Raw genomic sequence first — 53,645 nt, 5'->3', positions numbered from 1 at the left:
TCGCGATGCGGATATCCTCGGCATAGAATTTGACGTTGAACGGCGCGAAATAGAGCTGGAAGTCGCCGCCGATGTCGACCTGACGTTCGAGCTGCGACGTGGCGAAGCGCTCGAATGGTGCTTTGAGAAAGCGACCCTTGGTGATGAACAGGATCAACCAGATCGCGAACAGGGTCACGAGGATGATCGCCACCGTGCAAATCGCGATCCGCAGCGGGCGCGGGCGCCGTTCGAGCCATGCGGGGGTCCACGCCATCCGCGCCCAGCGTCGAGGGCTTTCGGCCCAAAGGGGGACGGTGGAACCGGCCGCCGGGGCCGTCTGACCGGAGCGCTTGTCCATAGAGCACCAATCCGCCGCGCATCACATCGTTCCTTTCGCCCCCGAATCGCTTGCATTTCAGGGGCCATGCGGTTAAGCGCGCGCCTTCCGATTGTGTCGGCTGGCTGAAAGGGCTGCCAGGCCGATACGCAAACGGACTTCCAAAGGAGACCAAAATGCCCAAGTTGAAGACCAAGAGCGGTGTGAAGAAACGCTTCAAATTCACCGCCTCGGGCAAAGTGAAGCACGGCGTTGCCGGCAAGCGTCACCGCCTGATTTCGCACAATTCGAAATATATCCGCACCAACCGCGGCACCAGCGTGCTGAGCGATTCGGATGTGGCCCATGTGCGCCTCTGGGCGCCCTACGGCCTGAAGTAAGGAGCGCTAGCACATGTCACGCATCAAACGCGGCGTTACCACGCGCGCCAAGCATAAACGCGTATTGGAACAGGCGAAGGGCTTTTACGGCCGCCGCAAGAACACCATTCGTATCGCCAAGCAGGCGGTCGAAAAGGCTGGCCAATACGCCTATCGCGACCGCAAGGTTAAGAAGCGCAACTTCCGCGGTCTGTGGATCCAGCGCATCAACGCTGCGGTTCGCGCCGAAGGTCTGACCTATTCGCAGTTCATGCACGGCGTGAAGCTGGCCGGAATCGATCTCGACCGGAAAATCATGGCCGATCTCGCGATGAACGAAGGCACGGTCTTCACGACGATCATCGCCCAGGCGAAAGCGGCGCTGCCTAAGGCAGCCTGAGGCTTTTAGCTCAAACGAACGAAACAAGGGCGGTCCCGATGGGGCCGCCCTTTTTCTTTGCGTCATCGCCGCAGCAGTGTGTGACCGTTCGGTCCAACGAAGAGGCGGCGCGGAGCTTTCGCTCCGCGCCGCCTCGACAATGGTTCCAGTGGAAACCATCGCCCCCCCGCCCGATCCGAATAGCCGTGGGTCGCAGAAAGCCGCCGGCCGGAACGAAGCTCAGAAAATCAGTCGTTTATTTCAGGTCCCCGCCAAGCCCCAGCCACCGGCGTCACGCCACGATTCCCCTCGCACGCTCTTTTTGGAGCGGGCTGCGCAACTATGGCGCAGCGCCTGCGTATAAAATTGTAAGAACCCGACAAGAAATCGCGGCCCGGCATTGTTTTTCATGCCTTTTGCCCGCTAAAATGGGACAGCATGCCGCAACGCGACGCACTTTCTCATCCCCCGACTGGCGCGCGCGTCGCCACGCGCTTCTTTCCGCTGTCAGAAGCGCTCCGCCCCTATGTGAGCACCATCTATCTGAGCGAAGTCGTGGTCACCGACGGCAGCCGGGTCGAGGATTATCTGCACCCCGAATGGGCAAACCTGCGATTTGTCGATGGCGATCCGCCGCTCGCCGCGATCGGCGGCAGCCCTGTTGGCGAAATGCCGCGCTTCATCGCCACGGGTCCCACAAGCACATCAACCTATTTCGCGGCGGGCAATATGCGCGCCTGGGGCATCGGCATCCTCCCGATGGGCTGGGCCAAATTCATTCCCCTGCCCGCAGATGAACTGGCCGACCGCTTTTGTGACGGCGCCGCGCATCCGGCCTTTGCCACGTTTACGCCTTTGCTCGAAACCTTGCGCCGCGTGAATGATGTCGATGCTGCGGCCGCGCTGATCAACAGCCACATTTGCGCCATTCTCGCGGGCGCGGCACCCGACGACCCCGCCATTCTCGCCGCCCACGTCGCCCTCGTCGACGACGACCTGTCCAGCGTTGCAGATCTGTCGGCAAAGCTCGCGTTATCCGAACGGTCGATCGAGCGCTTGAGCCACCGCGCCTTCGGCTTTTCGCCAAAGCTGCTCCTGCTCCGCCAGCGCTTCCTGCGGTCGCTCGCGCGCTTCATGCTCGACCCATCGATGGCGTGGATCGATACAATGGATCATCATTATTACGATCAGGCGCAGTTTACGCGCGATTTTCAGCGTTTCATGGGAATGAGCCCGCGCGAATATGCCGCGCGGCCCAAGCCGATATTGGGCGCGGCGGCGGTTGCGCGCGCGGCGGCGGCCGGTGCGGCGGTACAGGGCCTCCACAAGCCGGCCGGATAGCACCGTTTTCCGCCAAGTGGCTTGACCGGCGCGTCGCGTTCGGTGCAAGCGGCAGGCGACGGACGCGCGGGCAGCCGCGGTACCCAAAGAAGTATGAAAACATCAGGCCGGCAGCGACTGCGCCGCCGGAACAGGACGAACAATGATGAGCGATATCGAGGCCATCCAGACCCGGATTTTGGGCGACATCGAAGCGGCGGCCGATGCCAGCGCGGTCGAGGCGCTGCGCGTCGCCGCGCTCGGCAAAGCGGGCAGCATCACCGCGCTGCTCAAGACGCTGGGCGGTATGACCCCCGACGAGCGGCAGGCGCAGGGTCCCCAAATCCACAGCCTGCGCGAAGCCGTCACGGCCGCGCTCGGCGCCCGCAAGGCCGCGCTCGACGCCGCGGCGCTCGACATCAAACTCGCCGCCGAAGCGATCGACATGTCGCTCCCCGCCGAAGCCGCCCCCCGCGGCAGCGTTCACCCGGTCAGCCAGGTGATGGACGAGCTTGCCGAAATCTTCGCCGACATGGGCTTCGCGGTCGCAACCGGCCCCGAGATCGAAGACGACTGGCGCAACTTCACGGCGCTCAACATTCCCGAGACGCATCCGGCGCGCGCGATGCACGATACGTTCTACTTCCCCGACACGGACGAGGAAGGCCGCGCGATGCTGCTGCGCACGCACACCTCGCCCGTGCAGATCCGCACGATGATGTCGCAGGAACCGCCTATCAGGATCATAGCGCCCGGCCGCGTCTATCGTAGCGACAGCGACGCGACGCATACGCCGATGTTCCATCAGGTCGAAGGTCTCGTCATCGACCGCGGCATCCATATGGGACACCTGAAATGGACGCTTGAGACGTTCCTGAAGGCCTATTTCGAACGCGACGATATCGTGCTGCGCCTGCGCCCCAGCTATTTCCCCTTCACCGAACCCTCGGCCGAGGTCGATGTCGGCTATAAGCAAGAGAAAGGCCGCCGGATCGTCGGCGGCCATGGCGACGACGACGGCCATGCGTGGATGGAGCTGCTCGGCAGCGGCATGGTCAACCGCCGCGTCATCGCCAATTGCGGGCTCGATCCCGACGAGTGGCAGGGCTTTGCCTTCGGGGTGGGCGTCGACCGGCTGGCGATGCTGAAATATGGCATGGACGACCTGCGCGCCTTCTTCGACGGCGACCTGCGCTGGCTGGCGCATTATGGGTTCGGCGCGCTGTCGGTGCCGACGCTGAGCGGAGGGATTTCGGCATGAAGATCACCCTCGACTGGCTGAAAGAGCATCTCGATGGTGCCTTCGACGTCGCCGATGTTGTCGCCACGCTCAATCGCATCGGCCATGAGGTCGAAGGCGTCGAGAATCCCGCCGAGAAACTCGCGGGTTTCCGCGTTGCGCGTGTGCTGACCGCCGAGAAACATCCGCAGGCCGACAAATTGCAGGTGCTGACCGTCGACAGCGGCGACGGCGTCCCGCTGACCGTCGTGTGCGGCGCGCCGAACGCGCGCGCGGGGCTGGTCGGCGTGCTCGGCCTGCCCGGCGCGGTCGTGCCTGCAAACGGCATGGAGCTGAAGGTCGCGGCGGTGCGCGGCGTCGAATCGAACGGCATGATGTGTTCGACGCGCGAGCTCGAGCTGGGCGACGATCATGACGGGATCATCGAGCTGCCCGACGACGCCCCCGTCGGCACCCCCTTCGCCGACTATAGCGGCGCGGGCGATCCGGTGATCGACATTTCGATCACCCCGAACCGGCAGGACTGCATGGGCGTGCGCGGGATCGCGCGCGACCTCGCCGCCGCGGGGCTCGGCACGCTGAAGCCGCTCGACGTCCCGACGATCGTCGGGACAAGCGCGCCCACGACCGAAATCCGTACCGACGATCCCGAAGGCTGCCCCGCCTTCTACGGCCGCACGATCAGCGGCGTCACCAACGGCACCGCCCCCGAATGGATGCGCCGCCGGTTGGAAGCGGTCGGGCAACGCTCGATCTCGGCACTCGTCGACATCAGCAATTATGTGATGTTCGACCTCGGCCGCCCGAGCCATATCTATGACCGCGCCAAGCTGACCGGTGCGCTCGTCGCGCGGCGCGCCAGGGATGGCGAGACGGTCACTGCATTGAACGGCAAGGACTATGTCCTCACCGATACGATGACGGTGATCGCCGACGACAGCGGCGTCCACGATATCGCGGGCATCATGGGCGGCGAACATAGCGGGTGCAGCGAGACGACGAGCGACGTGCTCCTCGAAATCGCCTATTTCACCCCCGAACGCATCGCGCTGACCGGACAGGCGCTCGCGCTGACCAGCGACGCACGCAGCCGTTTCGAACGCGGGGTCGACCCGGCGTTCCTCGACGATGCGACCGCGATCGTCACCGCGCATGTGCTCGCGATCTGCGGCGGTACGCCGTCGGCGGTGACGCGCGCAGGTAGCCCGCCCGCCGAAGTGAAGACGGTCGATTACGACCCGGCGCTGTCGGCCACGCTCGGCGGTATCGCGATTGCCCCCGAGCGGCAGAAAGAGATTCTGACCGCGCTCGGTTTTTCGGTGATCGAACAAGGCGGCCGCTGGCAGGTCGCGGTGCCGAGCTGGCGCCGCGATGTCGACGGCGCCCCCGATCTGGTCGAGGAAGTCACGCGCATCACCGGCTTCGACGCGATTGCATCGGTTCCGCTGCCGCGCACGGACGGCGTTGCAAAGCCGACCGCGACCGCCGAGCAGCTCACCGAACGGCGCGTGCGCCGCGCCGCGGCGGCCGCCGGGTTCGACGAAGCCGTCACCTGGTCGTTCATCAGTGAGAGCGACGCCGCGCCGTTTGGCGGCGGCGCCTGGACGCTCGCCAATCCGATCAGCGAAGATTTGAAGGTCATGCGCCCGTCGCTGCTGCCCGGCCTGCTCGCCGCGGCGCAGCGCAACCAGAACCGCGGCGCCGACAGCATCCGCCTGTTCGAGGTCGGCCGCCGCTATCTGGCGGACGCCGAGCATCCGACGCTGGCCGTGCTGATGGCGGGCGACAAGCGCGCACGCGGTTGGCAGGCCGGCAAAGCCGCGCCGTTCGATGCCTTCGACGCCAAGGCCGTAGCGCTGGCGCTGCTCGAAGCCGCGGGGGCGCCCGCCGATCGGTTGCAGGTGATGGAAGCCGTCACGACCGGCAGCATCTGGCACCCCGGACAGTCGGCGACGCTGCGGCTCGGCCCCAAGGCGGTGCTCGCCGAATTCGGTGCGCTCCACCCGCTGCTGACCCGCGCGTTCGACGTCGACGGTCCGGTGATGGCGGTGCAGATCTTCCTCGATGCGATCCCTGCGAAACGCGCGAGTGGACCCGCACGCGCGGCGTTCACCCCGCCCGCGCTGCAATCGGTGCGCCGCGACTTCGCCTTCCTCGCGACCACCACGCTGACCGCGGCCGATCTGGTCCGCGCGATTCGCGGCGCCGACAAGGCGAGCATCGTCGATGCACGGTTGTTCGACCGCTTCGCCGGCCAGGGCGTGCCCGAAGGCCAGGTGAGCCTGGCGGTCGAGGTCGAGCTGCAGCCATTGGAGAAGAGCTTCACCGACGCCGAGCTGAAGGCGATCGCCGACAAGGTGGTCGCTGCGGCGGCGAAGGTCGGGGCCGTCTTGCGCGGCTGACAATCGCGCGCCGCTGGGCGGGATCGCAAGGGAGAGTTTTGCCATGACCACCCGTCACCTCGTCGACCGCGAGATCGCTCCGATCATCGATCTTTTCCCGCGGGTCGACCTTGATTCAGCGCCGATTGCCGCGATCCGGGCCAAAGCGGCAGAAACTTACGCCTTTCTGCCATCGCCGGTCATCGCGCCCGAAAAGCTGAGCGTGCCATCGATCCATGGCGGACCCGATATTCCGGTCTTCCTTTATCGCCCGTCGACCAGCCGGCCGGGCAGCGGCGCCATTCTGCATATCCATGGCGGCGGCATGGTGATGGGATCGGTCGAGCAAATGCAGGCCGGACCCGCAGCACTGGCCGCCGCCGCGGGCGTTCCCGTCGCGTCGGTCGAATATCGCCTCGCGCCCGAACATCCGTTCCCCGCGCCGCAGGAAGATTGCCATTCGGCGCTGGCGTGGCTCGCGGGCCAGGCCGGGGGATTGGGTTTCGACGCGAGCCGGATCGTCGTTGCCGGCGAAAGCGCGGGCGGCGGACTCGCTGCCGCGCTGGCGATCATGGCGCGCGACCTCGGCGGCCCCGCCATCGGCGGACAGCTGCTGACCTATCCGATGCTCGACCATCGTACCGGCAGCAATGCCTGTCCGTACGCCAATCCTACGACCGGCGAGTTCATCTGGACGCGTCCGAGCAACCGCTTTGGCTGGCGCGCGCTGCAAGGCAGCTACAAGATCGACGATCCGCGGCGCGGCTGGTTTTCGCCGAGCCTTGCCGAGGATCTGTCGAACCTGCCCCCCGCTTATATCGCCACGGGCAGCCTCGATCTCTTCTTCGACGAAAATCTCGATTATGCACGCCGGCTCGTCGCGGCGGGGGTGCCCGTCGATCTGCACAGCTATGCCGGGGCGATCCATGCGTTCAACGCGATTCCCGATGCGGCGCTGTCGCAGCGCTTCAACGGCGGGCTGCTCGCGGCGGCAGCGATCATGGCGGGTCCGGCGGGCGGCTGAGGAATCGGCTAGGCCCACGCATCACGGACGATAGGGTTTCGGCAAAAGACGGCGCTATATCGGATCGAAGACGGAGGACGCACATGGCCAGCCAAAGCCATTATCAGCTTTTCGAAACCGCGTCGGGTGTCGCGGCAATCGGCTGGCAAGGCACCAGCATTACCGGACTTCGCCTGCCTGCGCCGACCGCAGCCGAAACCGAACACGCCATGGTGCGCCGCCTGCCCGGTGCAATGCGTGCAAAGCCATCGGCCGAAATCGAGGCCGTGATCGGCGCGGCGATCCGCTATTTCGCGGGGGAGCGTGTCGAGTTTTTCGGGGTTCCGATCGATCTTGGCAAGCAGAGCCCCTTTTTCGCGCAAGTCTATGATCGGGTCCGCACGCTCGGCTGGGGCGAAACGACCACCTATGGCGCGATTGCGCAGGAGCTGGGCGCCGGCCCCGAAACGGCGCGCGCCGTTGGACAGGCGATGGCGACGAATCCCATCCCGCTGATCGTCCCCTGTCATCGCGTCATGGCCGCGGGCGGCAAGATCGGGGGTTTTTCCGCTCCCGGCGGCGCGCTGTCCAAGGCCCATATGCTCGAACTCGAAGGCGTGGCCGCCCTCGCGGCATCCCCCGCCCCGGCACAGCAGGGGTTCGATTTCTAGCGAGCGATGACGCCCGCGACTAGGCCGCGACGGCTTCCTCGCTCTGGCTTGTCGCCGCCTCGAGCAGGCGCTTCTCAAGGCTCTTCACCCGCGCCGCGCTGTCGATCTTGTCCCCGATCAGGTCGGTGACATAGAAGGTATCGACCGCGCGCTCGCCATAGGTCGCGACATGCGCGCTGTGCACCGTTACCTTCGACTGGAACAAAGCATAGGCGAGTTGGTTGAGCAGCGCCGGACGGTCCTGCGCATTGACCTCGATCACCGTGAAGCGGTTCGACGCCTTGTTATCCACAAAGACGTTCGGCGCGATGCGGAAGGCCTCGGCGCGCGTGCGCGGCAGGGCGCGGGCCTCGAGTTTGGGCAGCAATTTGTGACGGTTGGCGAGCGCGTCCTCGATCGCCCGCGTCAGCCGGCCGATCTGCCCCGGTTCGTCGAACGGGCGACCGATCGGATCCTGGACGAGGAAATTGTCGAGCGCGAGGCCGTCGCGGGTGGTGTGGATGCGCGCGTCGATGATGTTGCCGCCGGCGAGGTGAATGCCCCCGGCGATGCGATAGAACAGCCCCGGATGGTCGGCGGCGAGCACCATCACCAGTGTCGCGCCGCGATCGTCGTCGGGAACCGCCGCGATGTGCAGCGGCGCGTCACCCGCCTGGCGGATGTGGACCAGATTGGCGGCGATGACCTCGACCGGTTCGGCGATCCAATAGCTTTCGGGGAGGCGCCTCGCGACCTTGTCGAAGGTTTTTTGATCGAAGCCGAACTGCGCCGCGACCGCTTCCTTCTTGCTGGCGATCCGCTGTTCGCGGCCGCGTTGTTTGTGGCCGAGGCGCAGTACTTCCTCGGCCGCGTCATAAAGCTCGGTGAGCAGCTGGCGTTTCCAGCTGTTCCATACGCCGGGGCCGACCGCGCGAATATCGACGACGGTGAGGACGAGCAGCAGGCGCAGGCGTTCGGGCGACTGCACGACCTGCGCAAAATCGAGGATCGTCTTGAAATCGGCAAGGTCGCGCTTGAACGCCGTCGCCGACATCAGCAGGTGATAGCGTACGAGCCATGACACCGTCTCGGTCTCGGCGTCGGTCAGTCCGAGCCGCGGGCAGACGCGCAGCGCGAGCTCGGCGCCGAGCACGCTATGGTCGCCGCCGCGCCCCTTGGCGATGTCGTGAAGCAGAACGGCGCAATAGATGACGCGCCGCGAGTGGATCTGGTCCATGATCGCGGTCGACAGCGGATGGTCGTCCTGCAGCCGGTTCTGCTCGATGTCGGCGAGCAGGCCGATCGCGCGGATCGTATGCTCGTCGACGGTATAATGATGATACATGTCGAACTGCATCTGCGCGACGACGCGGCCGAAATCGGGAACGAAGCGGCCGAACACGCCCGCCTCGTTCATCCAGCGCAGCACCGTTTCGGGATCGCGTGGGGACGTCAGCACGTCGAGGAACAGCGCGTTCGCGCGCGGGTCGCGGCGCACCCCGCGCGTTTCGATCAACTTCGCATCGTGGCGCGCCTGACGCATCGCCTGCGGATGGATTTCGAGGCCGTGCTTGTCGGCGAGCGCAAAAATCTCGACGAGCCGCACGGGATCGACCTGAAAGAAGTCGTCACCGGGCAGCGCAAGCCGGCCGCGATCAAGGACGAAACCGTGGAGCTTGCCCGGGCGCCGCCGGATCGTCGGCAGGAAGCGCCGTCCGCGCGCCGCCATCTGGTCGTCGAGATGGGCGAGGAAGGTGCCGGTGACGTCGCCGACGCTTTTGGCGTGAAGGAAATAGAGCTGCATGAAACGCTCGACCGCGCGCTTGCCCGGGCGATCGGCGAATTTCATCCGCGCGGCGATCTCGCGCTGGAAATCGAAGGTCAGCCGGTCCTCGGCGCGCCCCGCGAGCGTGTGGAGGTGGCAGCGCACCGCGAGCAGGAAGTTTTCGGCGCGTTCAAACTGGCGGAGTTCGCGGCCCGACAACAGCCCGGCGTCGACCAGTTCGGGCACGGTGCGGACGCGGTGGATGAACTTGCCGATCCAGAAGAGCGTGTGGAGGTCGCGTAGCCCCCCCTTCCCTTCCTTCACATTGGGTTCGACGACATAGCGCGAATCGCCCATGCGTTTGTGGCGCTCGTCGCGCTCGGCCAGCTTGTCGGCGACGAAGGCGCGCGCATTGCCCGCGACGACCTCGGCATCGAAACGCGCCGAGGCCTGGTCGTAGAGGTCGCGGTCGCCCCAGATGAAGCGCCCTTCGAGCAGCGCGGTGCGGATCGTGAGGTCCTCTTTCGCCGCGCGCACCATCTCGTCGAGCGAGCGCGAACTATGGCCGACCTTCAGCCCGAGATCCCACAGCGTATAAAGCTGCGCCTCGATCACCTGCTCGGTCCAGCTCGTCTGCTTGAACGGGGTGAGGAAGCCGATGTCGATATCGCTGTGCGGCGCCATTTCGCCGCGGCCATAGCCCCCGACCGCGATCAGCGTGATCCGCTCGCCCGACGAACGATTGGCCGACGGGTAGAGATGGCCGACCGTGAAATCATGGCTGAGGCGAACGATCTGATCGATCAGGAAGGCCATTGCGCTCGCGGCGAGCCGGCCCGACGAGGGGTGATCGAGCAGCCGGCGATCGATCTCGGCGCGTCCGTTGTCGAGCGCTTCTTTCAGCAGGTTGACCATGGCCCGGCGGCGCGCACCCGAATCGCCGCTCTCGGCCGCGATGGCGTCGAGCCGGTCGGCGAGGGCGCGCCGGTCGATGATCGCGCGGCGCTGTTCCAGATTGTCGAACAGGTCGCTCATGCCTCGTCCACCATCAGCCGCTTGAGCGCGTAGAGCGCATCGAGCGCCTCGCGCGGTGCGAGTGCGTCGGGATCGATCCCCGCGAGCGCGTCGCGAAGCGCATCCTTCGCGGCGGCAGGCGCGGCAGCCAGCGTCGCGGCGAAGAGCGGCAGGTCATCGAGGCCAGCTGCGAGCCCGCCGGTCTTCTCGCGCCCGGCCTCGAGCTTGGCGAGCACCGCCTCCGCCCGCTTGACCACGCCTGCCGGCACCCCCGCGAGCCGCGCGACGGCAAGGCCATAGCTGCGGTCAGCGGGGCCTTCGGCCAGTTCGTGGAGGAGCACCAGATCGCCCTGCCATTCGCGCGCGCGGACATGGTGAAGCGAGAGCGCACCCAGCGTTTCGGCAAGCCGTGTCAGCTCATGATAATGGGTCGCGAACAGGCAGCGGCACTTGTTGACCTCGTGCACCGCCTCGACCACCGACCAGGCGAGCGCGAGCCCGTCATAGGTCGACGTGCCGCGCCCGACCTCGTCGAGGATGACGAAGCTTTGCGGGGTCGCCTGCGCGAGGATCGCCGCGGTTTCGACCATCTCGACCATGAAGGTCGAGCGCCCGCGCGCGAGATTGTCACTCGCACCCACGCGGCTGAACAATTTGTCGACGAGGCCGAGCTTCGCGGAAGCGGCGGGGACGAATCCGCCCGCCTGCGCGAGCACGATAATCAGCGCGTTCTGGCGCAGGAAGGTCGATTTACCGCCCATATTGGGGCCGGTGACGAGCCAGAGCCGGTCAACCTCCGACAGCGAGAGATCGTTGGGAACGAAACGCTCGCCCGATTTCGCCAGCGCCGCTTCGACCACTGGATGGCGCCCGCCGCTGACGTCGAGGCACGGGGTGTCGGCGAGGTCGGGACGGCACCAGTTGTGGCTCATCGCATGGTCGGCGAGTGCCGCCGCGACATCGATCCGCGCGAGCACGTCGCAGCTCGCGGCGATCGCTTCGCGGCGAGCAACAGCGGCGTCGGTGAGCGATTCGAGATGCGCAGCCTCGGCGGCAACGGCGTGCACGCCCGCTTGCGTCACCCGGCTCGCGGCCTCGTGAAGGTCGGACGAGTTGAAGCGCACGACCCCCGCGAGCGTCTGTCGATGCGTGAAACCCGATTCGGGCGCCATCAGTGCGTCGGCGTGCTTTGCGGGCACTTCGACATGATAGCCGAGCACGCCATTATGGCGGATCTTGAGCGAAGCAATGCCGGTGCGGTCGCGATAGCCCGCCTCGAGCAACGCGATCGCCTTGCGCCCGTCGCGCGCGGTTTCGCGCAGCGCGTCGAGCGCATGATCGTAACCCTCGGCAACATAGCCACCCTGCGCCGCATCGACCGGCGGTGTTTCGATCAAAGCGCGGCTGAGTTCGTCAACGAGTGTGCCATGGCCGTCGAGGCCCGGCAGGAGCCGCGCGAGCAAGGGCGGCAGATCGGGGCGCCGTGCGAGCCGTTCGCGCAAGAGTCGCGCGCCGCCGAGCGCATCGCGGAGCTGCGCCAGATCGCGCGGCCCGCCGCGCCCCGCGACCAGCCGTCCGAGCGCTCGCCCCGCATCGGGCAAGGCACGCAGCGCCGCACGCAGTTCGCCGCGCCACAGCGCATCGCGCGCGAGACCGTCAACGAGGTCGAGCCGGTCGAGGATCGCATCCTTGTCGGTGAGCGGGCTCGCCAGATCGTCGGCGAGCAGCCGCGCGCCCGATGCGGTAACGGTGCGGTCGATCGTGCCGAGCAGGCTGCCCTCGCGCGCGCCGGCCATGGTGCGAACGAGTTCGAGACTTTCGCGCGTCGCGGCGTCGATCGCCATCCGGCCCGACGCGAGGTGCCGCACCGGCGGCTGGAGAAAAGTCGGCCCCCCGGTGCCGACATGGTCGAGATAGGCGACCAGCGCGCCCATCGCGGCAATCTCGCCGCGGCCGAACTGGCCGAAGCCGTCGAGCGTCTGGACGCCGAAGAAAGTTTCGAGCCGCTTCTGTGCCGCGGTGCTGGAAAAGTCCCCGGGCGGACGGCGCACGATCTGGCGCGCCGACGAGATCGGCAGTTCATCGGCCGCCTCGCTGAGCAGCAGCTCCGACGGCGCGAGCCGCGCGAGTTCGGCGTCGATCTGATCACGGCCCACCGCGACGACCTCAAAGCGTCCGGTCGAAATGTCGGCGGCCGCAATCGCCACCTCGCCATCACTGCCGATCTGCGCGAGCGCGGCAAGCCGGTTGGCGCTGCGCCCTTCGAGCAAAGATTCTTCGGTCAGCGTGCCCGCGGTGACGAAACGCACGATCGCGCGCGCGACGAGCGCCTTTGACCCGCCGCGCGCCTTGGCCTCGGCAGGGCTTTCGACCTGTTCGGCGATCGCGACACGGTGGCCGGCGCGGATCAGCCGCGCGAGATAGGATTCAGCCGCGTGGACCGGCACGCCGCACATCGGCACCGGCTGTCCGTCATGTTCGCCGCGCGAGGTGAGCGCGATATCGAGCGTCGCCGCCGCGGCTTTGGCATCGTCGAAGAAGAGTTCGAAGAAGTCGCCCATGCGGTAAAAGAGCAGGCAGTCGCCCGCGTTGGCCTTTAGCGACCAATATTGCGCCATCATCGGTGTCGCGGCGGGCGCGGGGCTGTTCGAATTTGCAGGCGAGCGGGCGGTGACAGGCATGCGACATGCTTAGGGATGGATGAGGGCCTGTGGCAAGACGCGCACGCGATTCGCGGTTCCATTTCGCCATGGCGACGTTAGGGAATGGGCTCGGGCGCGCAGCTTGTGGATCAGTTGAGAGGATAAACGATGGACAGCGGCAGCAAGGTACAGTTTTCGGACCGCGAGGCCCTGCTTTACCACGAATATGGCCGACCCGGAAAAATCGAGATTGTCGCGTCGAAGCCGATGGCGACGCAGCGCGACCTCAGCCTGGCCTATTCGCCCGGCGTCGCCGTGCCGGTGCTCGCGATCGCCGAGGATCCGGCCAAGGCCTATGATTATACGATCAAGGGCAATCTGGTCGCGGTGATCTCGAACGGCACCGCCATCCTCGGGCTCGGCAATCTCGGTGCGCTGGCGTCGAAACCGGTGATGGAAGGCAAGGCGGTGCTGTTCAAGCGCTTCGCCGATGTCGATTCGATCGACCTCGAGGTCGACACCGAAGATCCGCAGCGTTTCATCGAAGCGGTCGAGCTGCTCGCACCGAGCTTTGGCGGCATCAACCTGGAAGATATCGCCGCCCCCAATTGCTTCATCATCGAAGCCGCGCTGAAGGAACGCATGAACATTCCGGTGTTCCATGACGATCAGCATGGCACCGCGATCATCACCGCAGCGGGCCTGATCAACGCCTGTTATCTCACGGGCCGCGACCTTGCGACGGTGAAAGTCGTCGTCAATGGCGCCGGTGCCGCGGCGATCGCCTGTACCTCGTTGATCAAGTCGATGGGTGTGCGGCATGAAAATGTCATCATGTGCGACCGCAAGGGCACGATCTATCAGGGCCGCACCGAAGGCATGGACCAGTGGAAGTCGGCGCATGCGGTGCCGACCGAAGCCCGCGACCTGACCGAAGCGCTGGTCGGCGCCGATGTGTTCCTGGGCCTGTCGGCCGCGGGCGCGCTGAAGCCCGAGATGGTGAAGGATATGGCGCCCGCGCCGATCATCTTTGCGATGGCGAATCCCGACCCCGAAATCTCGCCGCCCGAGGCGCGCGCGGCGCGGCCCGATGCGATTATCGCGACCGGGCGTTCGGACTTTCCGAATCAGGTCAACAATGTGCTGTGCTTTCCCTTCATCTTTCGCGGCGCACTCGACGTGCGCGCGACCGCGATCAACGAAGAGATGAAGATCGCGGCGGCCTATGCCATCGCCGACCTCGCGCGCCAGCAAGTGCCCGAGGAAGTGGCGGCGGCCTATGGCGGGCGCGCGTCGAGCTTTGGTCCCGAATATATCATCCCCTCGCCGTTCGATCCGCGATTGATGGAAATCGTGCCGGCAGCGGTCGCCGAAGCGGCGATGAAGTCCGGCGTGGCGCAGCGGCCGATCGAAAACCTTGACGAATATCGCACCCAGCTCCGCGCCCGGCTCAATCCGACGACCTCGGTCCTGACCCTCGCCTATGAAGCCGCGCGCAACAATCCGAAGCGTGTCGTCTTTGCCGAGGGCGAGGAAGAAGTCGTGCTGCGCGCGGCAATCCAGTTCCGCGACGGTGGATATGGCACCCCGGTGCTCGTCGGGCGCGAAGGGCTGCACGACAAGCTGCGCGCGATGGGCGTAGCCGATCCCGAAAGCTATGAGGTCCACAACAGCGTCAATTCGCCGCACGTGCCGCAGATGGTCGATTTGCTCTATGAACGGTTGCAGCGGCGCGGATACCTCCGCCGCGACGTCGAGCGCATGGTCAACCGGGATCGCAACATCTTCGGCTCGCTGCTGCTCAAGATGGGGCTTGGCGATGCGATGATCACCGGCACGACGCGCACCTATTCGCAATCGATGCGCGAAATCCGGCGGGTGATCGACCATGCCGAAGGCAAGACGCCGTTCGGCATCCACGTCCTTGTCGACCAGCATCACACGATCTTCATGGCCGACACCACGGTCAACGAGCGGCCGACGGCGCAGCAGCTTGCCGACATCGCCGAGCGCACGGCGCAGGTCGCGCGCCGCATGGGTCACGAACCACGCGTTGCCTTCCTGTCCTATTCGACCTTCGGCAATCCCGAGGGAAGCTGGCTCGAGAGCATCCGTGAAGCCGTGTCGATCCTCGATGGGCGCAACCCGGGGTTCGAATATGAAGGCGAAATGGCGCCCGACGTCGCGTTGAACGAGAAGGTGATGAAAAACTATCCCTTCTGCCGCCTGTCGGGGCCCGCGAACGTGCTGATCATGCCCGGACTGCAATCGGCCAATCTGTCGGCGAAGCTGCTGCGCGAACTGGGCGGCGGCGCGGTGATCGGCCCGATGCTCGTCGGGATGGAAAACCCGGTGCAGGTCGCGACGATGGCGTCGACCGCGTCCGACCTCGTCACGCTCGCGGTGCTCGCGGCCGGCGGGATCGCACAATAAGAAAAAGCGGCGGTGCCTGAGGCGCCGCCGCTTTTACTGAGCCCTGTCGGTACGAAATGGCGACTATGGTCCGCCGGGAGCCCCCGCACCGGGCGCACCGACGGCGCCGATATTCCCAAAAATATCTTCAAAGAAACTACGGTTACGGCCGAGAGTCGGCGTCTTGTCGCCATCAGGGCTGATCCGGCTTACCATTTCAAGGCCGGTGCGGTCGACCGCAGCGACGTTGCCCGCGGGGTCGAAGCGGACGCGCAGCACCTGCTGATCGACGGGGCGCGGCTTGGCGAAGGCAAGCTGGCGCGTTTCGCGCGACACATAATAATATTCATTGTTGCTGAACTGGCCGACGAAGGTCGGGCGGCCGAGTGTTTTTTCGACCGATTCGCGGTTGTCGACGCCAGGCGTGATCGCCTCGGTCAGCAGCGGATCGACAACATAGCCCTGTCGCCCCTTGAGCTGCGAACAGCCGCTGGTGGCGAGTGCGACCGCGAGGCCGAGCATGACAAGGCGCGTGCGCGGGGCAGGAAGCGAAAGGATCGAATTCGGCATCAAAAATCTCCGTTGCGCCTGTCCGCCGCTTATCCCGGCGGTCGGCGCTGGCTCTCGCGCCTCTTAACCGCAAGCGGATAGCGCGCACAAGCCGCTTGTGCCGCGGCAAAGCTTGCCACAAGCTGACCGGAGCGCGCGGCGGGGCGAGAGCGCGCCACCTCTTTTCGGATGGTACGAATGCGCCTAAGCGGATGGCATGATTTCGCTCCGCAATATATTTCGTTCGCAACCCGACCCGCGCGAGGCTCGCCGTCCGCTGTGGAACGCGGTTGTTGCCACTGCCCGCGCACCGCACTGGTATGCACAAGGCACCGTCCCCGACACGCTCGACGGACGGTTCGACATGATCAGCCTCGTGATGGCGCTCGTACTGCACCGGATCGACGAAGATCCGGCTCAGGGACTCGCCGGCGTCCAGCTCACCGAATTGTTCGTGAACGACATGGACGGGCAAATGCGCCAGATCGGTTTTGGCGACATGGTCGTGGGCAAGCAGGTCGGCCGGATGATGAGCGCGCTCGGTGGCCGGCTGGGCGTCTATCGCGCCGTCGACGGGTCGGACGAATTGCGCGCCGCGCTGGTCCGCAACCTGTGGCGCGGCAACGAGCCCGGCGATGCGGGGCTCGCGCATGTGATGACCGAGGTTGCGGCGCTGCGTGCGGCCCTGGCGGCGACCCCGGTCGCCGATCTCGTCGTCGCCGATCGTCTGGACGGAACCCAGCGTTGAGCACGCAACCCGAATTCTCGCTCGTCGTGACATTGGCCGACGCCGCGCATGGCCGCGTCCTTTCGGTCGAAGCCGATGCCGAGGCGCGCGCCCAGATCGCGAAGCGGCTGGCGTTGGTGGCGCTCGATCGCTTTTTCGTCACCGGCGAGGTCCGCGCGATCGCCGGCGGCATGGGAGCGAAGGGCGAAGTGCAAGCCGAGGTGGTGCAGGCGTGCGCCGCAACCGACCTGCCCGTCTCCGCGACGATCGCCGAGCCTTTCGACCTCCGCTTCCTGCGCGATGTCGATGCGCCCGTCGGCGAAGACGAAGAGATCGAGATCGGCAGCGACGAGCTCGACCTTCTGCCGCTTGAGGGGGATCGGGCCGACCTCGGCGAGGCCGCGGTGCAGACGCTCTCGCTCGCGCTTGACCCGTTTCCGCGCCATCCCGACGCGACACGCATCTTGGCAGAAAAGGGCGTGCTCAGCGAGGAAGCTGCGGGACCATTTGCGGCGCTGGCCAAGCTGCGCGGAAAGCCCGGCGCTTAGCGGCTTTCATCAGGGGCGGGCTTTGCCTCTTCCTCGACCAGATCGGCGACCGCGGCGTCGAGTTCGGGGTCTTCGGTTGCCGGCGGGGCTTCTGCCTTCGGTTTCTCCGCGCCTTCGCCCGCAGCCTTTTCATCGCGCGTCGGCGGCAGCGCGCCCCCAAGCGCGTTGGCGAGGCCGAGCAATTGTTCGCCAATCACCTTGTCGACCGCGGGCGCGATATCGCCGACCTTGAAGCGCATATAGCCGCCGACGACATAGTCGAAGCGCAGCGCGCTGCCCGTCGGGGTTTCCTTGATATGGATCGTCAGCGTGCCGGTCAGTGCCTCACCCTGCAAAGGCCCGAAGGCGCCCGACAGGCGGAGCAGCTGGCCCGGTTTCGAAAACAGGATGCGCGCGTGCTGAACGCTGCCGACACCCGAACCGGTGTCGGGCAATTTCTCGCAGAAGCAACCGCCCGCCTGCGAATCGAGCCAGAAATTCGCGCCGTCGCCCGACCAGCTATGCTCTTTCGACCACCAGCTTTGCGGCATGCGGAGCATTTTCCACACATCGGCGGGGGTCGCCGCGACCTGTGCCGTATGCGCCACGCTGAAGCCGGCGTCGCTCTGATCGACGACCTTGGCGCTCGCAGCGGGTGCGAGAGCCAGCGCGCCAATCATGGCAGCGCCTGCGAAATATCCGGAAATTGCCATCAGCCTGTCCCCCTTGACGCCTCAATAACCGGCGTCGGGGGAACTGGCTAGCTGGCAGTCGCGAGGATCGTTTCGATCGCGTCGTTGACCTGGTCGATCGGCGCCATGCCGTCGACGTGGGTCACGATCCCGCGCGCTTCGTAGATCGGCAGGATCGGCGCAGTCTTGGCGCGATATTCGGCCATGCGCGTACGCACCGTTTCCTCATTATCGTCGGGGCGGCGCTTGAATTCATGATTGCCGCACACATCGCAGGTGTCTTCGACCTTCGGCAATTTGTAGCGATCATGATAGCCCGCACCGCATTTGGCGCAGCTGAAGCGGCCGGTGATGCGGTCGACGAGCGCATCTTCCTCGACCTGTAGCTCGATCACATGATCAAGCTTGCGGCCGCGATCCGACAGGATTCCGTCGAGCGCTTCGGCCTGTGCCGCAGTGCGCGGATAGCCGTCGAAGATCACCGAAACGTCGCTGCCGAGCTGGTCGAGCCGCTCGCCGATCAGGCCCGAGACGATCGCGTCCGAGACGAGTTCACCCGCGTCCATCACGGCTTTTGCCTGCACACCGATCGGCGTTCCCGCCTTGACCGCCGCGCGGAGCATGTCGCCGGTCGACAGCTGGATCATGCCATGCTCGTCTTCCAGGCGGACCGCCTGCGTTCCCTTGCCCGCCCCCGGCGGACCCAGCAAAATGATATTCAGCGTCATGGAGGCCCCTGTTTCCTGCCCGTTGCCCTATTCCTCTGGCGCGGATGGACGTAGCGGGCGCTTTAGCGCCGCGCAACGCCCCCCTTCAATTTGGCCTTTTTGATGAGGTCGCCATATTGGTGCGCGAGCATGTGGCTCTGAATCTGGCTGATCGTATCGATCGTCACGTTGACGATGATCAGCAGGCTGGTGCCGCCGAGCTGGAACGGAAGCCCCGATCCGGCGATGAAATATTCGGGGATCAGACAGATCGCCGCCAGATAGGCCGCACCGATCACGGTGATGCGCGTGAGCACATGGTCGAGATAGGCGGCGGTGTTCTTGCCCGGACGGATGCCGGGGATGAAACCGTTCTGACGCTTCAGATTGTCGGCGGTTTCTTCGGGATTGAAGACGACCGCGACGTAGAAGAAGCAGAAGAAGATGATCCCCGCGGCATAGAGCGCCATATAAAGCGGCTGGCCGTGCGCAAGATACTGGTTGAGCGTGATGAGGAAGTCGCCGGTCGCGGTGTCGCCCTGGACGTTCTGACCCATCATCTGGGTGATGGTCAGCGGCATCAGCAGCAGCGACGAGGCAAAGATCGGCGGAATCACGCCCGCGGTGTTGACCTTCAGCGGCAAATGGCTGCGATCGGCCTGCATCCCGCCGCGCTGCGTCGCGCGCTTCGGATACTGGACGAGGACGCGGCGCTGCGCGCGCTCCATGAAGCTGATGAAGGCAATGACGACGATCGCGCCGCCGACGACCGCGAGGATCGTGCCGCCGCCCATCGAGCCTTCGCGCACCTGCGTGAACATCTGCGCAAAGCTGCGCGGCAGCTGGGCAAGGATGCCCGCCATGATGATCAGCGAGACGCCATTGCCGATCCCGCGGCTGGTGATCTGTTCGCCGAGCCACATCAGGAACAGCGTACCGCCAACGATGCTGATGACCGCGCCGATGCGGAACAGCATGCCCGGATCGACGACCGCGGCGATGCCATTGCTCGCACCGAGCGATTCAAGCCCGACGGCGATGAAATAGCCCTGGATCGCGGTCAGCGCGACGGTGCCGTAACGCGTATATTGGTTGAGCTTCTTGCGCCCGCTTTCGCCCTCTTTCTTGAGAGCGGCGAGGCTTGGCGACAGTGCGGACGCCAGCTGCACGACGATCGAAGCGGTAATATAGGGCATGACGCCGAGCGCGATGATACTCATGCGCTCCAGGCTGCCGCCCGAGAAGGTGTTGAAGATGTCGAGGACGCCGCCTGAAGCCGCCTGGCTGTAGAGCGATGCCAGCGCGACGGGGTCGACCCCGGGCAGCGGCACGAACGACAGGAAACGAAAAACGATCAGCGCGCCGATCGTGAACCAGATGCGGTTCTTGAGTTCGGTCGCCTGACCGAACTTCGAAAAGTTCAGGTTGGAAGCAAGCTGGTCGGCGCGAGAGGCCATGATGATCTTTCCTCGAGTGGCGGACCGCGCCCCCGCGACCCGGCGCCTATGTGCGTTCGACGGTCACGAAGCGCAAGGGGAAAGGCCCGAATTCAGATGCGTCGGGGGCGGATCGACTATGCCGACCCACCCCCGGATGCATTAGTTCTTGGCAGCCGCTTCTGCCCGGCGCTTGGCTTTCTTGCCGTCGCCTTCGGGCTTGGGTTCGGGCAGTTCGACCTTGCCGCCAGCCTTTTCGACCGCTTCGATGGCGCCCTTCGACGCACCGGCAACGGCAAAGTTCAGCTTTGCAGTGAGTTCACCCTTGGCAAGGAGGCGGACGCCGTCCTTGCCGCCGCGTGCCAAGCCAACCGCCTTGAGCGCGGCATGATCGATCACAGCCTTCGCATCGAGCTTCTTCGCGTCGACCAGCTTCTGGACCATGCCCAGGTTCACGATCGCGAAATCCTTGCCGAAGATATTGTTGAAGCCACGCTTCGGGATGCGCATGTGGAGCGGCATCTGGCCGCCTTCGAAGCCGTTGATCGCGACGCCGCTACGGGCCTTCTGGCCCTTCTGGCCGCGGCCGGCGGTCTTGCCCTTGCCCGAACCGATGCCGCGTCCGACGCGCATACGGCCCTTGCGGGCGCCATTGTTGTCACGAAGTTCGTTAAGCTTGATCGTCATGTTTGCACTCGCTTTCGCTTTTGTCGCGCTGATAGTTTTGAAGGTCGGGTCGCGAGGGGGTTAGCCCTCGACGACTTCGACCATGTGCGGCAGCTTGCGGATCATGCCACGCACTTCAGGGGTGTCGACCAGTTCGACCTCGCGGCGCATCTTGCCCAGGCCGAGGCCGGTCAGGATAGCGCGCTGGCTCTTGGGACGACGGATCGGCGAACCGATCTGGCGGATCTTGATCTTCTTGTCAGCCATGGTCTTACTCCGTCACCGCCGCGGCTTCCGCCTCGGCTGCGCGGTCGGATGCACCGCCACGCTTGATCAGGTCCGAAACCTTCTTGCCGCGACGCTGCGCGACCGACTTCGGGCTGGTCTGTTCGCCGAGCGCTTCGAAAGTTGCGCGGATCATGTTGTAGGGATTCGACGTGCCGTTCGACTTGGTCACCACATCGGCGACCCCCAGGCTTTCGAACACGGCGCGCATCGGGCCACCAGCGATGATGCCGGTACCGGCAGGCGCCGAACGAAGGGTCACCATGCCAGCGCCGAAATGGCCGAGGCCATCATGGTGCAGCGTGCGACCGTCGCGCAAAGGAACGCGGATCATCGACTTTTTTGCAGCAGCGGTTGCCTTCGAAATGGCTTCCGGCACTTCGCGTGCCTTGCCATGGCCGAAACCGGCGCGGCCCTTGCCGTCGCCGACGACGACGAGCGCTGCGAAACCGAAGCGCTTGCCGCCCTTCACGGTTTTCGAGACGCGGTTGATGTGAACGAGCTTTTCAATCAGCTCTTCGCCGCCGTCATCGTCGCGCGGGCGACGATCATCGCGGCGGCCACGGCCGCCACCATCACGGCCGCCACGGTTGCCGCCCGGTCCGCCAGCACCGCCGCCACGACCGCGGCGCGGAGCCTGGGTGGTGGTTTCGGTGGCAGCGGCCTCGGGGGCGGCGCCTTCGACGTTCTGTACTTCGTCTGCCATGATTAGAACTCCAATCCGCCTTCGCGAGCCGCGTCGGCCAGCGCCTTGATGCGCCCGTGGAACAGGAAACCGCCGCGGTCGAACACGACCTGCGTCACGCCCGCCTTTTTCGCAGCAGCGGCGAGGCGCTTGCCAACGTCAGCAGCTGCTGCCGTCGTTGCGCCGGTCTTGCCGCGGACATCCTTGTCCAGCGTCGAGGCCGATGCGAGCGTCTGCCCGGCAGCGTCATCGATAAGCTGTGCATAAATGTGGCGGCCCGAACGGTGCACCGACAGGCGAGCGCGGCCACCCGCGCGCTGACGGAGGGCGGTACGGACGCGCTGACGGCGTTTTTGGAAAGGGGTAAGATGTGCCATGGCTTACTTCTTCTTGCCTTCTTTGCGGAAGATGTACTCGCCGCGATATTTGATGCCCTTGCCCTTATAGGGTTCGGGCTTACGCCAACGGCGGATTTCCGCCGCGACCTGGCCGACTTGCTGCTTGTCGATGCCGCTGATCTCGATCGTCGTATTGTCCGGCGTCTTGATCTCGATGCCCTCGGGCACCGCGAAATCGACATCATGGCTGTAGCCGAGCTGCAGCTTCAGATTCTTGCCCTGCGAGTTGGCACGATAGCCGACACCGGTGATTTCGAGAACCTTGGTGAAGCCCTCGGTCACACCCGTGATCAGGTTCTGCACCAGCGTCCGCTGCATGCCCCAGAAAGCGCGTGCTTCGCGGGTGCCGTTCGCGGGCTGGACCGAGATGCTGCCTTCGGCGACTTCATACTTGATGTTGTCGGAAAGCGGCATCGCGAGCGTGCCCTTCGGACCCTTGACCGACAGCTGGCCGCCGTCGATCGCGGCGGTAACGCCGCTGGGGATCGAAACTGCTTTTTTACCAATGCGCGACATCAGAACACCTCCGCCAGCACTTCGCCGCCGACATTATGTTCGCGTGCTTCGGCATCCGACAGGACGCCGCGCGGGGTCGACACGATGGTGATACCCAAGCCGTTGCGCACGATCGGAAGTTCTTTCGAACCCGAATAGATGCGGCGGCCGGGCTTCGAAACGCGCGCCACATGGCGGATCGCCGGCTGGCCTTCGAAATATTTCAGTTCGATGCGGATGCCCTTGTGCTGGCCCTTGGCACCCAGCGCTTCTTCGCTGTAGCCGCGGATATAGCCTTCGCGCTGGAGAACATCGAGAACGCGGACGCGCAAGGTCGAAGCCGGCGTCAGGACGCTGTCCTTCTTTGCCTGCTGTCCGTTGCGGATGCGGGTGAGCATATCACCCAGGGGATCGGTCATTGCCATCTTGTCAGTCCCTTACCAGCTCGACTTCACAACACCGGGGATCAGGCCCTTGTTGGCCAGATCGCGGAGCTGAATACGGCACAGCCGGAATTTGCGATAATAAGCGCGCGGGCGCCCGGTCAGTTCGCACCGGTTACGGATGCGGGTCGGGTTACCATTGCGCGGGATTTCCGCCATCTTGAGGCGTGCGATCAGACGCTCGCCATCGTCGAGCGAGGTGTCTGCTGCAATCGCCTTCAGCTTCGCGTAACGGCCGGCATATTTCTTCACCAGCTGCTTGCGACGCTCGTTCTTGTTCATCGAACTCAGTTTCGCCATGACTTAAGTTCTCTTTCCTTTTGAGAGAGAGCCTGCCTGATCCTTAAAGGATCAAGCGGCTTCTTTTTCCTGGGCTTCGATCGGGAAGGGGAAGCCGAACAGCTTGAGCAGTTCGCGGGCTTCGTCGTCCGTACGGGCCGTGGTGGTCACGATGACATCCATGCCGCGCACCTGGTCGATGCGGTCATAGTTGATCTCGGGGAAGATGATCTGCTCTTTCAGACCCATGGCATAATTGCCACGGCCGTCGAAGCTCGTCGCCGACACGCCGCGAAAATCGCGGATGCGCGGCATTGCGATGGTGATCAGGCGGTCGAGGAATTCATACATCCGCTCGCGACGCAGGGTCACCTTGCAACCGATCGGCATGCCTTCGCGCAGCTTGAACTGGGCGATCGACTTCTTTGCCTTGGTCACGACAGGCTTCTGGCCGGCGATCAGCTCCATTTCTGCAGCTGCCGACTCGACCTTCTTCTTGTCCTGCGTTGCTTCGCCGACGCCCATGTTGAGCACGATCTTTTCGATCTTCGGCACTTCCATCGCATTGTTGTACCCGAACTTCTCGGTCATCGCCTTGACGATCACTTCGTCGTAACGCGTCCGCATGCGGGGGGTGTAATTATCAGCCACTGATGGTCTCCCCGGACTTCACGGCGACACGCACCTTCTTGCCGTCCTTGGTTTCGAAACGCACGCGCGTCGGCTTGCCGCTCTTGGGGTCGGCAATCGCCACCTTGCTTGCGTGCAGCGGAGCTTCCTTACGTTCCAGGCCACCCTGCGGGTTGGTCTGGCTCGGCTTGCGGTGCCGCGTGATGATGTTGACGCCCGCGACCACAACCTTGCCGTCTTTCGGCAGGCTCTGCGTCACTTCGCCGGTCTTGCCCTTGTCCTTGCCAGACAGGATGACAACCGTGTCGCCCTTCTTGATCTTTGCCATACCCATGGTCAGAGAACCTCCGGTGCCAGGCTGATGATCTTCATATAGCCACGGCCGCGCAGTTCGCGGACGACGGGGCCGAAGATACGGGTGCCGATCGGCTCCTCGTTCTTGTTGACGAGCACGGCGGCGTTGCTGTCGAAACGGATGACCGAGCCATCGGCGCGGCGCACGTCCTTGCGGGTGCGGACGATGACGGCGCGATGCACGTCACCCTTCTTCACCTTGCCGCGCGGCTGGGCTTCCTTGATCGACACGACGATGACATCGCCGACGCCGGCAACGCGACGCTTCGACCCGCCCAGCACCTTGATGCACTGGACGCGCTTGGCACCGCTATTGTCAGCGACTTCCAATTGTGACTGCATCTGGATCATCGATGCATTTCCTTCTTTTTTGGCCTACCGGGAAACCCCGGCGGTTCCGTGAATATTGTCAGCCTTCGGCCGCGGCGGGAGCAACCGGAGCGGCACCCTTGGGCTTGCTGTGGGTGTCGACCTTGTCGAGCACCTTCCAGGTCTTCAGCTTCGAAATCGGCTTCGTCTCTTCGATACGGACGGTTTCGCCAGCCTTGATGCTATTGTCTTCATCATGGGCGTGGTATTTTTTCGAACGCCGGATGATCTTGCCGTACAGAGGGTGCTTCACCTTCCGCTCGACTTTCACCACGACGGTCTTGTCGCCCTTGTCGGACACCACCGTACCGGTCAGAATGCGCTTCGGCATCGATAGTCTCCTTACTTCGCGGCCGAGCGCGTGCGCTCGGTCTGCTGCGTCTTGATGCGGGCGATCGAACGCCGCACTTCCTTGACGCGTGATGCTTTTTCAAGCTGGCCAGTGGCCGCCTGGAAGCGGAGGTTGAAGGCCTCGCGCTTCAGTTCGCCAAGCTGTTCGGCGAGCTGGTCGTCGGTCTTGGCCTTGAAATCTTCGGTCTTGGACATGGCCCTTAACCCTCCAGATGCGAGGTGTCGCCGAGACGGGCAACGACCTTCGTCTTGATCGGCAGCTTCATCGCCGCGCGTTCGAATGCCAGCGCGGCCACGGGGCCGGGAACGCCGTCGAGTTCGAACAGGATGCGGCCCGGCTTCACGCGAGCGGCCCAGAATTCCGGCGAACCCTTGCCCTTACCCATGCGGACTTCGGCAGGCTTCGACGACACGGGAAGGTCGGGGAAGATACGGATCCACAAACGCCCCTGACGCTTGATCGCACGGCTGATCGCACGGCGAGCCGCTTCGATCTGGCGCGCGGTGATGCGCTCGGGTTCCATGGCCTTCAGCCCGTAGGAGCCGAAGTTCAGGCTGGTACCGCCCTTGGCATTGCCATGGATGCGGCCCTTGAAAGCCTTGCGGAACTTGGTTTTTTTCGGTTGCAGCATGTCAGCAGTCCTTAGCGGCGATCTTCACGAGCCGGACGGACACCGGTCGTCTGTGCGTCGAGCATCAGACGGTCGGTTGCCATCGGGTCGTGGCCGAGAATCTCGCCCTTGAAGATCCACACCTTGATCCCGCACACGCCATAAGCGGTGTGTGCAGTCGATTCGGCGTAGTCGACGTTGGCGCGCAGCGTGTGCAGCGGCACCCGGCCTTCGCGGTACCATTCGGTCCGTGCGATTTCCGCGCCGCCCAAACGGCCAGCGCAGTTGATGCGGATGCCTTCAGCGCCCAGACGCATCGCCGACTGAACCGCGCGCTTCATGGCACGACGGAACGCGACGCGGCGTTCGAGCTGGTCTGCAATGCCCTGGCCGACGAGCTTCGCGTCGACTTCGGGCTTGCGGATTTCGACGATGTTCAGCGACACGTCGCTGCCCGTCAGTTCGCCGAGCTTCTTGCGAAGCTTTTCGATGTCCGCGCCCTTTTTGCCGATGATGACGCCCGGACGGGCGGCATAGATCGAAACGCGGCACAGCTTGGCCGGACGTTCGATCACGACCTTCGAGATCGCGGCCTGCGGCAGGTTCTTGAACACATACTGACGGATCTTCAGATCCTCGACCAGCATGCGGCCATAGTCCTGGCCTTCGGCGAACCAGCGGCTGTCCCAGGTGCGGTTGACCTGCAGGCGCAGGCCGATCGGATTGCTCTTCTGGCCCATGTTACGCCTCTTCTTCCTGTTCGCGGACGACGATCCGGATGCGGCTGAACGGCTTGACGATCCGGGTCGACTTGCCGCGGCCGCGTGCGTGCCAGCGCTTCATCGAGATCGACTTGCCGACGCTGGCTTCCTGGATAACCAGGGCATCAACATCGAGGTTGTGGTTGTTTTCCGCGTTGGCGATGGCGCTGGCGAGAACCTTGCGCACGTCAACAGCCATCGCCTTCTTCGAGAAGGTGAGGATGTTCAGCGCGTCTTCGACCTTGCGGCCGCGGATCAGCGCGGCAACGAGGTTGAGCTTCTGCGCCGAACCGCGAATCTGCGTGCCGACCGAGAGAGCCTCGTTATCGGCGACGCGGCGAGGGGACTTTTCCTTGCCCATTAGCGTTTGCCCTTCTTGTCAGCAGCGTGACCGGGGAAGAAGCGCGTCGGCGCAAATTCGCCCAGCTTCATGCCGACCATATCTTCATTGACCGACACCGGCACGAACTTGCGGCCGTTGTAGACGTTGAAGGTCAGCCCCACGAACTGCGGCAGGATGGTGGACCGGCGCGACCAGGTTTTGATAGGCGCAGAACTGCTGCCTTCCTGGGCCGTTTCGGCTTTCTTGAGCAGATGGAGGTCCACGAAAGGACCCTTCCAGACCGAGCGAGCCATGGCTTACCTCTTCTTCTTCGCGTGACGCGACCGGATGATCATCTTGTCGGTCGACTTGTTGTGGCGCGTACGCGCACCCTTCGTCGGCTTGCCCCACGGGGTAACCGGGTGACGGCCGCCCGAGGTACGGCCTTCGCCGCCGCCATGCGGGTGATCGACCGGGTTCTTCGCGACACCGCGGGTCAGCGGACGCTTGCCCGCCCAGCGGTTACGGCCAGCCTTGGCGAGCGTCTGGTTGGTGTTGTCGGGGTTCGAAACCGCGCCAACCGTACCCATGCAATCGCCGCGGATGTAACGCTGCTCGCCCGAACCGAGACGCACGATGACGAGACCGCGGTCACGACCGACGACCTGGGCATAGGTGCCAGCCGAACGGGCGATCTGGCCACCCTTGCCCGGCTTCATCTCGATGTTGTGGACGATCGTACCCACCGGCATTTGCGACAATTCCATCGCATTGCCCGGCTTCACGTCGGTCTTCTTGCCCGCGATGACCTTGTCGCCAACGGCCAGGCGCTGCGGCGCCAGGATGTAAGCGACGCGATCCTTGCCAGCATCGTCCTTGCCATAGTTGACGAGCGCGATGAAAGCGGTGCGGTTGGGGTCATATTCCAGACGCTCGACGGTGCCTTCGACGTCCCACAGCCGGCGCTTGAAATCGACAATGCGATAACGCTGCTTGTGTCCGCCGCCGATGCCGCGCGAGGTCACATGACCCTTGTTGTTACGGCCGCCGGTCTTGCTCTTGCCTTCGGTCAGCGCCTTGACGGGCTTGCCCTTCCAAAGCGAGGACCGGTCGATCAGGATCAGGCCGCGCTGTGCGGGGCTGGTCGGATTATAGGATTTAAGTGCCATTTTCTCTGCCTCTTCCTACAATCAGACGCCGGTGGTGACGTCGATCGTCTGGCCTTCGGCCAGGCGAACGATCGCCTTCTTCACGTCGCTGCGGGTGTAGGGCTTGCCCTTCCAGCGCTTGGTCTTGCCCTTGGTGATCAGCGTGTTGACGCTGAGAACCTTGACATCGAACAGCGCCTCGACGGCGGCCTTGATGGCGGGCTTGGTTGCGTCGTTCGCAACCTTGAACACCACTGCGTCATTTTCGCTGAGCAGCGTCGACTTTTCAGTGATCACCGGAGCGAGGATCACGTCATAGTGACGCGCATCGACTGTTTTTGCCTTAGCCATTGAAGCGTGCCTCCAGCTTTTCGAGGCCGGCGCGGGTCAGGACCAGCGTATCGGCGCGCAAAATGTCATAGACGTTGGCACCCATCGCCGGCATCGAATCGACACCGATGAGGTTGGCCGACGCCATGGCGAAGCTTTCGTGCACTGCATCACCATCGATGAAGAGTGCGCGATTGCCGAGTTCGAGCTTGCCGAGCTGGCCGGCGAGCGCCTTGGTCTTGGCGTCCTTGAGCTCGAGCGTATCGAGAACGAGGATCTTGCCGCCCTTGGCCTTGTCGCTCAGCGCCATTTTTAGGCCGAGCGTGCGGATTTTCTTGTTCAGCGAGTGACCAAAGGTGCGGGCCCGGGGGCCGTGCGCCTTGCCGCCGCCGATGAAGATCGGAGCTGCGCGATCGCCGTGACGAGCGGTACCGCCGCCCTTCTGGCGACCGAACTTCTTGCCGGTGCGCGAGACGTCGCTGCGTTCGCGGGCGGCGCGAGCCGGACCACGGCGCTTTTCTAGCTGCCAGCTGACGACACGGTGGAGGATGTCGGCACGCGGATCGACGCCGAACACATCGTCGTTAAGATCGATGTCTGCGCCGGCCTTGCCGTCGATGGTGTGAACCTTGACCTTCATGATCAGGACTCCTGTGCGCCGTCGGTGGTGGCAGTGTCGACCACGGTTTCTTCAACCGGGGTTTCCACAGGCGCATCAGCCGGGGCTTCTTGATTGGCGTTCGCCGCGCTCTTGATGCCCGCCGGATAGGGGGCCTCGGGGTGGCGCGGCAGCTTCACGGCATCGCGGACCATCAGCCAGCCGCCCTTCGAGCCAGGGACCGAGCCCTTGACGAAGAGAAGGCCGCGCTCGACGTCGGTGCGGACGATTTCGAGATTCTGCTGGGTGCGGTTGCGTGCGCCCATATGGCCGGCCATCTTCTTGTTCTTGAAGACGCGGCCCGGATCCTGACGGTTACCGGTCGAACCATGTGCACGGTGACTGATCGAAACACCGTGGGTCGCGCGCATACCGCCGAAACCCCAGCGCTTCATCGCACCGGCAAAGCCCTTACCCTGGGTCACGCCCTGGATGTCGACAATCTGGCCGGCGACGAAATGGTCGGCCGACAGTTCGGCGCCGACGTCGAGCGTCGCGTCGTCAGCGACGCGGAATTCGACGATCTTCGCCTTGGGCTCGACTTCGGCCTTGCCGAAAGCGCCACGCTGCGGCTTCGCAACATTCTTCGCCTTCGCCGAGCCGGCACCGAGCTGAACGGCCACATAGCCGTCACGTTCTTGTTCGCGTACAGAGATAACCTGACAGCCTTCGAGGCTCAGGACAGTGACGGGCACATGGCGGCCGTCGTCCTGAAACAGGCGGGTCATCCCCATTTTCTTCGCGATCACGCCAGTCCGCATGATCATACTCCTCAACAGAGGCCGGGCGGACCATTCCGCACGGCTTGCGGGAAGCCATCAAGCAAAGCCCGACGACCACCCTCCCAGCCCAATATTTCGATGCATCGCCCCGTCCGGGCTGAGGTGCCGCCTTCCCGTAGGAGAAGCGGCGAGACGGGGGACGCAGCCCGGATCATGTTTCTTCCGAAGAAGAGGTCCGGCGGTATCCACCCTATCGTCGGTCCGGATCGCTCCGGACAATGCAGGCGGCGAACCGTCTGCCGATAGAGACCCCGGTTTTCACCGGGGCTTCGCTGGCCTTAGGCCAGCTTGATTTCTACGTTCACGCCAGCAGCGAGGTCGAGCTTCATCAGCGCATCGACGGTCTGCGGGGTGGGCTGCACGATGTCGAGCAGCCGCTTGTGGGTACGCACCTCGAACTGCTCGCGCGACTTTTTGTCGACATGCGGGCCGCGGTTCACGGTGAATTTTTCAATGCGCGTCGGCAGCGGGATCGGGCCGCGAATAAGCGCTCCGGTACGACGTGCCGTGTCGGCGATGTCGGTGGTGGCCTGATCGAGCACGCGGTGATCAAAGGCTTTGAGGCGAATGCGAATATTCTGCGTTTCCATGACTATTCCAGTCGAATCCCGTCTGACGATGCGAAAGAGCCGAAATGGCCTGTTCCGGCCCCCTGATGGAAGCCGGCCCGGCCATCAAAATTCTTAAAGCTACGAGCCGCCCGAATCACTTCCGAATCGGGCGGCTCGCGGCGCTATATTACTTTGTGATCGTCGCCACAACCCCTGCGCCGACGGTACGACCGCCTTCGCGAATTGCGAAGCGCAGGCCCTGTTCCATGGCGATCGGAGCGATGAGCTTGACCGACAGCTGGACGTTGTCGCCCGGCATCACCATTTCGGTGCCCTCGGGGAGAATAACCTCGCCGGTGACGTCGGTGGTGCGGAAGTAGAACTGCGGACGATAGTTCGCAAAGAACGGCGTGTGACGGCCGCCTTCGTCCTTCGACAGGACGTACACTTCCGAGGTGAACTCGGTGTGCGGCTTGATCGAGCCGGGCTTGCAGAGAACCTGACCACGCTCGACTTCTTCACGGCCGACGCCGCGGATCAGCGCACCGACGTTGTCGCCAGCCTGGCCCTGATCGAGCAGCTTGCGGAACATTTCGACGCCGGTCACGACGGTCTTCTTGGTGTCCTTGATGCCGACGATTTCGACTTCTTCACCGACCTTGACGATACCGGTTTCGATACGGCCGGTCACAACCGTACCGCGACCCGAGATCGAGAACACGTCTTCGATCGGCATCAGGAAGGGCTTGTCGAGCGGACGCGCCGGCTGCGGGATCCAGCTATCGACGGCTTCCATCAGCTTCAGAATCGCTTCCTTGCCGATGTTGTCGTCGCGGCTTTCAAGAGCGGCGAGAGCCGAGCCCGGGATGATCGGAATATTGTCGCCGTCAAAGCCGCGCTTCGACAGTTCTTCGCGGATTTCCATTTCGACGAGTTCGAGCAGCTCGGGATCGTCCAGCTGGTCAACCTTGTTGAGGAAGACGACCATGGTCGGAACGCCGACCTGGTTGGCGAGCAGGATGTGCTCCTTGGTCTGCGGCATCGGGCCATCAGCAGCCGACACCACCAGGATCGCGCCGTCCATCTGGGCAGCACCGGTGATCATGTTCTTCACATAGTCGGCGTGGCCCGGGCAATCGACGTGCGCATAGTGACGGGCAGCGGTTTCATATTCGACGTGTGCGGTCGAAATGGTGATGCCGCGCTCGCGCTCTTCAGGAGCCTTGTCGATGTTCGCGAAGTCGACAGCGACGCCGCCCGACGTTTCGGCGAGCACCTTGGTGATCGCTGCGGTCAGCGAGGTCTTGCCATGGTCAACGTGACCGATGGTGCCGATGTTGCAGTGCGGCTTGTTCCGCTCAAATTTTGCCTTGGCCATGATTTTACCCTTGTCCTTCGTCTGGCGTGTCTAAATGCTCAGAAAATTGTTCGTTCGGCGGAACCGCCTGTTGAAACAGGCGCCGCCATTAGTCGGCTTTGCAGAAGAGGGCAAGCCCTGCGGGGTGAAAGCGGCCCGAAAGCCGTTCACCCTGCAAAAAGCTTACGCCATTTTGGCTTTCACCTCTTCGGCGACGTTCGTCGGCACTTCTTCATAATGCGAGAATTGCATCGAGTAGCTGGCGCGACCCTGGCTGAAGCTGCGCAGCTGATTCACATAGCCGAACATGTTCGCCAGCGGAACGATCGCCTCGACGACCTGGGCGATGCCCCGGCTGTCGGTGCCCTGGATCTGCCCGCGACGGCTGTTGAGATCGCCGATCACGTCACCCATGAATTCCTCAGGGGTAACGACCTCGACCTTCATCACCGGCTCGAGCAGCTTGATGCCGGCCTTCGCCGCCACTTCGCGCATTGCCGCACGGCCCGCGATTTCGAATGCCAGCGCCGAAGAGTCGACGTCGTGGTATGCGCCGTCGGTCAGCTTGATTTCGAAGTCGATGATCGGGAAACCAATCATGTGACCGTTTTCGGCCGACTCGCGCATGCCCTTTTCAACCGACGGGATATATTCGCGCGGGATGTTGCCGCCCTTGATCTCGTCGATGAAGGTGATGCCCGCGCCGCGTTCGCCGGGAGCAACGGTCACCTTGACGCGGCCGAACTGGCCCGAGCCGCCCGACTGCTTCTTGTGGGTATAGTCGACGTCGACGGCCTTCGCGAGCGATTCGCGGTACGCCACCTGCGGCGCGCCGACATTCGCTTCGACCTTGAATTCGCGCTTCATGCGATCGACGAGGATATCGAGGTGAAGCTCGCCCATGCCCTTGATGATCGTCTGGCCCGATTCATGGTCGGTCGATACGCGGAACGAGGGATCCTCGGCGGCCAGACGGTTGAGCGCGATACCCATACGTTCCTGGTCGGCCTTGGTCTTCGGTTCCACCGACAGCTCGATAACCGGCTCGGGGAATTCCATCCGCTCGAGGATGATCGGCGCGCTGGTGGCGCAGAGCGTATCCCCGGTCGTGGTTTCCTTGAGGCCCGCAAGCGCAACGATGTCGCCTGCATAGGCTTCTTCGATGTCTTCGCGGCTGTTCGCATGCATCAGCAGCATGCGGCCAACCTTTTCCTTCTTGTCCTTCACCGAGTTCAGGTACGTGCCCTTGTTCAGGGTACCCGAATAGATGCGGGCGAAGGTGAGCGAGCCGACGAACGGGTCGTTCATGATCTTGAAGGCGAGCAGCGACAGCGGCGCATCGTCGGCCGGCGGACGCGAATCGGGGGTTTCGCCGTCGAGCTTGAGACCCTGGACGTCAGGAATGTCGAGCGGCGAAGGCAGATAGTCGACCACCGCGTCGAGCAGCGTCTGGACACCCTTGTTCTTGAACGCCGAGCCGCAGAGGACCGGAACGAACGCCTGTGCCAGCGTGCCCTTGCGGATCAGCTTCTTGAGCGTGGCGACGTCGGGGACGGTGCCTTCAAGATAGGCTTCCATCGCGTCGTCATCCTGTTCGACGGCGAGTTCGACGAGCTTTTCGCGATATTCGGCAGCCTTGTCAGCGAGATCGGCGGGGATTTCCTCATAGAAGAATTCGGCGCCGAGGCTTTCGTCCTTCCAGATGATCGCGCGCTCGTTGACGAGGTCGACGAGACCCTTGAAGTCGCCTTCGGCGCCGATGGGCAGATAGAGGACGGCCGGGGTCGCACCGAGGCGATCGATGATCGTCTGGACGCAATAATAGAAGTCGGCGCCGGTGCGGTCGAGCTTGTTGACGAAGCACATGCGCGGGACTTTATACTTGTCGGCCTGGCGCCAGACGGTTTCCGACTGCGGCTCAACGCCGGCAACGCCGTCAAACGCGGTGATCGCGCCGTCGAGCACGCGCAGCGAACGTTCGACTTCGATCGTGAAGTCGACGTGGCCGGGGGTGTCGATGATGTTCAGGCGATGCTCGGGGCCCTGACCTTCTTCGGCCTTCCACAAGCAAGTGGTGGCCGCAGACGTGATCGTGATGCCGCGTTCCTGTTCCTGTTCCATCCAGTCCATCGTCGCGGCGCCGTCATGGACTTCGCCGATCTTGTAGGACTTGCCGGTGTAGTAAAGGATACGCTCGGTCGTCGTGGTCTTGCCGGCATCGATGTGCGCCATGATACCAAAATTGCGATAATTTTCGAGCGGATGGCTGCGTGCCATGGTCTTTTCCTTGGATTTGGGGGGCGGCCAACGCGGCCACCCCCGATATAGGAAGATTTGTTGCGATTGCGAGACGCCGGGGCGTCCGGGCAATTACCAGCGGAGTCTGACGCCCCCGCTGTTACCAGCGATAATGGCTGAACGCGCGGTTGGCTTCGGCCATACGGTGCGTGTCTTCGCGCTTCTTCACCGCGTTGCCGCGGTTGTTCGACGCGTCGAGCAGTTCACCCGACAGACGCGCGGCCATCGTGGTCTCGCTGCGGTTGCGTGCAGCGGTGATCAGCCAGCGGATCGCGAGCGCCTGCGCACGGTCTGGACGGACTTCGACCGGAACCTGGTAGGTCGCACCACCGACGCGGCGGCTGCGGACTTCGATGTTCGGACGGATGTTCGCCAGCGCTTCGTGGAACACGCCGATCGGTTCCTTCTTGGCGCGGGCTTCGACCGATTCGAGCGCACCGTAAACGATGTTTTCGGCAACCGACTTTTTCCCGTCCAGCATGACGCTGTTCATGAATTTCGACAGCACCGTATCGCCGAAACGGGGATCGGGCAGGATTTCGCGACGTTCAGGACGACGACGACGAGCCATAGGTAATTCCTTTTACAACAGCATCCCGGCGCCAAGGCAGCCTGGGATGATCAAATAGCCGAAAAAGCGGTCCTTACTTCGGACGCTTCGCACCGTATTTCGAACGGCTCTGCTTGCGGTCCTTCACGCCCTGCGTATCGAGCACGCCGCGCAGGACGTGGTAACGCACACCGGGAAGATCGCGGACACGGCCGCCGCGGATCAGCACAACGCTGTGTTCCTGGAGGTTGTGGCCTTCGCCGGGGATGTAGGTGATGACTTCGCGCTGGTTGGTCAGGCGGACCTTCGCAACCTTACGGAGCGCCGAGTTCGGCTTTTTCGGGGTCGTCGTGTAGACACGGGTGCAAACGCCGCGCTTTTGCGGGTTTGCGTCCATCGCCGGGACCTTGGACTTCACCTTCTGGGGAGTCCGACCCTTGCGGACCAGCTGGTTGATCGTGGGCATGAATGCTTCACCTTTAAATGTCCGCCCATCGGAGCGAACGGTTACTGTACCGCGGTGGATGAAGCATCGGTCCGAACCCACGAAAATCCGCAGAAAACGGGCAACCTTGTAACAGCAAAAGACCCCGGCAGATCGCAATCGATCGTCCGGAGGCTCCATCCGCGCCAGCAATGTTCAGCGCTGTTGTAACCGGAAGAGGCAGCAAACCGCCCTTTTCGGTCGAGCGCGCCACTAGCGGTGATTCTGTCGGGGGTCAAGGGGCGAGCAATATTGTTGCGCTGCGTCGACCCGGCTATCGGTCCACCATGCCTGCCGTTCGCCACGCCAGCTTTGCACCCCAAGTCGCTCCCGATACGCGGTTGCTGATTCTCGGCAGTTTGCCGGGCGCGCGCTCGCTCGCCGAGCAGCAATATTATGCGCATCCGACGAACCAGTTCTGGCGCCTGCTCGGCGAGGTCGTCGAACAGCCGCTGGTGAACATCGCCTACGAAGACAGGCTGGCCACTCTGCACCAAGCAAAGATCGGTCTGTGGGACGTGATCCGCAGCGCCGAACGGCACACGAGCAGCGACTCGCTGATCCGCGAGGCCGAAGCGCATGATCTCGCGGCACTGATCGCCCGGCTGCCCCACCTGCGCATGATCGCGTTCAACGGCGGCAAGGCTGCCGCGATCGGGCGGCGCCAGCTCCCGCCGCTGGACGGAATCTCGGTTGTCGATCTGCCGTCGAGCAGCGCTGCACACACGATTGGTTTCGCCGCGAAGCGCGACCGCTGGCTGCAGCTGCGCAGCGCGCTGTGATCAGTCGACCACCATCCCGCGCGCCATCACGAAATCGACCGTCTTCAGCACGCGCACATCGGCGAGCGGGTCGCTTGCCACCGCGATGATGTCGGCGCTCTTGCCCGGCGCGATCGTGCCGATCTGATCGGACAGGCCTAATAGGTCGGCTGCGTTGACCGTCGCGGCCTTCAGCGCCTCGACCGGCTTCATGCCGTGCTGGACCATCAATTCGAACTCGTCGCCGTTGCGGCCGTGCTTCGACACGCCGGCGTCGGTCCCGAACGCGATGCGCACGCCGCGCGGGACGAGTTGCTCGAGGCTTTTGCCGGTGATCGAGATGCGCCACTGGATCTTGGCGAGTACGTCGGGTTCATAGGCGTTGGCGTTGGCGGCGATACGTTCCTTGTAGCCGTTCACCGTCGACAGCGTCGGCACATAATAGGCCTTCGACTTCGCCCACGCCGCGATCGTCGCTTCGTCGAGGATCGTACCATGTTCGATCGAGTCGGCGCCGGCGTCGAGCGCCAAGCGGATGCCGTCGGCGCCGTGCGCATGAACCGCGACCTTTTTGCCGAACAGATGTGCGGTGTCGACGATCGCCTTGGCCTCATCGTCGAACATCTGCTTGCCGAGGCCCGCGCCGATGCGGCTGTTGACCCCGCCGGTCGAGGCGAATTTGATCACGTCGGCGCCGCGCCCGATCTGCAGCCGCACCGCGCGGCGGCAATCGTCGGCGCCATTACAGGTGTTGCCCGCGCCGGCGAAGAAGGGGCGGAGTTCGTCGCGATAGCCAAGCGAGCCGTCCATATGCCCCGCACTGCCCGAAATGCTGTTGCCCGCATCGACGATGCGCGGCCCCTGCACCTTGCCCGCGAGAATCGCATCGCGGAGGGCCAGCGTTGCGCCGTCGCCGTCGCCGAGGTTGCGGACGGTAGTAAAGCCGGCGCGCAGCGTCTTCATCCCGTTCGCCTCGGCATTGAAGGCCTGCGCCGCCGGACTGAGCGTGACCTCTTCGAGCTGGCCGGCGATGCCGCCGGCGTCGCTCGTCAGATGAACATGGCTGTCGATCAGGCCGGGCAGGACATATTTGTCCTTGAGATCGATCAGTGTCGCGCCGGGATCGGCGGGTTGGTAGCCGTCGGCGATCGAGACGATCTTGCCATTCTCGACAATGATCGTCGATGCCCCGCGCGCGGGCTTGCCGGGTTCGGCGAGCAATTGGCCTGCGTGGATGATTGTGCGCGTGGGCGCCTGCGCCGCAAGCGGCGTCGCCAGCGCCGCGCTGAGCAGCATGAACGGAAGGCAATGGATCGGCTTCATTCTGGCATCCCCTGTTTTGATCTTGGGGAATGTTAAAGCCGATCAGAAGCCCAGCGTAAAGCGAAGCGCCGCGCCCCGATCGTCGGGCATCGCGGCGATATGGCCGGGGTCCTGCCGCCACCATGTGTTCGCGATCAGGTCGCCGCCGAACAGCGACAGCGCGTAGCTCGCCTCGACCACCAGTTCGCGGCCGGTGGGCGCAAGATTATAGGTACGGCGCCCGAAGTCCGTGCGGCCGCTGACATAGTCGTGCGCAACGGGGAGCAGCAGATCGATGCCGCCGTGCGCGACGCGCAGCGGCTGCGCGAAGCGAAGCGCGGCGCGGTCGCCGGATCGCAGCAGATTCGCCTTGGCGATGTCGAAGGAGACGGCGGTCGACCAGAGCGCGCCGCCGGCGATCAGGCCTTGGCGGTCGGGGCGCGTCCACATCTGGCGCCAGGCGGCCGCAATTTGCCAATCATCGCGCACATCGAGGATGAAGCTGGCGTCGCCGACAAGGCTGGTCGCACCGCCGGCGGCGAAGACGGGGCCGAGGCGGGCGCCGAGGAGGCTGTCCGATTCGCGCAGCCAGCTGGCGCCGAGCGCGGTGCGGACGGGACCGAAGCGCGCGTCCCATGCGGCGCCGACGCGCTGGTAGCGGCTGTCATGGCCCGAGTGATAGCGGAGAAGGGGGTCGTCCTGCCAGCGTGAGCCCGACACCCAGCCATTCTCCAATATTATACTAACATATTGATTATTAGAGATATTATGACGAATCAGCGTGCCGATTCCGGGACTGGCGGAAAAGCCCAAGCCCTCGTGCGCGCCGTCGCCGATCAGCATCGCGTGGCCGCTCTCGCCGCGTTCGCCCGCAAGCAGGCCGCCGGTGCCGCGTCCGGCGGCGAAGCCGATGCGCGTGCGCGCGTCGAGACGCGTCATCACCGAAGCGGCAAGGGTGCGGGCGCGCTGCGCGTCGTGGAAGGAGAGGCCCGCCAGCGCGTCGGCGCCGCCGGTCCCGGGCGCGGTGACGAGCGACAGCGCGAGCGACTGGCTGGCGGCGCTTTGCTGGCGGACGAGCCCGCCGAGCGCGCCCGACAATTTGAAGTCCGGCCGGCGCGGGCCGAGCGATCCGCCAAAATCGACGTTGAACGCGCGGCCGAAGCCGTCGGTGACAAGCCCCGTCGTTCCCGCCCCGCCGGCATCGCCCATCGGACCGCCGAGGATGCCGAGCGGCGCGTCGAGCGCGACCGCGGTCGCGGTGCCGGCGAGCGCCGTCGCGCCCATCGGCTGAAACGCGCGCGCGATGTCGAGGATGCCCTGGCCGTAGATGGCATCGTCGCCCGCGGCGCCCGCATCGCGTGCCGATTGATAGAGAAGCGAGACGATCTGCTGGCTCGACAGGTTCGGAAAAGCCTGCGCGATCAGCGCGACGGCTCCGGCAACCTGCGGCGCCGCAAAACTGGTGCCGTTGAGGACGAAGACGAAATTGCCCTCGGTCTTGAGCGCACCATTTTCATAAGCGCAGCACACGCCTTCGCCGAGCGCGGTGAGATAGGAACCGACATAAACGCCGGCACGGTTGCTGAAGTCCGAGATCGCCCGGTTCTCGTCGACCGACCCCGCAATGACGACGAGCCCGCCGCCGGCGTCGCGCATCCCCTGCGCAAAACGATCGGGATTGTTCGGATCATTGCCGTTTGCGGTCGTGTCGCCCTCGTTACCCGCAGAAACGATCACGATGATGCCCGCCGCGGTCGCGCGCGAAACCGCGGCGCGCAAGGTCGCGCCGGGCGGGTCTTCGCCGCCGAGCGAGATGTTGACGACGCGCGCGCCCGCGCTGACCGCGCGGTCGAGCCCCGCCGCGATCGCGCTTTCGGGGAAGCGGCAACCGCTTTCGTCGTTCGACGGATCCTCGGTTGCGCAGCTGCCCGGCCGGTCAGCGCGCAGCACGAGCAGATTGGCGTTGAAGGCGATGCCGAAGGTGCCGACGTCATTCTTTCCGCCGAGCAGCACCTGCGCGACGTTCGTGCCATGCGTTCCCTCGCCATTGATGCCGCGCGAACCCGCGACGTCGGCCGACGCCGACGAGATGCGGCCGGCAAATTCGGGGCTGTCCTGATCGATCCCGTCGTCGATGACGCCCGCAAGGATGTTCTGCCCCGTCGCCCCGGCCTGATAGGCGGTGATCGCGCCGTGGAAATTGACCCCGTCGGACAGGCGCGTTTCGGCGGTGTTGAAACTTCCTGTCGGCGGCGGGGTCGGTGTGGGAGTCGGAGTCGGAGTCGGTGTGGGCGTGGGTGCAGGGGCAGGCGGCGGCGCGGGGGTCGGCGAGGGACGGGCGGTGCCGCCACCGCCGCCACACGCCGCGAGCGACAGCGCCGCGATGGAGAGGAGAAGCGGCAAAGGCCGTCCTGCCATATGCCGGAGGATGCTGCGTCGGTTCGCGTTGGTCATCGCGGTTCCCCTTTGCCCTGATATCCGCCTTTTAGCCCGGCGGAAGGGCGAGGGGTAGCATCATGCGGTTAATTGATCCTCCCCGTCGCGAAGCGATGGGGAGGATCTTTTGTGCGCCTTGCCCCCATACGCCCCAACCTTTATGCGGCCCGGCATGTCCGCCCCCCTCGACCATATCGACAGCTGGATCTTCGATCTCGACAACACGCTTTACGCGCCGTCGGCAAAGCTGTTCGACCTGATCGACGAACGCATGGGCGCTTTCATCATGCGGCTGCTGAACGTCGACGCGATCGAGGCGCGGCGGGTGCAGAAGCAATATTTCCACGACCATGGCACGACGATGGCGGGGCTGATGCGCCATCATGGCGTCGATCCCGAGGATTTTCTGGTCGATGTGCACGACATCGCGCTCGACCGGATCGGCCCCGACGCGCGGCTGCGCGCGGGCCTCGAACGGCTGCCCGGGCGCAAGCTGATCTTCACCAACGCCGATGCCGATTATGCGGCACGGGTCCTCGACGCGCGCGGGATCGCCGACCTGTTCGACGGCATCTGCGACATTCGCATCACACGCTACACGCCCAAGCCCGATCCCGCCGCCTATGCGACCATGATCGCGCACCTTGGCGTCGATCCGGCGAAGAGCCTGTTCGTCGAAGATATGGCGCGCAATCTGACCCCCGCCAAAGCGCTGGGCATGACGACCGTCTGGCTGGACAATGGCAGCGAAAGCGGCCATCGCGACCACCTGCCGGACCAGGTCGATTTCCACGTCAACGACATCGCCGACTGGCTGGACAACCTGCCTTCACCATGGGGAATTTCATGAGCACCGACCTGCAAACCACGATCGAAGCCGCGTGGGATGCCCGCGACACTTTGGGCCTGACGACGCAGGGCGCGGTGCGCGATGCGGTCGAGACCGCGATCGCCGGGCTCGACGACGGAAGCTTCCGCGTGGCCGAGCGCCAGACCGACGGGATGTGGCAGGTCAACCAGTGGCTGAAGAAAGCGGTGCTGCTGTCGTTCCGTCTCAACGACATGGAATTGATCGAGGGTGGCCCCGGCGGCGCGCGCTGGTGGGACAAGGTGCCGTCGAAATTCGCCGGATGGGGCGAGAACCGGTTTCGCGATGCGGGTTTCCGCGCGGTCCCGGGTTCGATCGTCCGTCGCGGCGCCTTCATCAGCAAAGGCGCGGTGTTGCTGCCGAGCTTCGTCAATATTGGCGCCTATGTCGGCGAAGGATCGATGGTCGATGCCTGGGCGACCGTCGGCAGCTGCGCGCAGATCGGCGCGAACGTCCATCTGTCGGGCGGTGCCGGGATCGGCGGCGTATTGGAGCCGCTGCAGGCCGGGCCGGTCGTGATCGAGGACGGCGCGTTCATCGGCGCGCGTGCCGAAGTTGCCGAGGGCGTGATCGTGCGCGAAGGCGCGGTGCTGTCGATGGGAGTCTATCTCGGCGCATCGACCAAGATCGTCGACCGCGCGACGGGCGAAATCTTTATCGGCGAGGTTCCGGCCTATTCGGTCGTCGTGCCGGGCGCGCTGCCGGGTAAGCCGTTGCCCGACGGGACGCCGGGGCCGTCGCTCTATTGCGCTGTCATCGTCAAACGCGTCGACGCGCAGACGCGCGCGAAAACCGGAATCAACGAGTTGCTGCGCGACTGAGTTTCGCGGCGCCGCTACCGCCGCGTCGCGGGCTCGTCGATGTACTAGTACGATGTGCTCGTCGATCTCCGCGCCGCGTTGGTGGATAAGCTTTTGACTTCCAGCCCCTGAAAATGATCGCCGCGGGTGCTGTGTCAATGGAACAGCGCCGAGGGAGGGATTATGATGCGGATGACCGCGAGGACATCGACGCTGGCGATGGCCATGGGATTATTGGCGCCAGACTTTGCGATTGCGCAGAATGCCGAGCCGGTGGCGGGCGACGCCGCGGTGGCAGTTCCGGCGCCCGCTAACGGCGCGCAACGCTACAGCCCCGGCGATTTCGCAAGCTTCTCGCCGCGCACCGCGCTCGACATGGTCGAAAAGGTTCCAGGCTTCCTGATCGTCACAGGTACCAACGGCGGCGAGCGCGGACTGGGAGCCGCTACGCAGAATGTGCTGATAAACGGCGAACGCATCGCCAACAAATCGACCGACGCCCGCAGCGCGCTGCAACGCATTGCGGCAACACAAGTGGCCTATGTCGATATCGTCGATGGCGCGAGCCTGAACGTGCCCGGGTTGACAGGCCAGGTGGCCAATGTCGTTCTGGTCGCGGGCGCGGCGCAGGCCGGATTCACGACAACGATCCGCTGGCAACCCGATTGGCGCCCGCGGCTCGATGACAATTGGCTGAACGGAGAGGTTTCGACCACCGGCAAGATCGGCGGCACCAATGTAACGCTAAGCCTGAAGAATGAAGCCAACCGGAATGGCCATTGGGGTCCGGAGCAACGGTTTGACGGCAGCGGCAATTTGTCGTTCACCCGCGACGAATTCGGACACAATGGCGGCGATCGGCCGCGATTGTCGACCGCGCTGGCCCGCACGACCGCGAACGGCAACAAGTGGAATTTCAACCTCGGCGGTCAGTTGCAGATGCTCAATGCCAATGTACGCGGCACATCGGTCCAGCCTGTCGCAGGGCCAGTTCGCGAAGCGTTCAAGTTCATCGAGGACGAGTATAATTTCGACATCGGCGGCGACTATGAGCTGGGGCTGGGTACGGGTCGGCTCAAACTGATCGGGCTCTATCGCTTCGAACATAGTCCGACCGCCGAAACCTTCATCGTTGATCGCGCAATTGGCGGGCGCAGCGGCGAGCGATTCAAACAGACCGCGGACGAAAGCGAATCGATCCTGCGCAGCGAATATAGCTGGCGCACCACGGGCGGCACCGACTGGCAGGTCGCGCTGGAGGGCGCGTATAATACGCTCGACGTCGATGCCGAGTTCGCCGCGCTCCAACCCGACGGCAGCTTCCTGCCCATCGTCTTTGGCGGCGAAAAAACCAAGGTCGAGGAAAAGCGCGGCGACGCTTCGCTGACATGGGGGCGCGCGCTCGCTTCCAATTTGACCGCGCAGGTCAACCTCGGCGCCGAATATAGCGAGTTGTCGTCATCCGGTCCCGGCGGCCTGACGCGCCGGTTCATTCGCCCCAAGGGCAAGCTCGCGCTCGCGTGGAAGCTGGGTGAAAAGACGACGCTCAACTGGTTCGCACAGCGCCGTGTCGACCAGCTGAATTTCTACGACTTTGCCAGTTCGCTCGACGTCGCGACCGGACAAGGCAATGGCGGCAACGGCCTGCTCGTGCCGCCGATCCTCAATCGCACCGAGCTGGAGATGGTTCAGGACATGGGCGCGTGGGGCAATGCCTCGGTCGCCTTCGCCTATGCCTATGCGCAGGATCTGGTCGACCAGATTCCGCTGTCGCCGACCACCGAAGGGCGCGGCAACCTGCCGGGTGCGCATCTGTATCGGATCAGCTCGAAAGCGACGCTGCTGCTCGACCGGCTGGGCTGGAAAGGCGCGCGCGTCAACAGCGATCTGACCTGGCGCCGCAACCGCGTGCGCGACCCGCTGACCGGCGCGTGGCGCGATCAGAGCGATGGGCAAGAATATCTGGTCGATGTCAACCTGCGCCACGACATCCCGGGTTCGCAGATCGCGTGGGGGGCCGGCTATCTCGACGAACGCTACAGCGCCAATGTAAGGCTCGACGCGATTGAGGATGAGTATAATGACGGCGCGTTCGTCACCGCCTTTGTCGAGCATAAGGATGTCGCGGGTTTCACCGTAAAGCTGTCGTACCGCAATCTTGCCGGGCAGAAGAACGCACTCGACCGCACAGTCTTTGTCGACCGCCGCAACGGGCCGATTGCGTTCAGCGAAAACCGCCTGCGCAAGTTCGGGCAGTTTTTCCAGCTGACGGTGACGGGAACGCTCTGAGTCTGTTTCAGCTCAGCCGAAACCGGGCCGCATCGGCCCGGTGCCGCTTTCCACGTTCCTCAACGCTCGCTGAGATAATAACGCTCGCGTGCGCTGAGATCGTCGTTCAGCTCATAGACGATCGGCTGGCCGGTCGGGATTTCGAGCCCGGTGATATCGGCGTCCGAAATGCCTGACAGATGCTTGACGAGCGCGCGCAGGCTGTTGCCGTGCGCCGATATCAGCACCGTCTTGCCCGCCGCAAGTTCGGGCACGATCGCGGCTTCATAATAGGGGAGAACACGCTCGATCGTGTCCTTGAGGCTTTCGGCCGAGGGAATATCGATACCGGCGTAACGCGGGTCGGTCGACAGGTCCCACGGCGAGCCGGCCTCGAGCGGCGGCGGCGGGATGTCGAAGCTGCGGCGCCAGATCTTCACCTGAGCGTCGCCATGCTTTGCCGCGGTCTCGGCCTTGTCGAGCCCGGTCAGGCCGCCGTAATGGCGTTCGTTGAGGCGCCAGTCCTTGGTCACGGGAAGCCACAGGCGGCCCATCGCTTCGAGCGCCAGGTTCAGCGTCTTGATCGCGCGCGACTGGACCGAGGTGAAGCAGGTATCGGGCGCGATGCCCTTTGCCTTCATCAGCTCGCCCGCGGCGATCGCTTCGGCGACGCCCTTTTCAGTGACATCGACATCCCACCAGCCGGTGAAGCGGTTTTCGAGATTCCACTGCGACTGGCCGTGACGGATGAGGATGAGCTGGGGCATTTCGGATCCTTCGGATGGAGGAGAGTCGCCGCCCTTTAGCGCGGGTTTTTCGCAAAGGCCAACCGCCCTCTTGAAATGGTTTCACCCGCACCCAGATTTGGATCATCCGGCCGCCGGAACGGGGCCGGGTGGCGATCGCGGCGCAGGCTGCGGTCCCTGACTTCGCTTTGCAAAAGGAAGAAAGAAAGATGCGTAACAGTTTCGACTGGACCCCCTATCGCCGTTCGACCGTCGGTTTCGACCGCCTGTTCGATTTCCTCGAAACCGGCGGGTCGGGCGCCGAAAATTATCCGCCGTTCGACATCGAAAAGGTCGCCGACGATCATTTCCGGATCACCGTCGCGGTCGCGGGCTTCAAGTCCGACGAGATCGACATCACCGCGCAGCAGAACATGCTGACCGTCAGCGGCCGCAAGGCCCCAGCCGCCGAAGGCGAAGGGCGCCAGCTGCTGTATAGCGGCATTGCAACGCGCGCGTTCGAGCGGCGCTTCCAACTCGCCGATTTCGTGCGGGTGAGCGAGGCCGATCTGGCCGACGGGTTGCTCGCGATCGATCTGGTGCGCGAAGTGCCCGAGGCGATGAAGCCGCACAAGATCGCGATCGGTGCCGCGGCGCCGGTGATCGAGGCCAAGAAGGCCGCGTAAGCGCCCCTCTCGCCTGAACCAATGTACGGGGTCCGGAGTCCCTTCCGGGCCCCGTTTTAGTACCTATAGCAGGCGCGTCATGAAGCGGCTGAACGGGTCGGGTCGATAGTCGGCGAAGGGCTTGCACTCGGTGAAGCCATATCGTTCGTAAAGCGCGATCGCGGGTTCGAAGGCGCCGCTCGATCCGGTTTCGAGGCTGAGGCGTTCGAGACCCCGTTCGCGCGCCGCACCGATGATATGATCGAGCATATGCGCCGCGACACCCTGCCGCAAAAAGGCTTCGGCGGTGCGCATCGACTTGATCTCGCCGTGCGCGGTGTCGAGCATCCTGAGCGCCCCGCATCCCGCGAGTTCATCGCCGCGGTGGATCGACCAGAAGGTGACGTCCGCCGCGTTGAGCCCCTCGAAATCGAGGAAATGACAGCTGCCCGCGGGCGAATTCGCGAGCATGCCCGCGAAATGCACCTCGAGCAGCGCGCGGATCGCAGCGCCCGACAGATCGTCCTCGACGATCCGCCAATGGGTCATCAGAGTAGCTGGTCCAGCGTTTGCAGGCAGGCGTGCGCGAGCAGCTTCGACCGTTCGGGCGACCAGCCGGCGACGGGATCGGGCAGGTCGCGATTATCCTTGAACGGCATTTCGATCGTCATCGACACCGCGCCGAAACGCTCGGCGATCTGGGTCGTCGACATCGAGAGGTTCGCCTTGCCCGGCGCGGTCTCGCCATAACCGAGCTCGACCTGGAAATCGGGGGTGTTCGCGGCAAGCGCCGCCTCGAACGCCTTATATTTTTCGGTCTGTTCGGGTTTCAGCGACGGAATGCCCTCGAAGCCCGCGAGGAAGACCGCGGGGATGGCTTCGTCGCCGTGCACGTCCATCGCCCAGTCGACGCCGCTTTCGTCCATCGCATTGCGGACGGCGAGCACTTCGGGGCTGCGGTCGGCGGTCGGATTGTCCCATTCGCGGTTGAGGTTCACGCCGGCGAAATTGGTGCGCAGATGCCCGCGGCACGAGCCGTCGGGATTCATGTTCGGAACGATGTGGAAGCGGCATTTCTGCAGCAGCGAGCGCGCGTGCGGATCGGCGGGGTCGGTGAGCTTTTCGAGCGCGCCTTCGGCCCACCATTCGGCCATGCTCTCCCCCGGATGCTGGCGCGCGTAGAGCCACACCTGCGTGTCGCCGGTGCCGATTTCGAGGCAGTCGATCGGCTGACCCTCGAGGCTGGTACCGAGGCAGCGATAGGTCACACCGTCGCATTCGGCCGCCCAGGCGACGAGGTCGTGGTGCCGTTCCATCGAATAGGGTGCGAAATAGGCGATATAGAGGATCGGGCTTTCGGCGGTGTGACGGATCGTCAGCGTGCCCGCCTCATAGCTGGTGTCGAGGCGAAACCAGGTTTCGCGATCGGTGCTGGCGCACGCTGCATAGCCGGGCCAGCCGTCGGGGTAGGCCGAATCGGCCAGCCCGGTGATCGCGAGTTCGAGCGCGTCGCCGATCGCGCACGAGACGCGGAAGTGGAACCACTGGAAAAAGTCCGAGTCGCGATCCTTGCGGATCGAAAGCCGGGCGGAGGTGCCGTCGACGGCGTCCACGACGATATTGCCGCTGTCGAAAGCGGCGTTGATGGTGATGGTCATGGGACGCTGATAGTGCGTCCCGATTCGCCGGGGAAGTCCTTGAATAAGGCATCGGCCAATTTCGCCGCGGCGAGGCTGGGCTGATTGGCGGGCGCCTTTACCGGGATCGCGGTCAGTGCGCGGCCTTCCCACAGAGCCTGGCCGCTGGCGGCATCGTCGATGCGCACAGCAAGCTGAAGATCGGCCATCCTTTTGGGCCCGCCACCAAGATTGAGGCCGATACCGAGTCCGACCCCCGAACCGTAGCTGCCCGTCCCACCACCGACGCCGACCGAAACGGGCGAACGCCTGCCGACGCCTTCGCGGTTCATGCGTTCGAAACCGATCCGGACCTTCAACGGCGCGCGCGCGCCGTCGGGCGCCGCGACGAGTCCCTGCCGTTGCAATTGCTGTTCGACAGCGGTGCGGTAGCTGTTCCATTCGAGCGAGGGCGCATCGACCATTGCCCCGGCGTTGCCGAGCGGCGCGGTGTCGACAGTGTAGCGCGTGCCCGGCGCCCAGCCCGCAGGCGCGCTGGCGTGGAAGCGCGTGACTTCGACCGGAGGAACCGCGGTGGCACAGCCGCCGAACGAAAGCGCCGCTGCGCAAAGCAGGGCGACAGAAATTTGACGCGTCATCGCAGCATCATGCGCCAGCAAATATGGCTTGGCAATGAACGGGATGGACGGATGATCCTCCTTGCGGCGAAGCCGTGGGAGGGGGACCGCTCGCGAAGCGAGGGGTGGAGGGGCCACGACGTCGCGCCATTGGCCCCTCCGTCAGCGCTTCGCGCTGCCACCTCCCCATCGCTTCGCGACAGGGAGGATCGAAAATCAACGATAGAAGATGTGGTTGTCGATCTGCGCGATGCGCGTCTTGCGCCAGCCCGGCGAAACATAGCGGGCGTGAAAGAAAAGCGCGCCCGGCGCGTGATTCTTCCAGCTGCCATCGCGGGCGATCTGCGCGATCGCAACCGCGTTGTTCCACTGCGAACCGTTGCGGATGGCGGGCATTTTGCCGCCGCGCACGAAGCTGAACTGGCTCTTCTGATGAACGACACCGCACAGGCTCTTGGGGAAGCGGCCCGACTGGGCGCGGTTCAGCACGACGTGCGCGACCGCGAGCTGGCCGACGAGCGATTCGCCGCGCGATTCGAAATAGACCGCGCCGGCGAGGCAGCGCAGTTCGGGGTCGAGATCGACGGGACGCTGCGTCTCGGAAACGAGTTCGGCGAGCGAGTCCGCGGTTATCTGAGCCGGTTTGGGTTCGGCGACGATATCGTCGTCTTTTTGAATGCTGTCTGCGACGGGCGCCTGGGCCTCGGTCGACAGATCCGCTTTTTCATCGACGACCGGCGCATCGGCGCTCGGCAGGATGATAGCGGGGATATTGGCGTCGGCGGCAAGATCGCTTGCAAAACCCGGTTCCGCCAAAAGCAGCATGGTGGCGGCAGTCATGCCGACAGCAGCCATGCTGGCCACGTTAAGAATACGACTCATATGGTCCGTCAAAAGTGCGGCCGATGAACCGAGCCTTTTAAAACAGGCTTAAAGGAACAGGTGAGGGGCTATTGGCCCAATATCGCCTGCGGTCATCGTCCGACTGCGTGTCCGAACCGTTTTGCGGGAGCATCAAAGCGATGCAACCCACGGAACGACCTACGCGTTATCGAATGGGCGCCACTTATTGTGCAGCGCAACAGAGTCAAGTTAACGCGGCCCACTCCGCGACGAGTTGTGGCGCATCTGCGATATCCAGTTCAATCAGCCACATATCGGGATCGGCCTTGCGCCGCCGATCCTGATAGGACGCCCGCGATTCACCATCTTTGGGGTCGTTGGGACCGACAGCCTCCCATATATAGTTGCCGTCCGCCGCAAAGCGTCGTTCGAGGAGCGGTCCGGGCTGCCCGCGCTCGCTGCACTGGACGAGGATGATTCCCGATGTGTCGTCGCCTTTGGCGAGCACGGTCGCAAAGCCGCCGGCCGACTCGGTACGGCGCAGCAGCAGATCGACGAGAAACCGGCTTTTAAGGCGCGTCATCAAGTTCCTCCCTGTCACGTAGCGATGGGAGGTGGCAGCGGCAGAGCCGCTGACGGAGGGGCCATGACGCGACGTTGCCGCCCCTCCACCATTCGCGTCGCGAACGGTCCCCCTCCCCATGGCTACGCCACAGAGAGGATCTGATCGATATGCCAGACGCGGTTACGCCGCGTCACGCGTTTCGGTGTCGGCGAGCAGCGCGTAAAGCGCTTCGTCATTCTTGGCACCGCGCAGCCGCTCGGCGATCGCGTCGTTGCGAAGCATGCGCGACACGCCGGCCAGCGCCTTCAGATGATCGGCACCCGCGTCGAGCGGCGAGAGCAGGACGAACAGCAGGTCGACCGGCAGGCCGTCGACCGCGTTGAAATCGATCGGCTTGGAGAGCTGAAGAAACAGGCCCCGGACCCCGCCGAGGTCGGCCATCTTGGCGTGCGGCAGCGCGATCCCGCGACCGAAGCCGGTCGAGCCGAGGCGTTCGCGTTCGAGCAGGGCTTCGCTGACTTCGCCCGCATCGAGGCCGAGCGAACGGCTGGCGAGATCGCCCACAAAGGGAAACAGCGCCTTTTTCGAATCGAGCTGAACGCGCGCGCGCACAGTCGCCGGATAGAGAAGGGAAGAAAGATTCATTGCTCTGGTCAAATCTTGTAAAACGCCGGCCGCCGCCAGAGACTATGCTGGCAAGCGATCACGGATCTGTCGTGGCAGGCCCCCCGCCATCCCGGCTTCGGGCATCGTTGGGCGGGGCCCTTAAGCTGGATGGCGGAGAAAATCCAGCCCTATCGTGGTTCGACCCAGCCGATGGTCCCGTCGTCACGGCGGTAGACCATGTTATGCGTCCCGGTCTTGCTGTTGACGAAGAGCAACGCATTGGTGTTGCGCAAGTCGAGCATCATCACCGCATCGGACACGCTGCTGCTGGGGATATCGACGCGCGTTTCGGCGATGATCGCGGGCGCATCGCCCGCATCCTCTTCGCTGCCGGCGTCGAACACGGTGTAACCCGCATTGTCGTCGATCTCGTCGACCGTCGGCGACGGCTGGGCCACGCCGTTGTTATGGTCCTTCAGGCGGCGCATGTAACGCCGCAGCTGTTTTTCGATCCGTTCGGCCGCGCCTTCGAACGCGACATGTGCGTCCTGCGCCTGGCCATGCCCTTTCAGCACCAGCCCCTGCATCACATGCGCGACGATGTCGCACTGGAAGCTGTCGTGCGGCCCTTTCCCGAAGGTCGCGTGCGCCCCGATCGCTCGCGAGAAATATTTGTCGGCAATCGCGTTCATCCGATCCGACACGTGCGACTGAAGCGCTTCGCCGGTTTCGATCTGGTGGCCAGAGACGCGGATTTCCATTTTTCTTCTCCTTATGGGCCGGTGCGATGACGTTAAGGGAGTGTCATCACACCGTATCGAGCCACAGCGGCTGGGTAAGCCCTGCGACAAATTCGGCATGGCGCGCGAGTTCGGCGGCCGATGCCATATGGGGACGGGGTTCGCGAAAAGGGCGGTTTGTGCCGCGCGATGCGACCGTGTTCGGTGCCGATGTTGCGGCGGTACCCGCAGCCGACGCGGCGAGGCCAAGGCCGATCTGCCGCCCGCCGGTCATTTCGATATAGAGGTGCGCGAGCAGTTCGGCGTCGAGCAGCGCGCCATGTTTGACGCGGTGGCTGCGGTCGATTCCATAGCGCGTGCAAAGCGCATCGAGGCTGTGTTTCGCGCCGGGATGAAGCTTGCGCGCCATCTGCACCGTGCAGCACATGCGCGTCATGTCGAGCGCCGGACGGCCCGCGCGCGCAAGTTCGGCATTGACGAAACCGAAGTCGAACGCCGCATTATGCGCAACAAGTGGCGCATCGCCCAGAAATTCGATCAGTTCGTCGACGCGCGCCGCGAACAGCGGCTTGTCCGACAGGAACTGGATCGACAGGCCATGCACCGCCTCGGCGGCGGCGGGCATATCGCGTTCGGGGTTGAAATAGGCGTGGAAGGTGACGCCCGTCTCGCGGCGGTCGATCAGCTCGACGCACCCGATTTCGACCATCCTGTCCCCGGTCCTGGGATCGAAACCCGTGGTTTCGGTATCGAAAATAATCTCTCGCATCGAAGCTATAATCTGGACCCTATCGAGCGTGGAAACAAGAGGCGATGAAGCTTATCTGACGGTGCGTCTCGCTTTTGGGGCGGCCGGTTTCGATGATGAAATCGGCGCGCGCGCGTTTGACGCGGTCGGGAACCTGCAGGCGGCGGATCGCCTTGAGCTTGGCCGCGGTCATCCCCGGCCGGCGCATCACGCGCTTGCGCTGCATCCATGCGGGTGCCGAGACGACCGCGACAGCGCCGACCTTTCGCCAGCCACCCTTTTCAAACAGCAAAGGGATGTCCAGCACGACGACGTCGCGCGCGCGGTTGCGGGCGAGGAAGCGCCTTTGCGCCTTGCCGACCGCGGGGTGGATGATCGCCTCGAGCGCGGCAAGTTCGTGCCTATTGCCGAGCACCAGCGCGCCGAGTTTCTGGCGATCGACGCCTTTCGGCCCGGTGGTTCCGGGAAAGCGCGCTTCGATCGCGGCGACGAGCGCGCCGCCGGGGCCTTGCAATCGGTGCACTTCGGCATCGGCGTCGAACACCGGGACGCCTTCACGTTCGAACATCGCCGCGGCGGTCGATTTGCCCATGCCGATCGAGCCGGTGAGGCCGAGGATGAAAGGACGGCGGAGCCGCGAGCCGGGACGTTTGGACTGCGTCATTCCCCCATTATCCGGCGACCAGCAGCGCGCGCAGCTCCTCGTCGCGCCCCTCGGGCGGCGTCGCACCGAAGAACAGCTCGAAAGCGAGCGCGGCCTGGCCGATCAGCATGTCGAGCCCGTCGACGGTGTCGAGCCCGCGCGCCTCGGCCGCCTTGAGCAGCCCGGTCTGCAACGGCGAATAGACGAGGTCGTAGACGATCGCATCGCCAGCGAGCGGCGACAGGTCGAGGTCAAGCGGCGGCTGGCCCTTCATGCCGAGGCTGCTCGAATTGACGAGCAACGATACCGGTGGGAGTTGCGCATCGAGGCCAAGAACGTCGCCCTTGAGGCCGAAGGTCGCGAGCAGGCCCATCGCTTTGAGCGGGCTGCGGTTGAGGATCGTCACCGGGCCAACATGCGCGCGCGCCAGCGCAAACAGCACCGCGCGCGCCGCGCCGCCCGCGCCGATCACGGCGACGGGTGCACCCTCCAGATCGAGTTCGGCGAGCGGCGAGTAGAAGCCCGCGGCGTCGGTGTTGGTGCCGATCAGCGATCCGTCGGGCTGACGCACCACCGTGTTCATCGCGCCGATCGTACCGCGGATGTCGCCGGGGTCGTCGACGAGATCCATCACGGCGCCCTTGTGCGGCATCGTGACGTTGCAGCCGCGCCAGTCGGAATCGGTGCGCCGCTCCGCAATATAGGCGGTGAGATCTTCGGGCTTGATGTGGGCGCGGCGATAATCACCCGGCAATCCGAGCGCTTCGAGCCAGAATTTGTGAATCAGCGGCGATTTCGACTGGGCGATCGGGTCACCGATCACTTCGGCATAGGGCGTCGCGCTCATGATGGAGCCAGTCCGGTGGTGCGCAGCCACGCGAGCAAGGGAAGCATCGGCATACCGATGATCGTCCAGGGATCGCCCTCGACCTTTTCGAACAATTGCACGCCCGCCCCCTCGATTTCGTAACATCCCACGGTCCAGCGAATGCTGTCCCATTCGCGCGCGACATAGTCGGCGATGAAGGCGTCCGACAAGGGGCGCATCCAGAGCTTTGCCTCGCCGATCGCGCGCCACACGGGCACGCCGTCGCGCGCGGCGACCGCGGCGCTGAACAGGCGGTGACGCGTACCCGCCATAAGGCGGAGATGATCGGCGGCGTCTTCGGGACTTTCGGGTTTCGAAAGCATCGATCCGTCGTCGAGCGCGAGCGTGGAATCGGCGCCGATCACCGTCACACCCGGCAGCCGCGACGAGATTTTGACGGCTTTGGCTTCGGCGAGCGCGTCGGCGATGTTGCGCGGCGTCTGGCCCGCGGCGAGCAGCGAAGCGGTGAGCGCCTCTTCATCGACATGCGCCGCGCTGGTGTCGAATTCGAGACCCGCGGCGCGGAGCATCGCGGCGCGGCCGCTGCTTTGCGAGGCGAGCAGGAGGGTCATGCCGCGCTGCGGTCTTCGACGAGCTTGATCACCGCGGCGGCGGTTTCCTCGATCGAGCGGCGCGTGACGTCGATCACCGGCCAGCCGTTGTCGGCGAACATCCGCCGCGCATAAGCCAGCTCGGCCTTCACGCGCTCGTCGTCGACATAGGCTGTTTCGGGCGCCTGATTGAGCGAGAGCAGCCGGTTGCGCCGCACCTGGACCAGCCGGTCGAGCCCGGTAGTGAGCCCGACGACCATCGGGCGCCGCAAAGTGAACAGCGCGTTCGGCGGCGGCGATTCGGGGACGATCGGGATGTTCGCGGTCTTGAACCCGCGGTTGGCGAGATAGATGCTCGTCGGGGTCTTCGACGTGCGCGAGACGCCCGCGAGAACGATGTCGGCCTGTTCCCAATTTTCCCAGCCGATGCCATCGTCGTGCGCGACGGTGAACTGGATCGCATCGACCCGCGCGAAATAAGCGGCATCGAGCTGATGCTGGCGGCCGGGACGCGCCTTTGCCTCTTGCCCGAGCATCCGCGACAAGGCGTCGGTGACCGCATCGAGCGCGGCGACGGTAGGCAGGTTGAGCGCCGTCGCACGGCGTTCGAGGCTGACGCGCAGCTCGCCGTTGACGAGGGTGAAGAGGATCATGCCGGGGCTTGCCTGCACTTCGGCCATGATCCGGTCGAGATGCGATTCCGATCGCACCATCGGCCAGAAATGGCGCACGACCTCGACATCGTCGAACTGCGCGATCGCCGCCTTGGCAATATTTTCGAGTGTCTCGCCCGTGGAGTCGGATATGAGATGAAGGTGGAGCCGGCCCATCGCGGCACCATGGCGGGAAACCGCCGAAAAAGGCAATGCCGGATCATCTCCGGGGTGACAAAAAGCCCCTGTGGATAAGTTCTGGAGAAGCATGGGGAGGAAATATGGATGGTGAATTCGTCCCCGGCGCTGCCGATTTCGCTCGCCGACTTGTCCACACAGGATGAATCTTATCCACAGGCTGTGAATAGCGGGGGAAAGGCTTTGCGACTCCCCGGCTGGTGGTGGACCCCATGGAGTCAA

At 64.4% G+C, this 53,645-nt stretch carries 62 protein-coding genes (1 of these 62 running past the window's edge); 15 read left to right on the top strand and 47 right to left on the bottom strand.

What is annotated here, in order from left to right; all coding sequences use genetic code 11:
* On the bottom strand, positions 1-256 hold the beginning of the coding sequence (locus AC3A43_RS08660; protein ID WP_487792139.1) for an AsmA family protein. It extends 1,847 nt beyond the left edge of the window; the window shows 256 of its 2,103 coding nt (coding positions 1-256); its start codon is at positions 254-256; its stop codon lies off the left edge, out of view.
* Between the two features lie 239 nt (positions 257-495).
* Between AC3A43_RS08660 and rpmI the strand changes: the two genes are divergently transcribed.
* The 7 genes from rpmI (at position 496) to AC3A43_RS08625 (ending at position 7,672) form a co-directional block, all read left to right on the top strand.
* The gene (gene rpmI / locus AC3A43_RS08655) at positions 496-699 is read left to right on the top strand and encodes a 50S ribosomal protein L35 (RefSeq protein WP_106000796.1); all 204 of its coding nucleotides are present in this window, start codon (positions 496-498) and stop codon (positions 697-699) included.
* Positions 700-712: 13 nt separating this feature from the next.
* Positions 713-1,078, top strand: coding sequence for a 50S ribosomal protein L20 (gene rplT, locus AC3A43_RS08650; RefSeq protein WP_487792138.1), 366 nt, complete (start codon positions 713-715; stop codon positions 1,076-1,078).
* Between the two features lie 417 nt (positions 1,079-1,495).
* Positions 1,496-2,398 carry a helix-turn-helix domain-containing protein gene (locus AC3A43_RS08645; protein WP_487792137.1) on the top strand — a complete coding sequence of 301 codons (903 nt, stop codon included), beginning with the start codon at positions 1,496-1,498 and terminating at the stop codon, positions 2,396-2,398.
* Positions 2,399-2,543: 145 nt separating this feature from the next.
* A complete protein-coding gene (gene pheS / locus AC3A43_RS08640; protein ID WP_487793027.1) occupies positions 2,544-3,638 on the top strand; it encodes a phenylalanine--tRNA ligase subunit alpha in 1,095 nt (364 codons plus the stop codon).
* On the top strand, positions 3,635-6,019 hold the full coding sequence (pheT, locus tag AC3A43_RS08635; protein ID WP_487792136.1) for a phenylalanine--tRNA ligase subunit beta: 2,385 nt from the start codon (positions 3,635-3,637) through the stop codon (positions 6,017-6,019). The genes pheS and pheT overlap by 4 nt, the downstream gene beginning before the upstream one ends.
* Before the next feature lie 43 nt (positions 6,020-6,062).
* Positions 6,063-7,022 carry an alpha/beta hydrolase gene (locus AC3A43_RS08630; RefSeq protein WP_487792135.1) on the top strand — a complete coding sequence of 320 codons (960 nt, stop codon included), beginning with the start codon at positions 6,063-6,065 and terminating at the stop codon, positions 7,020-7,022.
* A gap of 83 nt (positions 7,023-7,105) precedes the next feature.
* Positions 7,106-7,672, top strand: coding sequence for a methylated-DNA--[protein]-cysteine S-methyltransferase (locus AC3A43_RS08625; protein WP_487792134.1), 567 nt, complete (start codon positions 7,106-7,108; stop codon positions 7,670-7,672).
* A gap of 19 nt (positions 7,673-7,691) precedes the next feature.
* Here the strand turns inward: AC3A43_RS08625 and AC3A43_RS08620 are convergent, their stop codons facing one another.
* The gene (locus tag AC3A43_RS08620) at positions 7,692-10,451 is read right to left on the bottom strand and encodes a [protein-PII] uridylyltransferase (RefSeq protein ID WP_487792133.1); all 2,760 of its coding nucleotides are present in this window, start codon (positions 10,449-10,451) and stop codon (positions 7,692-7,694) included.
* Positions 10,448-13,111, bottom strand: a complete 2,664-nt coding sequence (mutS, locus tag AC3A43_RS08615) for a DNA mismatch repair protein MutS (protein WP_487792132.1) — start codon at positions 13,109-13,111, stop codon at positions 10,448-10,450. Before mutS ends, AC3A43_RS08620 begins: the two co-directional genes overlap by 4 nt.
* 129 nt (positions 13,112-13,240) lie before the next feature.
* Here mutS and AC3A43_RS08610 point away from each other — a divergent pair, with 129 nt between their 5' ends.
* The gene (locus AC3A43_RS08610; RefSeq protein WP_487792131.1) at positions 13,241-15,505 is read left to right on the top strand and encodes an NADP-dependent malic enzyme; all 2,265 of its coding nucleotides are present in this window, start codon (positions 13,241-13,243) and stop codon (positions 15,503-15,505) included.
* Positions 15,506-15,568: 63 nt separating this feature from the next.
* Here the strand turns inward: AC3A43_RS08610 and AC3A43_RS08605 are convergent, their stop codons facing one another.
* Positions 15,569-16,054, bottom strand: a complete 486-nt coding sequence (locus AC3A43_RS08605) for an outer membrane protein assembly factor BamE (protein ID WP_487792130.1) — start codon at positions 16,052-16,054, stop codon at positions 15,569-15,571.
* A 196-nt stretch (positions 16,055-16,250) separates the two neighbouring features.
* On the opposite strand from AC3A43_RS08605, the gene AC3A43_RS08600 reads away from it, so the two are divergent.
* Both AC3A43_RS08600 and AC3A43_RS08595 read left to right on the top strand, forming a co-directional pair.
* A complete protein-coding gene (locus tag AC3A43_RS08600) occupies positions 16,251-16,781 on the top strand; it encodes a ubiquinol-cytochrome C chaperone family protein (RefSeq protein WP_487792129.1) in 531 nt (176 codons plus the stop codon).
* On the top strand, positions 16,778-17,308 hold the full coding sequence (locus tag AC3A43_RS08595; protein WP_487792128.1) for a YceD family protein: 531 nt from the start codon (positions 16,778-16,780) through the stop codon (positions 17,306-17,308). Before AC3A43_RS08600 ends, AC3A43_RS08595 begins: the two co-directional genes overlap by 4 nt.
* Here the strand turns inward: AC3A43_RS08595 and AC3A43_RS08590 are convergent.
* The 28 genes from AC3A43_RS08590 to rpsL all read right to left on the bottom strand — a co-directional run bounded on the left by AC3A43_RS08590 (position 17,305) and on the right by rpsL (position 34,911).
* Positions 17,305-18,000 carry a hypothetical protein gene (locus AC3A43_RS08590; RefSeq protein ID WP_487792127.1) on the bottom strand — a complete coding sequence of 232 codons (696 nt, stop codon included), beginning with the start codon at positions 17,998-18,000 and terminating at the stop codon, positions 17,305-17,307. The genes AC3A43_RS08595 and AC3A43_RS08590 overlap by 4 nt on opposite strands.
* 47 nt (positions 18,001-18,047) lie before the next feature.
* Positions 18,048-18,707, bottom strand: a complete 660-nt coding sequence (locus AC3A43_RS08585; RefSeq protein ID WP_487792126.1) for an adenylate kinase — start codon at positions 18,705-18,707, stop codon at positions 18,048-18,050.
* A 62-nt stretch (positions 18,708-18,769) separates the two neighbouring features.
* The gene (gene secY / locus AC3A43_RS08580; protein ID WP_487792125.1) at positions 18,770-20,143 is read right to left on the bottom strand and encodes a preprotein translocase subunit SecY; all 1,374 of its coding nucleotides are present in this window, start codon (positions 20,141-20,143) and stop codon (positions 18,770-18,772) included.
* 141 nt (positions 20,144-20,284) lie between these two features.
* Positions 20,285-20,809, bottom strand: coding sequence for a 50S ribosomal protein L15 (rplO, locus tag AC3A43_RS08575; protein ID WP_487792124.1), 525 nt, complete (start codon positions 20,807-20,809; stop codon positions 20,285-20,287).
* A gap of 60 nt (positions 20,810-20,869) precedes the next feature.
* Positions 20,870-21,055 (bottom strand): 50S ribosomal protein L30, encoded by a 186-nt coding sequence (gene rpmD / locus AC3A43_RS08570; protein ID WP_054589700.1) that lies wholly within the window; start codon positions 21,053-21,055, stop codon positions 20,870-20,872.
* A gap of 4 nt (positions 21,056-21,059) precedes the next feature.
* Entirely contained in the window at positions 21,060-21,779 is a 720-nt protein-coding gene (gene rpsE / locus AC3A43_RS08565; protein ID WP_487792123.1) for a 30S ribosomal protein S5, read from the bottom strand.
* A 2-nt stretch (positions 21,780-21,781) separates the two neighbouring features.
* Positions 21,782-22,135, bottom strand: a complete 354-nt coding sequence (gene rplR / locus AC3A43_RS08560; RefSeq protein WP_037515664.1) for a 50S ribosomal protein L18 — start codon at positions 22,133-22,135, stop codon at positions 21,782-21,784.
* Positions 22,136-22,138: 3 nt separating this feature from the next.
* Positions 22,139-22,672 carry a 50S ribosomal protein L6 gene (rplF, locus tag AC3A43_RS08555; protein ID WP_487792122.1) on the bottom strand — a complete coding sequence of 178 codons (534 nt, stop codon included), beginning with the start codon at positions 22,670-22,672 and terminating at the stop codon, positions 22,139-22,141.
* The gene (gene rpsH / locus AC3A43_RS08550; RefSeq protein ID WP_037556380.1) at positions 22,672-23,076 is read right to left on the bottom strand and encodes a 30S ribosomal protein S8; all 405 of its coding nucleotides are present in this window, start codon (positions 23,074-23,076) and stop codon (positions 22,672-22,674) included. Before rpsH ends, rplF begins: the two co-directional genes overlap by 1 nt.
* A 12-nt stretch (positions 23,077-23,088) precedes the next feature.
* Complete coding sequence (rpsN, locus tag AC3A43_RS08545) at positions 23,089-23,394, bottom strand: 30S ribosomal protein S14 (protein ID WP_039578292.1); 306 nt, start codon at positions 23,392-23,394, stop codon at positions 23,089-23,091.
* Positions 23,395-23,445: 51 nt separating this feature from the next.
* Positions 23,446-24,024: a 50S ribosomal protein L5 gene (gene rplE / locus AC3A43_RS08540; RefSeq protein ID WP_487792121.1), complete on the bottom strand. Its 579-nt coding sequence runs from the start codon at positions 24,022-24,024 to the stop codon at positions 23,446-23,448.
* Positions 24,017-24,337, bottom strand: coding sequence for a 50S ribosomal protein L24 (gene rplX / locus AC3A43_RS08535; RefSeq protein WP_487792120.1), 321 nt, complete (start codon positions 24,335-24,337; stop codon positions 24,017-24,019). The genes rplE and rplX overlap by 8 nt, the downstream gene beginning before the upstream one ends.
* Before the next feature lie 2 nt (positions 24,338-24,339).
* Positions 24,340-24,708, bottom strand: coding sequence for a 50S ribosomal protein L14 (gene rplN / locus AC3A43_RS08530; RefSeq protein ID WP_431561318.1), 369 nt, complete (start codon positions 24,706-24,708; stop codon positions 24,340-24,342).
* A gap of 58 nt (positions 24,709-24,766) precedes the next feature.
* Positions 24,767-25,057, bottom strand: a complete 291-nt coding sequence (rpsQ, locus tag AC3A43_RS08525; protein ID WP_487792119.1) for a 30S ribosomal protein S17 — start codon at positions 25,055-25,057, stop codon at positions 24,767-24,769.
* An 11-nt stretch (positions 25,058-25,068) separates the two neighbouring features.
* Entirely contained in the window at positions 25,069-25,272 is a 204-nt protein-coding gene (gene rpmC, locus AC3A43_RS08520; RefSeq protein WP_039578281.1) for a 50S ribosomal protein L29, read from the bottom strand.
* Positions 25,273-25,277: 5 nt separating this feature from the next.
* On the bottom strand, positions 25,278-25,709 hold the full coding sequence (gene rplP, locus AC3A43_RS08515) for a 50S ribosomal protein L16 (RefSeq protein ID WP_487792118.1): 432 nt from the start codon (positions 25,707-25,709) through the stop codon (positions 25,278-25,280).
* Between the two features lie 11 nt (positions 25,710-25,720).
* On the bottom strand, positions 25,721-26,428 hold the full coding sequence (rpsC, locus tag AC3A43_RS08510) for a 30S ribosomal protein S3 (protein ID WP_037515652.1): 708 nt from the start codon (positions 26,426-26,428) through the stop codon (positions 25,721-25,723).
* A 1-nt stretch (position 26,429) separates the two neighbouring features.
* Positions 26,430-26,810, bottom strand: a complete 381-nt coding sequence (gene rplV, locus AC3A43_RS08505) for a 50S ribosomal protein L22 (RefSeq protein WP_428631620.1) — start codon at positions 26,808-26,810, stop codon at positions 26,430-26,432.
* Positions 26,810-27,085: a 30S ribosomal protein S19 gene (rpsS, locus tag AC3A43_RS08500; protein WP_166945010.1), complete on the bottom strand. Its 276-nt coding sequence runs from the start codon at positions 27,083-27,085 to the stop codon at positions 26,810-26,812. The genes rplV and rpsS overlap by 1 nt, the downstream gene beginning before the upstream one ends.
* A 3-nt stretch (positions 27,086-27,088) precedes the next feature.
* On the bottom strand, positions 27,089-27,940 hold the full coding sequence (rplB, locus tag AC3A43_RS08495) for a 50S ribosomal protein L2 (protein WP_487792117.1): 852 nt from the start codon (positions 27,938-27,940) through the stop codon (positions 27,089-27,091).
* A gap of 21 nt (positions 27,941-27,961) precedes the next feature.
* Positions 27,962-28,270, bottom strand: a complete 309-nt coding sequence (locus tag AC3A43_RS08490) for a 50S ribosomal protein L23 (RefSeq protein ID WP_037515644.1) — start codon at positions 28,268-28,270, stop codon at positions 27,962-27,964.
* Complete coding sequence (gene rplD / locus AC3A43_RS08485) at positions 28,263-28,889, bottom strand: 50S ribosomal protein L4 (RefSeq protein ID WP_447932679.1); 627 nt, start codon at positions 28,887-28,889, stop codon at positions 28,263-28,265. Before rplD ends, AC3A43_RS08490 begins: the two co-directional genes overlap by 8 nt.
* 2 nt (positions 28,890-28,891) lie before the next feature.
* Complete coding sequence (gene rplC, locus AC3A43_RS08480) at positions 28,892-29,668, bottom strand: 50S ribosomal protein L3 (RefSeq protein WP_056373713.1); 777 nt, start codon at positions 29,666-29,668, stop codon at positions 28,892-28,894.
* A 299-nt stretch (positions 29,669-29,967) separates the two neighbouring features.
* A complete protein-coding gene (gene rpsJ / locus AC3A43_RS08475; RefSeq protein ID WP_003042199.1) occupies positions 29,968-30,279 on the bottom strand; it encodes a 30S ribosomal protein S10 in 312 nt (103 codons plus the stop codon).
* A gap of 148 nt (positions 30,280-30,427) precedes the next feature.
* Complete coding sequence (gene tuf / locus AC3A43_RS08470) at positions 30,428-31,618, bottom strand: elongation factor Tu (protein WP_487792116.1); 1,191 nt, start codon at positions 31,616-31,618, stop codon at positions 30,428-30,430.
* Positions 31,619-31,780: 162 nt separating this feature from the next.
* Positions 31,781-33,874, bottom strand: a complete 2,094-nt coding sequence (fusA, locus tag AC3A43_RS08465; RefSeq protein WP_487792115.1) for an elongation factor G — start codon at positions 33,872-33,874, stop codon at positions 31,781-31,783.
* A 121-nt stretch (positions 33,875-33,995) separates the two neighbouring features.
* Entirely contained in the window at positions 33,996-34,466 is a 471-nt protein-coding gene (gene rpsG, locus AC3A43_RS08460; RefSeq protein ID WP_088439847.1) for a 30S ribosomal protein S7, read from the bottom strand.
* Positions 34,467-34,539: 73 nt separating this feature from the next.
* The gene (gene rpsL / locus AC3A43_RS08455; protein ID WP_037515637.1) at positions 34,540-34,911 is read right to left on the bottom strand and encodes a 30S ribosomal protein S12; all 372 of its coding nucleotides are present in this window, start codon (positions 34,909-34,911) and stop codon (positions 34,540-34,542) included.
* A gap of 305 nt (positions 34,912-35,216) precedes the next feature.
* Here rpsL and AC3A43_RS08450 point away from each other — a divergent pair, with 305 nt between their 5' ends.
* Positions 35,217-35,711: a DNA-deoxyinosine glycosylase gene (locus AC3A43_RS08450; protein WP_487792114.1), complete on the top strand. Its 495-nt coding sequence runs from the start codon at positions 35,217-35,219 to the stop codon at positions 35,709-35,711.
* Here the strand turns inward: AC3A43_RS08450 and AC3A43_RS08445 are convergent, their stop codons facing one another.
* Together AC3A43_RS08445 and AC3A43_RS08440 are read right to left on the bottom strand one after the other, a co-directional pair.
* Complete coding sequence (locus AC3A43_RS08445) at positions 35,712-37,013, bottom strand: metal-dependent hydrolase family protein (RefSeq protein ID WP_487792113.1); 1,302 nt, start codon at positions 37,011-37,013, stop codon at positions 35,712-35,714.
* Positions 37,014-37,055: 42 nt separating this feature from the next.
* Positions 37,056-39,446 carry a S8 family peptidase gene (locus tag AC3A43_RS08440; protein ID WP_487792112.1) on the bottom strand — a complete coding sequence of 797 codons (2,391 nt, stop codon included), beginning with the start codon at positions 39,444-39,446 and terminating at the stop codon, positions 37,056-37,058.
* A gap of 154 nt (positions 39,447-39,600) precedes the next feature.
* Here AC3A43_RS08440 and AC3A43_RS08435 point away from each other — a divergent pair, with 154 nt between their 5' ends.
* The 3 genes from AC3A43_RS08435 (at position 39,601) to AC3A43_RS08425 (ending at position 43,385) form a co-directional block, all read left to right on the top strand.
* The gene (locus AC3A43_RS08435) at positions 39,601-40,278 is read left to right on the top strand and encodes a pyrimidine 5'-nucleotidase (RefSeq protein WP_487792111.1); all 678 of its coding nucleotides are present in this window, start codon (positions 39,601-39,603) and stop codon (positions 40,276-40,278) included.
* A complete protein-coding gene (gene dapD, locus AC3A43_RS08430) occupies positions 40,275-41,117 on the top strand; it encodes a 2,3,4,5-tetrahydropyridine-2,6-dicarboxylate N-succinyltransferase (protein ID WP_487792110.1) in 843 nt (280 codons plus the stop codon). Before AC3A43_RS08435 ends, dapD begins: the two co-directional genes overlap by 4 nt.
* Positions 41,118-41,279: 162 nt before the next feature.
* Positions 41,280-43,385: a TonB-dependent receptor gene (locus AC3A43_RS08425; protein ID WP_487792109.1), complete on the top strand. Its 2,106-nt coding sequence runs from the start codon at positions 41,280-41,282 to the stop codon at positions 43,383-43,385.
* Between the two features lie 59 nt (positions 43,386-43,444).
* Here AC3A43_RS08425 and gpmA read toward each other — a convergent pair whose 3' ends face one another.
* Entirely contained in the window at positions 43,445-44,131 is a 687-nt protein-coding gene (gene gpmA, locus AC3A43_RS08420) for a 2,3-diphosphoglycerate-dependent phosphoglycerate mutase (protein ID WP_487792108.1), read from the bottom strand.
* Positions 44,132-44,319: 188 nt separating this feature from the next.
* On the opposite strand from gpmA, the gene AC3A43_RS08415 reads away from it, so the two are divergent.
* Positions 44,320-44,775 carry an Hsp20 family protein gene (locus AC3A43_RS08415; RefSeq protein WP_487792107.1) on the top strand — a complete coding sequence of 152 codons (456 nt, stop codon included), beginning with the start codon at positions 44,320-44,322 and terminating at the stop codon, positions 44,773-44,775.
* Between the two features lie 63 nt (positions 44,776-44,838).
* Here AC3A43_RS08415 and AC3A43_RS08410 read toward each other — a convergent pair whose 3' ends face one another.
* The 12 genes from AC3A43_RS08410 to AC3A43_RS08355 all read right to left on the bottom strand — a co-directional run bounded on the left by AC3A43_RS08410 (position 44,839) and on the right by AC3A43_RS08355 (position 53,402).
* Positions 44,839-45,303: a GNAT family N-acetyltransferase gene (locus AC3A43_RS08410; RefSeq protein WP_487792106.1), complete on the bottom strand. Its 465-nt coding sequence runs from the start codon at positions 45,301-45,303 to the stop codon at positions 44,839-44,841.
* Complete coding sequence (locus AC3A43_RS08405; RefSeq protein ID WP_487792105.1) at positions 45,303-46,412, bottom strand: M14 family metallopeptidase; 1,110 nt, start codon at positions 46,410-46,412, stop codon at positions 45,303-45,305. Before AC3A43_RS08405 ends, AC3A43_RS08410 begins: the two co-directional genes overlap by 1 nt.
* Positions 46,409-47,029, bottom strand: a complete 621-nt coding sequence (locus tag AC3A43_RS08400; RefSeq protein ID WP_487792104.1) for a DUF4136 domain-containing protein — start codon at positions 47,027-47,029, stop codon at positions 46,409-46,411. Before AC3A43_RS08400 ends, AC3A43_RS08405 begins: the two co-directional genes overlap by 4 nt.
* 195 nt (positions 47,030-47,224) lie before the next feature.
* Positions 47,225-47,890, bottom strand: coding sequence for a cell wall hydrolase (locus AC3A43_RS08395; protein ID WP_487792103.1), 666 nt, complete (start codon positions 47,888-47,890; stop codon positions 47,225-47,227).
* Positions 47,891-48,095: 205 nt separating this feature from the next.
* Positions 48,096-48,434, bottom strand: a complete 339-nt coding sequence (locus tag AC3A43_RS08390) for a DUF1491 family protein (RefSeq protein ID WP_487792102.1) — start codon at positions 48,432-48,434, stop codon at positions 48,096-48,098.
* Positions 48,435-48,596: 162 nt separating this feature from the next.
* Positions 48,597-49,061 (bottom strand): PTS sugar transporter subunit IIA, encoded by a 465-nt coding sequence (locus AC3A43_RS08385; protein WP_487792101.1) that lies wholly within the window; start codon positions 49,059-49,061, stop codon positions 48,597-48,599.
* 149 nt (positions 49,062-49,210) lie between these two features.
* Positions 49,211-49,783 carry a ribosome hibernation-promoting factor, HPF/YfiA family gene (gene hpf / locus AC3A43_RS08380; protein ID WP_487792100.1) on the bottom strand — a complete coding sequence of 191 codons (573 nt, stop codon included), beginning with the start codon at positions 49,781-49,783 and terminating at the stop codon, positions 49,211-49,213.
* Positions 49,784-49,829: 46 nt separating this feature from the next.
* Positions 49,830-50,531, bottom strand: coding sequence for a DNA polymerase III subunit epsilon (gene dnaQ / locus AC3A43_RS08375; RefSeq protein WP_487792099.1), 702 nt, complete (start codon positions 50,529-50,531; stop codon positions 49,830-49,832).
* A 19-nt stretch (positions 50,532-50,550) separates the two neighbouring features.
* The gene (coaE, locus tag AC3A43_RS08370; RefSeq protein ID WP_487792098.1) at positions 50,551-51,174 is read right to left on the bottom strand and encodes a dephospho-CoA kinase; all 624 of its coding nucleotides are present in this window, start codon (positions 51,172-51,174) and stop codon (positions 50,551-50,553) included.
* Positions 51,175-51,181: 7 nt separating this feature from the next.
* Entirely contained in the window at positions 51,182-52,000 is an 819-nt protein-coding gene (gene aroE / locus AC3A43_RS08365) for a shikimate dehydrogenase (RefSeq protein WP_487792097.1), read from the bottom strand.
* Positions 51,997-52,593, bottom strand: a complete 597-nt coding sequence (locus AC3A43_RS08360; RefSeq protein WP_487792096.1) for a Maf family protein — start codon at positions 52,591-52,593, stop codon at positions 51,997-51,999. The genes aroE and AC3A43_RS08360 overlap by 4 nt, the downstream gene beginning before the upstream one ends.
* Positions 52,590-53,402, bottom strand: a complete 813-nt coding sequence (locus AC3A43_RS08355; RefSeq protein WP_487792095.1) for a pyruvate, water dikinase regulatory protein — start codon at positions 53,400-53,402, stop codon at positions 52,590-52,592. Before AC3A43_RS08355 ends, AC3A43_RS08360 begins: the two co-directional genes overlap by 4 nt.
* Between the last annotated feature and the right edge of the window lie 243 nt (positions 53,403-53,645).

Source organism: Sphingopyxis sp. Soil_C_28 (assembly GCF_057657055.1).
This window is presented reverse-complemented; position numbering and strand designations above follow the sequence as displayed.

What these genes read in the sequence shown, in the direction of transcription:
- AC3A43_RS08585 (WP_487792126.1), bottom strand. Translation starts at nt 18,707, where the DNA reads ATGACGCTGAATATCATTTTGCTGGGTCCGCCGGGGGCGGGCAAGGGA.
- AC3A43_RS08605 (WP_487792130.1), bottom strand. Translation starts at nt 16,054, where the DNA reads ATGCCGAATTCGATCCTTTCGCTTCCTGCCCCGCGCACGCGCCTTGTC.
- rpsQ (WP_487792119.1), bottom strand. Translation starts at nt 25,057, where the DNA reads ATGCCGAAGCGCATTCTGACCGGTACGGTGGTGTCCGACAAGGGCGAC.
- AC3A43_RS08610 (WP_487792131.1), top strand. Translation starts at nt 13,241, where the DNA reads ATGGACAGCGGCAGCAAGGTACAGTTTTCGGACCGCGAGGCCCTGCTT.
- rplB (WP_487792117.1), bottom strand. Translation starts at nt 27,940, where the DNA reads ATGGCACTTAAATCCTATAATCCGACCAGCCCCGCACAGCGCGGCCTG.
- AC3A43_RS08630 (WP_487792135.1), top strand. Translation starts at nt 6,063, where the DNA reads ATGACCACCCGTCACCTCGTCGACCGCGAGATCGCTCCGATCATCGAT.
- rplN (WP_431561318.1), bottom strand. Translation starts at nt 24,708, where the DNA reads ATGATCCAGATGCAGTCACAATTGGAAGTCGCTGACAATAGCGGTGCC.
- AC3A43_RS08590 (WP_487792127.1), bottom strand. Translation starts at nt 18,000, where the DNA reads ATGGCAATTTCCGGATATTTCGCAGGCGCTGCCATGATTGGCGCGCTG.
- AC3A43_RS08440 (WP_487792112.1), bottom strand. Translation starts at nt 39,446, where the DNA reads ATGACCAACGCGAACCGACGCAGCATCCTCCGGCATATGGCAGGACGG.
- pheT (WP_487792136.1), top strand. Translation starts at nt 3,635, where the DNA reads ATGAAGATCACCCTCGACTGGCTGAAAGAGCATCTCGATGGTGCCTTC.
- rplD (WP_447932679.1), bottom strand. Translation starts at nt 28,889, where the DNA reads ATGAAGGTCAAGGTTCACACCATCGACGGCAAGGCCGGCGCAGACATC.
- rpsS (WP_166945010.1), bottom strand. Translation starts at nt 27,085, where the DNA reads ATGGCTCGCTCGGTCTGGAAGGGTCCTTTCGTGGACCTCCATCTGCTC.
- pheS (WP_487793027.1), top strand. Translation starts at nt 2,544, where the DNA reads ATGAGCGATATCGAGGCCATCCAGACCCGGATTTTGGGCGACATCGAA.
- rpsN (WP_039578292.1), bottom strand. Translation starts at nt 23,394, where the DNA reads ATGGCGAAACTGAGTTCGATGAACAAGAACGAGCGTCGCAAGCAGCTG.
- AC3A43_RS08450 (WP_487792114.1), top strand. Translation starts at nt 35,217, where the DNA reads ATGCCTGCCGTTCGCCACGCCAGCTTTGCACCCCAAGTCGCTCCCGAT.
- AC3A43_RS08445 (WP_487792113.1), bottom strand. Translation starts at nt 37,013, where the DNA reads ATGAAGCCGATCCATTGCCTTCCGTTCATGCTGCTCAGCGCGGCGCTG.
- coaE (WP_487792098.1), bottom strand. Translation starts at nt 51,174, where the DNA reads ATGACGCAGTCCAAACGTCCCGGCTCGCGGCTCCGCCGTCCTTTCATC.
- AC3A43_RS08360 (WP_487792096.1), bottom strand. Translation starts at nt 52,593, where the DNA reads ATGACCCTCCTGCTCGCCTCGCAAAGCAGCGGCCGCGCCGCGATGCTC.
- AC3A43_RS08625 (WP_487792134.1), top strand. Translation starts at nt 7,106, where the DNA reads ATGGCCAGCCAAAGCCATTATCAGCTTTTCGAAACCGCGTCGGGTGTC.
- rpmI (WP_106000796.1), top strand. Translation starts at nt 496, where the DNA reads ATGCCCAAGTTGAAGACCAAGAGCGGTGTGAAGAAACGCTTCAAATTC.
- AC3A43_RS08400 (WP_487792104.1), bottom strand. Translation starts at nt 47,029, where the DNA reads ATGACGCGTCAAATTTCTGTCGCCCTGCTTTGCGCAGCGGCGCTTTCG.
- aroE (WP_487792097.1), bottom strand. Translation starts at nt 52,000, where the DNA reads ATGAGCGCGACGCCCTATGCCGAAGTGATCGGTGACCCGATCGCCCAG.
- AC3A43_RS08355 (WP_487792095.1), bottom strand. Translation starts at nt 53,402, where the DNA reads ATGGGCCGGCTCCACCTTCATCTCATATCCGACTCCACGGGCGAGACA.
- AC3A43_RS08490 (WP_037515644.1), bottom strand. Translation starts at nt 28,270, where the DNA reads ATGGCTAAGGCAAAAACAGTCGATGCGCGTCACTATGACGTGATCCTC.
- rpsH (WP_037556380.1), bottom strand. Translation starts at nt 23,076, where the DNA reads ATGGCAATGACCGATCCCCTGGGTGATATGCTCACCCGCATCCGCAAC.
- AC3A43_RS08390 (WP_487792102.1), bottom strand. Translation starts at nt 48,434, where the DNA reads ATGACGCGCCTTAAAAGCCGGTTTCTCGTCGATCTGCTGCTGCGCCGT.
- rpmD (WP_054589700.1), bottom strand. Translation starts at nt 21,055, where the DNA reads ATGGCTGACAAGAAGATCAAGATCCGCCAGATCGGTTCGCCGATCCGT.
- AC3A43_RS08405 (WP_487792105.1), bottom strand. Translation starts at nt 46,412, where the DNA reads ATGACCATCACCATCAACGCCGCTTTCGACAGCGGCAATATCGTCGTG.
- rplF (WP_487792122.1), bottom strand. Translation starts at nt 22,672, where the DNA reads ATGTCGCGCATTGGTAAAAAAGCAGTTTCGATCCCCAGCGGCGTTACC.
- AC3A43_RS08620 (WP_487792133.1), bottom strand. Translation starts at nt 10,451, where the DNA reads ATGAGCGACCTGTTCGACAATCTGGAACAGCGCCGCGCGATCATCGAC.
- AC3A43_RS08425 (WP_487792109.1), top strand. Translation starts at nt 41,280, where the DNA reads ATGATGCGGATGACCGCGAGGACATCGACGCTGGCGATGGCCATGGGA.
- rplR (WP_037515664.1), bottom strand. Translation starts at nt 22,135, where the DNA reads ATGGCACATCTTACCCCTTTCCAAAAACGCCGTCAGCGCGTCCGTACC.
- AC3A43_RS08395 (WP_487792103.1), bottom strand. Translation starts at nt 47,890, where the DNA reads ATGAGTCGTATTCTTAACGTGGCCAGCATGGCTGCTGTCGGCATGACT.
- rplX (WP_487792120.1), bottom strand. Translation starts at nt 24,337, where the DNA reads ATGGGTATGGCAAAGATCAAGAAGGGCGACACGGTTGTCATCCTGTCT.
- rplC (WP_056373713.1), bottom strand. Translation starts at nt 29,668, where the DNA reads ATGCGGACTGGCGTGATCGCGAAGAAAATGGGGATGACCCGCCTGTTT.
- rpsJ (WP_003042199.1), bottom strand. Translation starts at nt 30,279, where the DNA reads ATGGAAACGCAGAATATTCGCATTCGCCTCAAAGCCTTTGATCACCGC.
- rpsE (WP_487792123.1), bottom strand. Translation starts at nt 21,779, where the DNA reads ATGGCAGACGAAGTACAGAACGTCGAAGGCGCCGCCCCCGAGGCCGCT.
- rplT (WP_487792138.1), top strand. Translation starts at nt 713, where the DNA reads ATGTCACGCATCAAACGCGGCGTTACCACGCGCGCCAAGCATAAACGC.
- dnaQ (WP_487792099.1), bottom strand. Translation starts at nt 50,531, where the DNA reads ATGCGAGAGATTATTTTCGATACCGAAACCACGGGTTTCGATCCCAGG.
- AC3A43_RS08415 (WP_487792107.1), top strand. Translation starts at nt 44,320, where the DNA reads ATGCGTAACAGTTTCGACTGGACCCCCTATCGCCGTTCGACCGTCGGT.
- rpmC (WP_039578281.1), bottom strand. Translation starts at nt 25,272, where the DNA reads ATGTCCAAGACCGAAGATTTCAAGGCCAAGACCGACGACCAGCTCGCC.
- AC3A43_RS08645 (WP_487792137.1), top strand. Translation starts at nt 1,496, where the DNA reads ATGCCGCAACGCGACGCACTTTCTCATCCCCCGACTGGCGCGCGCGTC.
- AC3A43_RS08600 (WP_487792129.1), top strand. Translation starts at nt 16,251, where the DNA reads ATGATTTCGCTCCGCAATATATTTCGTTCGCAACCCGACCCGCGCGAG.
- rpsC (WP_037515652.1), bottom strand. Translation starts at nt 26,428, where the DNA reads ATGGGCCAGAAGAGCAATCCGATCGGCCTGCGCCTGCAGGTCAACCGC.
- fusA (WP_487792115.1), bottom strand. Translation starts at nt 33,874, where the DNA reads ATGGCACGCAGCCATCCGCTCGAAAATTATCGCAATTTTGGTATCATG.
- secY (WP_487792125.1), bottom strand. Translation starts at nt 20,143, where the DNA reads ATGGCCTCTCGCGCCGACCAGCTTGCTTCCAACCTGAACTTTTCGAAG.
- rpsL (WP_037515637.1), bottom strand. Translation starts at nt 34,911, where the DNA reads ATGCCCACGATCAACCAGCTGGTCCGCAAGGGTCGGACTCCCCAGAAG.
- AC3A43_RS08410 (WP_487792106.1), bottom strand. Translation starts at nt 45,303, where the DNA reads ATGACCCATTGGCGGATCGTCGAGGACGATCTGTCGGGCGCTGCGATC.
- rplV (WP_428631620.1), bottom strand. Translation starts at nt 26,810, where the DNA reads ATGGGCAAGGAAAAGTCCCCTCGCCGCGTCGCCGATAACGAGGCTCTC.
- dapD (WP_487792110.1), top strand. Translation starts at nt 40,275, where the DNA reads ATGAGCACCGACCTGCAAACCACGATCGAAGCCGCGTGGGATGCCCGC.
- hpf (WP_487792100.1), bottom strand. Translation starts at nt 49,783, where the DNA reads ATGGAAATCCGCGTCTCTGGCCACCAGATCGAAACCGGCGAAGCGCTT.
- rplO (WP_487792124.1), bottom strand. Translation starts at nt 20,809, where the DNA reads ATGACGATCAAGCTTAACGAACTTCGTGACAACAATGGCGCCCGCAAG.
- AC3A43_RS08435 (WP_487792111.1), top strand. Translation starts at nt 39,601, where the DNA reads ATGTCCGCCCCCCTCGACCATATCGACAGCTGGATCTTCGATCTCGAC.
- mutS (WP_487792132.1), bottom strand. Translation starts at nt 13,111, where the DNA reads ATGCCTGTCACCGCCCGCTCGCCTGCAAATTCGAACAGCCCCGCGCCC.
- gpmA (WP_487792108.1), bottom strand. Translation starts at nt 44,131, where the DNA reads ATGCCCCAGCTCATCCTCATCCGTCACGGCCAGTCGCAGTGGAATCTC.
- AC3A43_RS08385 (WP_487792101.1), bottom strand. Translation starts at nt 49,061, where the DNA reads ATGAATCTTTCTTCCCTTCTCTATCCGGCGACTGTGCGCGCGCGCGTT.
- tuf (WP_487792116.1), bottom strand. Translation starts at nt 31,618, where the DNA reads ATGGCCAAGGCAAAATTTGAGCGGAACAAGCCGCACTGCAACATCGGC.
- rplP (WP_487792118.1), bottom strand. Translation starts at nt 25,709, where the DNA reads ATGCTGCAACCGAAAAAAACCAAGTTCCGCAAGGCTTTCAAGGGCCGC.
- rpsG (WP_088439847.1), bottom strand. Translation starts at nt 34,466, where the DNA reads ATGGCTCGTCGTCGTCGTCCTGAACGTCGCGAAATCCTGCCCGATCCC.